Origin of the sequence: Pseudomonas qingdaonensis (assembly GCF_018398475.1) — a bacterium.
Classification (GTDB): domain Bacteria; phylum Pseudomonadota; class Gammaproteobacteria; order Pseudomonadales; family Pseudomonadaceae; genus Aquipseudomonas; species Aquipseudomonas palmensis.
Genome location: NZ_CP074676.1, coordinates 4447100 through 4501974 on the forward strand (window position 1 = coordinate 4447100; position 54875 = coordinate 4501974).

Here is a 54875-nt window from a genome sequence, read left to right on the forward strand (position 1 = left end):
TTCACGGTGTTCGCCTGGGTTTCGATCCTGTCGCGCACGCGGGTATCGGAGCACTGGCAGGCCGGGCGCTTCATTGGCCAGGAAACCAGCGCGCGGCCCAGCAGCCGTTCGCTGCTGGCGGTACAGATCGACGACCTGCTGCACCTGGCCGCGCGCTTCGTCGGCGAAGAGCGTGCGCGCCAGAGCTTCATCCGCTTCGCCTATCGCCAGGGCAAGGGCTTCAACCCCAACCAGAACGCCGACGGCGAATGGATCGAGCACACCGAGCGCCTGCTGTCCGGCGTGCTCGGCACCTCCTCGACCCGCGCCGTGGTCAAGGCGGCCATCGAAGGCCGCGACATGCAGCTGGAGGACGTGGTACGCATCGCCGATGAAGCCTCCGAGGTGCTGCAGTTCAACCGCGCCCTGCTGCAAGGGGCCATCGAGAACATCAGCCAGGGCATCAGCGTGGTCGACCAGTCGCTGCGCCTGGTGGCCTGGAACCGTCGCTACCTGGAACTGTTCAACTACCCCGACGGGCTGATCAGTGTCGGCCGGCCGATTGCCGACATCATCCGCTACAACGCCGAACGCGGCCTGTGCGGCCCGGGCGAGGCCCAGGTGCATGTGGCGCGGCGCCTGCACTGGATGCGTCAGGGGCGCGCGCACACCTCCGAGCGGCTGTTCCCCAATGGCCGGGTGATCGAGCTGATCGGCAACCCCATGCCCGGCGGCGGGTTCGTGATGAGCTTTACCGACATCACCCCCTTCCGCGAGGCCGAGCAGGCCCTCAAGGACGCCAACGAAGGCCTGGAGCAGCGCGTGGCCGAGCGAACCCACGAGCTGTCGCAACTGAACCTGGCGCTGACCGAGGCCAAGAGCCATGCCGAAGCGGCCAACAAGTCCAAGACCCGCTTCCTGGCGGCCGTGAGCCACGACCTGATGCAGCCGCTGAACGCCGCACGGCTGTTCTCCGCCGCGTTGTCGCACCAGGAAGAGGGCCTGTCGGGCGACGCCCAGCAACTGGTGCAGCACATGGACAGCGCCCTGCGTTCGGCCGAAGAGCTGATCAGCGACCTGCTGGACATCTCGCGCCTGGAGAACGGCAAGATCAACCCGGACGCCAAGCCGTTCGCCCTCAGCGAACTGTTCGACGCCCTGGGTGCCGAGTTCAAGGTACTGGCCCAGCAGCAGGGCCTGGATTTTCGCGTGCGTGGCAGCAAGCTGCGGGTGCATAGCGACGTCAAGCTGCTGCGGCGTATCCTGCAGAACTTCCTCACCAACGCCTTCCGCTATGGCAAGAGCCCGATCCTGCTGGGCGTGCGCCGCGACGGGGACCGCCTGTGGCTGGAAGTGTGGGACCGCGGCCCGGGCATTGCCGACGACAAGCTTCAGGTGATCTTCGAGGAATTCAAGCGCCTGGACAGCCACCAGACCCGCGCCGAAAAAGGCCTGGGCCTGGGCCTGGCGATCGCCGACGGCCTGTGCAAGGTGCTCGGCCACCCGCTGGAGGTACGCTCATCGCCCGGCAAGGGCAGCGTGTTCCGCGTCAGCGTACCGCTGGCCAGCGCCGCGAGCCCGGCCCAGGCCAAGCCAGCCGAACAGGCCGGCCAGCCGCTGGCGGGGTTGCAGGTGCTGTGCGTGGACAACGAAGACAGCATCCTGATCGGCATGAACAGCCTGCTCAGCCGCTGGGGCTGCCTGGTGTCGACGGCGCGCAACCGCGAGGAATGCGCCGCCCTGCTCGACAAGGGCCTGCGCCCGCATCTGGCGCTGGTGGACTACCACCTGGACAACGGCGAAATCGGTACCGAACTGATGGCCTGGCTACGCACGCGCCTGGGCGAGCCGGTGCCAGGGGTGGTGATCAGTGCCGACGGCCACGGCGAGACCGTGGCGCGGGTACATGCCGCCGGCCTCGACTACCTGAGCAAGCCGGTCAAGCCGGCGGCCCTGCGCGCCCTGCTCAATCGTCATCTGAGCCTGGTGCAGTAAGGCCTTCGGCAAGGTTGTCGGTGCCGCCCATGGCGCGTTCCAGCAGGTCGGCCGGCAGGCTCTTGCTGGCCCGCGCGCCGAGCAGCTTGAGCTGCTCGCTGCGACTGATCAGGTTGCCGCGCCCCTCGCAGAGCTTGTTGCGCGCCGCGGCATAGGCCTTGTCGACCTGTTGCAGGCGGTTGCCCAGCTCGTCCAGGTCCTGGATGAACAACACGAACTTGTCGTACAGCCAGCCGGCGCGCTCGGCGATCTCGCGGGCGTTCTGGCTCTGGCGCTCCTGTTTCCACAGGCTGTCGATGACCCGCAGGGTGGCGAGCAACGTGGTCGGGCTGACGATCACGATCTGGCGGTCGAAGGCCTCCTGGAACAGGTTGGGCTCGGCCTGCAGCGCCGCCGAAAACGCCGCCTCGATGGGCACGAACAACAGCACGAAATCCAGGCTGTGCAGGCCCTCGAGGCGGTTGTAGTCCTTGCCCGAGAGGCCTTTGACATGGTTGCGCAGCGACAGCACATGCTGCTTGAGCGCAGCCTGGGCCACGTCGGTTTCACTGGCGTTTACATATTGCTGGTAGGCCGTGAGGCTGACCTTGGAGTCGACCACCACCTGCTTGTCGCCGGGCAGCATGATCAGCACGTCGGGCTGGAAACGCTCGCCATCGGCGCTCTTGAGGCTGACCTGGGTCTGGTATTCGCGGCCCTTTTCGAGCCCCGCATGTTCCAGCACCCGCTCCAGAATCAACTCGCCCCAGTTGCCCTGGGTCTTCTGGCCCTTGAGTGCCTGGGTCAGGTTGGTGGCCTCGTCGCTCAGGCGCTGGTTCAACTGCTGCAGGCGCTCGAGTTCCTTGCCCAGCGAAAAGCGCTCGCGGGCTTCCTGCTGGTAGCTTTCCTCGACGCGCTTCTCGAACGACTGGATACGCTCCTTGAGCGGGTCGAGCAGTTGCCCCAGGTGCTGCTGGCTGGTCTGGGCGAAACGCTGCTCGCGCTCGTCGAAAATCTTCGTCGCCATTTCGGCAAACTGTGCACGCAGCTCGTCGCGCGAGCCCTGCAGATCGTTCAGGCGCTGCTGGTGGCTGTCCTGCTGCTCGCGCAGTTCGGCGGCAAGGCCGGCGCAGCGCGCTTCGAGGCGGCGCAGCTCGGCTTCACGGGCGTTGCGTTCAAGGTTCCAGGCATGGGCGGCATCGCGTGCGTTGTCGCGCTCGATCTGCAGCAACTCCAGCTCGCGGCCCTGAGCGGCCAGGCTGGCCTGCTTGGCGGCATTGGCCTGGCCCAGGTCGCTGATTTCGTCACGGCTGGCGTCGAGTTGCGCGCTCAGGCCCTCCTGGGCCAGCAGCGCACTGCTCAGGCGCTCCTCGGCCAGTGCGGCGGCGGCCTGCCTGTCAGCCAGCTGACGTTGCAGACGCACCAGCACCACCACAGCGGGCAAAGCCGCCACCACCATTCCCAGCACGATGCTGGTCAGATCCATTGCAGCCATAGACAGCATGCTCACCCCCAGGGAAATCCCCCAGAGCTTAACAGCCCCGGGCGGTCGATCAGTGGCTCGTGAGTTGCCCGAGCAGCCGCACGGCTTCTTTGGAGCCCTGCGCGGCAGCTTGTTCCAGCCAGTAACGTGCCTGCTCCGGCTCGTTGACCTGGGGCTGGGTGCACAGACGGCCGTATTCGAGCTGTGCCCTGCGGTCACCGGCCCGGGCAGCCTGGCGCAGCAGCTCGTGGCCGATGCGCCGGTCACGGGCGTTGCCGCAATCGCGGCACAGCATCTGCCCCAGCCGGCTCTGCGCCACCACCACACCCTGGCGTGCCGGTTGCTTGAGCAGGCGCCCGGCGAAGTGCTTGACGTTGGGGTTGTCGCCCAGGCGCGGGCTGTCGAGCAGCCACAGGGCCACCTTCAACGAAAAACGTCGGGGCTCGGCAACGGGGGGTTGGGCAGTGGGGCTTGGGGTTTTGCTGCGAAACTTCATAAAAAACGGCGAAGGCAACTCGAGAGGCGCGCCACTCTACCGGATTTTCTCGTGCATGGCCCGAGGGAATTCGAGGCTTTTTTTCCTTCAGGCGATGTTTTTTTTTGACACGTCAGTAGACATTTCGCGCGAGCCGAAATGCGCCGCGAAAATTGTCAGACACTTCCTGCATTGCTGGCACCCGCGTCCTAGAGCAGACCCGCATGACAATCCACAGAAGCTGTGGATAACTCGGTGGACAACCCCCTCCTACACCCCGCAAACCCCGGTAGAATGGGGCCCGCGCTCAAACTGACGATTTTTTCACCAGCTAAAAAAAGTGTTTTTTTTCATTGACTTGTACTTTCGAACTGGTCATCGCCAGGGCCCTGCCGCGGTGTAGCGCCACATTGACAAGAGGTGTTACAGGTGTGGACAGGTGCCCCAAAGCGAGGCACGGGATTGCACGAAAATGCTCCGCACGCGCGGTGGTGCCTCCTGGGGCCCTCTTCACAGAACAGCCTGAAATCGAGATAATGGCCGGCTTGGCGCACGAAAAGCACAAAGGGTTGCCACAACCTGGAAACTGCTGTAGTGTTGCCAGCGTTAGTACCAAGCTGAAACTCAATTCTGGCCAAAGCAGTCCTTGCAGCGTCCTGATCCGACAACGGAACAGCACCTGTTGAAACCAGGACCGGCCCACTTGATGACTCCCAGGTAACCATTACCTACTCTTGGCGAGTCACCCTGCAGATTGAACAGGATCTTCACACAGCGGCGCAGAACCTTAGCCCTGACGTGTTGCCTGTCTTCCTAGTACCTACCAGTCAGCCCTGGCGCCACCTAATCAATGCGCTTACCTCTGGCTGCCCTGTTCCAGTCAGGTTCTTCGCTCTAGCCCTAAAGCTTTGCGTTACTGGAACGTTTTATATGAACACGGCTCTTATGCTGTGTCTTTTGCAGGAACATCTAATAACTATGAATACATCCATCCATACTCAGGCTGCCATTCGCACCCTTAGCCAGGCATTTGCCCCGTTGAACTGCATGATCCATGCGGCGCGCAAGGGCAGCTTCAGCTTTACCCTGGTCAATGAACACGGCATTGCTCGTCACAGCGAGCGTCTGTATCCGGAGCAGTACGAGAGTGCTGAGCCGCTGCAAGCGGTGATTGACCGGACTCGCCAGGCACTGGTTGCCTGATGGTCGTCTGAGACGCAAGAAGCCCTGCCGGTTGGCGGGGCTTTTTTATGCCTGAAATTCAGTGACCGCCGCGCTCGACCTGCACTCTGCAAGGCCCGGATTCATTGGCCAAACCCCAACCACCGAAAGCGCTTTAACCCCTACGGCCTAATACCCAAGCGTCATATGGGTTATGCCAAGCCACCACAATCGATTTAAAAACAGTCCTTTACAGCATAGATATGACACTACACTTCAACTCAAGCGGCCTTGCCCGCTTCCGGCGGGCCTGACCCCGACCCACCTGCTGCCAAGCACCAGCGTCCCGCCGGCCATTTACGAAGTTCGAGGGCATTATGGCTATCGCCGCGAGCGAGTTGAGTGAATTCGTCATCCGCCCCACCCTGTTGTACCTGGGCCGCTACTGCCCCAGCGCCGAAGCCCTGCTGCTGGGCATTGCAGCCAGCCAGTCGGGCATGGGTTCGGCCCTGCACGACCGTCGTGGCCACGGCCTGTACCGCATCGGCGAACTACGCCACCAATCGATCTGGGACCAGTTCCTGGCCCACGACCCCGAACTGGCCAGCCTGGTCCGCGGCCTCGCCAGCCAGCACGCGTTCCTCAGCGGCCCGCACCTGGAACTGACCGTCAACCTGCGCTACGCCACCGCCATCGCCTGGATGCTGGTCGAAGAAAAGGCGCTGCCGCTACCAGAATCCGACGACCTGCTAGGTCTCGCAAGAATCTGGCGTCAAACATTCCAGCCCCACGCCCGTTTACGCGACTTCACCCAGGCCTGGCAGGCATGCGTCGGCAAACCGGCACTCCAGGCCTGCTGAGAACCATTTTCAAACAACCGGATAAAATCAGCGAATCCGGTCGGATTGTCCTACAAAAACGCGGTATCTCCTGATTTAGAGCCTATAGCGCACGTCCAAAATTATTGATACTTTGCGCTCCGGTGATCCCATGGAGTTCTAATAATGAAAAAAGTAATACTCAAATCCTCACTCGGCCTCGCTGTCGCTTTCGCATCAACTCAACTCTTCGCCAGCGGTTTTGCCCTCAACGAGCAAAGCATCAGCGGCATGGGCACAGGTTTCGCGGGTCGTTCTTCTTCTGCCGATGACGCCAGCACCGTGTTTGGCAACCCTGCCGGCATGTCCCGCCTCAAACGCGAACAAGTGACCGTCGGCGGCGCGGCCATCATTGCCAAGTCCGACATCAAGGGCAGCGGCACCTTCGGCGGCAGCAACGACGGCGACATGGTCCCCGTGGTTGGCGTACCGATGGGCTACTACGTCAAGCCGATCGATGACCACTGGGCATTCGGCTTCGGGGTCTACGTGCCTTTCGGCCTGATCACCGACTACGAGCACGGCTTTGCCGGCCGCTACTTCGGCAGCAAGAGCGAAGTTCAGGTCGTGACCCTGCAACCGACCATCAGCTACGCCTTCAACGACAAGGTCTCGATCGGTTTCGGCCCGACCATCAACCGTATTGACGGCACCCTGGAGTCCGCCGCGCTGAACCGCGCCACCCCAGGCAGCAACGACGGCAAGGTCAAGATCACCGGTGACGACACCGCCGTCGGCTACAACATCGGCGTGATGGTGCAGGCCACCGACAGAACCCGCGTCGGCCTGACCTACCACTCGATGGTCGACTACAAGCTCAAGGGCGACACCAAGATCAGCGGCCCGGGCTTCGGCCCGTTCAGCGGCAGCAAGTTCGACGCCTCGCTGAAGATCAAGACCCCCGAGTCGGTCGACTTCTCGGTCACCCACGAACTGGATGACAACTGGACCCTGTACGCGGGCAGCACCTGGACCCGCTGGAGCCGCCTGGAGTCCATCGTGGTCAACAACGAGGGCACCGGGCCACTGGCACCGGCACTGGGCCAGATCGCCGAAGAACAGAACTGGCACGACACCTGGGCCCACGCCATCGGCGCTGCCTACAAGCTGAACAAGGAATGGACCCTGCGCGCCGGCTTCTCCGTCGACCAGTCGCCAGCCAACAACCAGAACCGTTCGCCACGCATCCCAACCGGCGACCGCAAGGTGTTCAGCCTGGGCGCCGGCTGGAACCCGAGCGACGACATGACCATCGACGTGGCCTACTCGTACCTGATGGAAGAAGACGTCAAGATTCACCAGAGCACCGCCATCACCGACCCTTCGTTCAAGGGCTCGTACAACGCCAAGTACGAAAACAGTGCACACGGCCTGGGTGCTTCGCTGACCTACCGCTTCTGATCGCTGTTGCATGAAAAAACCGCCTTTCAAAGGCGGTTTTTTTATGCCCGTGCGCGCACGCGCCAGGCCTGCGCCAGGCAGTCCTCCACATACGCCATGAAGGCTCGCACCTTGGGCGTCAGCGCCGAGCGGTCGGCCACGCACAGGTAGATGTCCATGGGCGAGGTCTGTGCATAGGCCTGGTGGGGTTGGGCATATTCGAACAGCGGCACCAGTTGCCCGTTCTCCAGGTAAGGCCGCGCCACGAACTCGGCCAGGCGCACGATCCCACCCCCCATCACCGCCATCTGCGCCAGCACGTCGATGTCATCGCTGATCGACACATCCCCGAACTCGGCATCGAAACGCAGGCCGTCACGCACAAAGCCCCACCGCAGAAAGCGGCCGTCCACCGGGTAACGGAACACCAGGCAGCGATGCCCCTTCAAGGCTTCCGGGGTGCCGGGCCGGCCGGCACGCTCCAGGTAGGCAGGCGCTGCGCAACAGATGAACGGGATCTGGGCAACGTGCCGCGCCAGCAGGCCGTCTTCCAGCTGGGGGGTGATGCGCACGCTCACGTCAATCGACTCGCGCGCGTGGTCCACACGCCGGTCGCTCGTAAGCAATTCAATTGAAAGCTGCGGATAGCGCAGGTTGAATGCCGGCATCAGGGGCGCCAGCACATAGCGCGCGAAGGCCGAAGAAGAGGAGATGCACAACCGGCCCTGGGGTTCGCCGTCATCGGCCGTGACGGCCAGCTGCGCCAGTTCCAGATCACGCTCCACATGCCTGACCTTGTCGTAATAGGCGCGACCATTGGGCGTCAACGCCATGCTGCGGGTAGTGCGGGCCAGCAGGCGCACTTGCAGATGGGCTTCCAGGCGCGCGATGTTCTGGCTCACTGCGGCGGCGCTCAAGCCCAAGGTGCGGGCCCCACCGGCGATGCTGCCAGCCTCGACCACCTTGATGAAACTGCGTATCGAGCCCAACAGGTTCACGGCCAAACTCCAGGATTCGTAAGGTTCTCTTTATAAAGACCTAAGCTGGCGTCGTCTACCTCGTACCTTGGCAGCCTGCTAGTCTGGCGCCTCCCCTACCTTCAGGAGCCTGCATGACCAGCCAGACCCGCCCTCGCCCACGCCTGAAACTCGGCGTACGCGCCACCCCCTACGTATTCGCGTTCTACATGTCATCGATCATGGCGCTGCTGATGTGCTTCGTGATCACCGCCGCCAACAGCGGCGTCGGCGAGCATTACCTGGCCAATGTGCTCAAGGCCTACCAGCTGGCCATGCCGGTGGCCTTCGCCTGCGTGCTGGTGGTACGGCCGATCGTGGTCAAGCTGGTGGCCTGGACCGTCCACCCGGGCAAGGCCTGAGCCCACCTCAGGGCTGCGAGGCGATGGCCTTCTCGATGGCAGCCCTGAACGCCGGGTCGTCCGGCTTGGTCAGGCTGGAGAAGCTGGCCACCACCTTGCCCTGGCGATCGACCACATACTTGTAGAAATTCCACCTGGGCGCATTGCTCTGCCTGGCCAGCTCGCGAAACAGCGGCGTGGCGTCGTCGCCGCGCACCTTCTGTGGCTCGGTCATGGTGAAGGTCACGCCGTAGTTGGCATAGCACACCTTGGCGGTCTTCTCGCTGTCGGCGTCTTCCTGCTTGAAGTCGTTGGACGGCACACCGAGCATTTCCAGGCCCTGCCCGTGATAAGCCTTGTAGGTGCTCTCGAGCCCTTCGAATTGCGGCGCGAAGCCGCAATAGCTGGCGGTGTTGATCACCACCAGCGGCTTGCCGGCGAAGCGCTCGCACAGGTTCACCTGTTCCTTTGCGCGCAGCTTGGGCAACTCGCCCTGCAGCAAGGCCGGGCAGTCGGCGGCCAGCACGGCCCCCGAACCAGCCAGTATCAATAGCGGTACCAACAGCCAGCGTGCGTACATGGTGCGTCTCCCTTGCCTGAGTGCAGGGGTTCAGCTTACGCCTAGCACACGCCCATGCCCAACTGCATCAGCGCCAGACCACCCTGGTGCCAGCCCCACCACACCAGCGCCAGCACCAGGCCAGCCAGCACCAACGCTACCAGGCGCGCGGTCATGCCGCCTCCGGCCGCGCCTGCAGCCGCGCCACCGGGCGCTCGCGCACCGGCCAGTTGAGCGCGGCAGCCAGCAGGCTGAGCAGGATCGAGATCTGCCACACCAGGTCATAGTTGCCGGTACGGTCGTACACCACACCGCCCAGCCAGCCGCCCAGGAATGCGCCCAACTGATGGAACAGAAAGACGATGCCGCCCAGCATGGACAAGTTGCGCACCCCGAACAGGGTGGCGACGGTGCCGTTGGTCAGCGGCACCGTCGACAGCCACAGCAGGCCCATGGCGATACCGAACAGGTAGGCGCTGAACTGGGTCACCGGCGCCCACAGGAACAGCACGATCACCACCGCCCGCAGCAGGTACAGGGTGGTCAACAGGCGCGGCTTGGACATGCGCCCGCCCAGCCAGCCGGCGGTGTAGGTGCCGACGATATTGAACAGCCCGACCAGTGCCAGCACCGTGGTGCCGATGGTGGCCGGCAGGTGCTGGTCGACCAGGTAGGCCGGCAGGTGCACGCCGATGAACACCACCTGGAAACCGCACACGAAAAAGCCCAGCGCCAGCAACCAGAAGCCCGAGTGCGAACAGGCTTCGCGCAGCGCCTGCATCAGGGTCTGTTCGTGCCCCTGGCTGGGCAGCGGGTTATCGCGCAGCATGCCCACCAGCGGCACGATGAAGGCTACCAGCAGGCCCAGCACCAGCAATGCCGCCGACCAGCCCAGCCAGCCGATCAGGCCCAGGGTGCCCGGCAGCATCGCGAACTGGCCGAAGGAGCCTGCGGCGCTGGCGATGCCCATGGCCATGCTGCGCTTGTCTGCCGGCACGGCACGCCCTACCACACCCAGGAACACCGAGAACGAGGTGCCCGACAGGCCGATGCCGATCAGCAGCCCGGCACTGAGCGATAGTGACCACGCCGAGTCCGCCATGCCCATCATCACCAGCCCCACGGCGTAGAGAATGCCGCCGATGATCACCACCTTGGCCGCGCCCAGGCGATCGGCCAGGGCACCGGCAAACGGCTGGGCCAGACCCCAGATCAGGTTCTGCAAGGCGATGGCGAAGGCGAACACTTCGCGCCCCCAGCCGAATTCGGCGCTCATCGGCGCCAGGAACAGGCCGAAGCCATGCCGCACCCCCAGCGACAATGCCAGGATCAGCGCCGCCCCCAACAGCACCCAACCGCTCGTGCGCCATACCGATGTCATTCTTGTTCTCCCAGACCGCCGCAAGGTTACACGGGTATATACCCGCTTATTGGTGTAATACGCTCAAGCCAACTGTTCCAACAGGCGCACCAGTTCATCGCGCTGCCCTTCGCCCAGGTTGCTCACCAGGGCATCCTGGGCCTGCTCCCAGGCAGGCGTGGCGGCCACCAGGCGCGCCAGGCCCTTCTCCGTCAGCAGTACGATGCGGTTGCGCAAGTCGACACCTTCGGCCAACGCCACCAGGCCGTCGGCTTCCAGCACCCGCACGTTGCGACCCAGCGTGCTGCGATCCAGGCCCATGGACTCGGCCAGCACCGAGATGCTGGGCTGATCGAGGCGCTGCAGATGCCGCAGCAGGGAAAACTGGGCGACATTGATGCCGAAGCCCACAAGGGCTTCGTCATAGTGCCGGCTGACCCCACGGGCGGCCCGGCGCAGATGAGTACAGATGCAATGGCTCTTCAACATAGATGCGTGTATATACCCGTAGTTATCAGGATGCAAGCGTTCAGTGGGGTGCGCCATTGAGGGCAAGGCGTTTTCGAATCGGTTCCAACAGGCTGGAGGGCGTGCGCTTGAGCGGGTCCGGCAGGCCCTTTTCGATCGCCTGCCAATAAGCCCACGGCACTTTGGCGCTGCCCAGCTCATAGTCCATCCCGTCCCAACTGTCTTCGCGAAAGCTGTAGAAGGCCCAGTGCACCTGCTGGCGATCGAGGGTGCCCAGTACATCCTCCAGATAGGCGGTACAGCCCGCCCAGCGGCGCATGCAGCCGAACTCGCCGGCCACCAGGCGATTGGCCGGCACCGCGTGCCTGCCGGCCCAGTCCAGCGGGCGCTGCAGATACTGCTGCACCCGGGCCTTGTTCCATTGCGCAACGCTGCCGCCAAAGGGCGCGGGCCCAGGGTAGGCATAGGGCGTGGCGCGCTCCAGGTTGGGCGCGCTGGTGGCCGCGTAGGGTTCGTACATGTGAAAGCTGTAGAGCAGGCGCTGGTCGTCGAGCGCGCCAGGCCAGTACTCGAAGGCATCGGCCGCGGCGTACCAGCCGGCATCGAGCATGATCGGGGTGAGTGGATCGACTTCGCGTATCGCCGCCACCAACTGGCGATACAGCGCCGGCAGGTCGCGGGTGCTGCCCTGCTGCTGTCGGTACCAGGCGCGCATCTGCTCGGCGCTGGCGTGCTCGGCCAGGCCGCCGAGTTTCTCGGGCGCTGGTTCGTTGATCAGGTTGTAGGCCGCCACCGCCGGATGGTCCTTGAGCGCCCGCGCCAGGTCACGCCAGAAGTCGGCGGCCTGGGCCCAGTAGGCCTTGTCCTGCCAGAGCCGGTCATCGAACTGGCCGGCGTTGTTCTGTGCCCAGCGCATGCCGGGCAGTGAGAGGGGCGTGATAACGACCTTGAGGCCTGCGGCGTGCGCGCGGTCCAGGGTGGCCTTGAGCGTGGCAAGGTCGGCGGCCGGCAGCCCTTGGTAGGTATCGGCATTACCGAGCAGAAAATCACGCTGCGCCGCTTGCCACTTGTCATAGGACAACCGCACCCAGCTCGCCCCGTAGCCGTGCAGCGCCTCGAAATAGGCCTGGTCGGGCGGCAGGCGGTTGAAGCTGTTGCCGCCATGGCGCGGCGTGTTCCAGAAGTCGATCAGGTCGGCGGCGTGGGCCGGCAGGGACGAACAGGCGATAAGGCAGGCCAGCAGTTGGTTGCGCATCGGGGCACCCCGCAAAGACAGAGGGACGTAAGGCTAGCGCTTGCGAAGGCTGACCACGTGTTGCATTCAGTTGCAAAACACTACGGATTCATGACCGCAGCGAAGAGCTCCTGACAGCCCCTTCAGAGTGCCAGGCTTACCACCACCGCCAGCTCCAGCAGCTCCAGCAACGCCCCTGCTGTATCCCCGGTGGTGCCCCCCAGGCGCTTGAGCATCACCTGGCGCAGCAGCGCGAACACCAGCAGCGCCACGCCCACGGCCAGGATACCGTTCCATCCCGCCAGCACCAGGCACCCCAAACCGGTCGCCAGCACAACGGCTTTGGCTTCGCCACGCGGCAGATGCTCGGCCAGCGCCTGTCCCAGGCCGCCTGCGCGCACATACGGCGTGCACAGGAACAACCCCAGCATCGCCGCCCGCCCCAGTACCGGTGCCAGTAGCAGGCCCACCGCCTGCCCGCTGTCGACCAGCGCGAGCAACGCGCAGAACTTGAGCAGCAGCACCAGTACCAGCGTCACCACCGCAATCGGCCCGCTGCGCGGGTCCTTCATGATCGTCAGGGTGCGTTCGCGATCGCCGAACCCGCCCAGCCAGGCATCGGCGCTGTCGGCCAGGCCATCCAGGTGCAACGCACCGCTCAACCACACCCAGATGCACAGCAGCAGGGCCGCCTGCAGCATCGGCGGGCTGTCCGCCAGCAGCGCGCTGGCCCCCCACAGCACCCCGCCGAACAACAGCCCCACCAGCGGGTAGCACAGCAGGGAGCGCCCCATCTGCTCGGGCGCGGGCATGCCCGCCAGGCGCACCGGCAGGCTGCTGAGAAACTGCAGGGCAATCCAGAACGCCTGCATCAGGCGATTTCCGCGAAACGACCGTCGGCCGCGCAATGCAGACGGTGCACCGCGCCGTGCCCGACCACCACCTGCAGCAGCTGCTCGCGCGGCAGGCCGCGGGCACGGGCCAGCAGCAGGCGCATCACGCCGCCGTGGGTCACCAGCAGCACGCGCTCGCCGGCGTGGGCCTGATACGCCCGCGCCATGGCCGCCAGCACCCGCTCGGCAAACGCCGTGACCGGCTCGCCACCCGGCGGCGTGAAGGCATAAGGGTCGGCCCAGAACAGCCCCAGGCCCTGTTCGTCGGTAAGCATGAGGTCGGCGGTGCTGCGCCCCTCCCAGTCGCCGAAGTGCAGCTCCTGCAGGCCGGCCTCCAGTTGCATGGGCACGCCCACTTGGCCGGCAAGTTCTTCGGCAAATCGCGTGCAGCGCTGCAGCGGCGAGCTGATGATCCGCGTCCACGGCCCGCCCTCGACCACAGCCGCACGCATCTGCGCCCAGCCAAGTTCGGTCAGCGCGTCGTCCAGGCTGCCGCGCAGCCCACCGCCCAGTTCGGTTTCACCATGACGCAGCAGGTCGACGATCATGTATCGCGGTCCGCCACCGCCGCCTCGGCGAAGGTCGCCATCTGCCCGTGCAGGTCGCAGGCCATGCGCAGCAGCGGTACCGCCAGCGCCGCCCCGCTGCCCTCGCCCAGGCGCAGGCCCAGCTCCAGCAGCGGTTGCGCCTGCAACGCTTCGAGCACCCGCTGGTGCCCGGGCTCTGCGCCGCGATGACCGAACAGCAGCCAGGCCCGGCAACCGGGGTTGATGCGCGTTGCAACCAGCGCCGCCACGGTGCAGATAAAACCGTCCACCAGCACCACGATGCCTTGCTGCGCGCACGCCAGGTACGCCCCCACCAGCGCGGCAATCTCGAAGCCGCCAAAGCACAACAGCTGCTCCAATGGGTCGTCGGCCAGCGCCGCGTGGGTGAGCAGCGCGCGCTCGATCACGCGGGTCTTGTGTTCGACACCGGCAGCATTCAGGCCAGTGCCGGGGCCGGTCAGCTCGCCAGGGGCGCATTTGAGCAATGCACTGGCCACCGCACTGGCAGAGGCCGTGTTGCCGATGCCCATTTCGCCGCCGATGAACAGTTGCGCCCCGGCATCACGCGCACGCAAGGCGCTCTCGCGCCCGGCCTGCAGCGCCAGGCGCCCCTGCTCGGTGGTCATTGCCGGCACCTGGGCGAAGTTGGCGGTGCCCGCCCCGATGCGCAGATGGCGTACACCGGCAAGTTCAAGGGTCAGGTCGACCGTCCCCAGGTCGACCACCTCCAGCTGCGCACCCAACTGGCGGGCCAGCACGCTGATGGCTGCGCCGCCGCCGACGAAGTTCTGCAGCATCTGCCGCGTGACCACCTGCGGATAGGCCGAAACCCCCTCGGCCACCACGCCGTGATCGCCCGCGAAAATCGCGATCCATACCTGCCGCACGCCAGGCTTGAGCTTGCCCTGCAAGCCGGCCAGCTCCACCGCAACCTGCTCCAGCCGGCCCAGTGAGCCGGCTGGCTTGGTCAGCTCGCGCTGGCGCTCCAGCGCCTGTTCGCGCACAGCCAGGTTGATCGGCTGACACGCGTTCTGCCACCAGTTTTGACTCATGTTCAGGCTCCCTTGAGCGTAAGTGGCAGGCCGGCAACGGTCAGCACCACGTGCTGGCAACGTTCGGCAATGGCCTGATGCAGCCAGCCGGCTTCATCGACGTAACGACGGGTCAGCTCGCCCATGGGCACCACGCCCAGGCCGGTCTCGTTGCTGACCAGGATGATTTCACCCGGCAACTGCGCCAGGCAGTCCAGCAGTGCATCGCGCTCGGCGGCCAGGCGCTCGGGGTCTTCGAGCATCAGCAGGTTGGTCAGCCACAGGGTCAGGCAGTCCACCAGCAGGCAACGCTCGGGCGCGGCGGTTTCGCGCAGCACCCGCGCCAGCGCCAGCGGCTCCTCGATCAGCGCCCACTCGGCAGGGCGACGCGCACGGTGCAGTTGCACGCGGGCATTCATTTCACCGTCCAGCGGCTCGCTGGTGGCGATATAGGTCACCGCCAGCGCGCTGTCGACGGCGTATTGTTCGGCCAGGCGGCTCTTGCCCGATCGGGCGCCGCCAAGAATCAGCTTGAGCATGTCAGTCCAGCCCGCAGAGTTGACGAAGCCGGGCGCCGTCCAGGTGCGTGTCCACCAGGTCGGCCAGGCGTTCGATGTCCAGTTCACGCAGAGCATGGTAGTCCACCTGCTGCACATCGTTCAGGCCAGCCCAGCGCAGCAGCGCCGTGCACGAATGCGGCGACTCGAACAGGCCGTGCAGGTAGGTGGCCAGGATCTGCCCATCGGCGCTGACCGCGCCATCGCTGCGACCGTCGGCCAACTGTACGGCGGGCTGCGCCAGCGCCGGCCCGCGGGTGACCCCGGCATGGATCTCGTAGCCACTGACGGGCGCCTGCTCCAGGTTCAGCGTGCCGCTGACATTGCGCAGCTGCTTCTCGGCCTCCAGCTGCGTGCTGTAGTCCAGCCAGCCCAGGCCCGCGCTGCTGCCGGCGGCGCCTTCCAGGCCCAGTGGGTCATGCACGTGGGTCCCGAGCATCTGCAGGCCACCACAGATGCCCAGCAGTTTGCCGCCGTAGCGCAGGTGGCGGGCTATCGCCTCCTCCCAGCCGCGCTCGCGCAGGTGCGCCAGGTCGCTGCGCACGCTCTTGGAGCCCGGCAGGATGATCAGGTCGGCCGGCGGTATCGCGTCGCCCGGCCCGATGAACTGCAGATCCACCTGCGGATGCAGGCGCAGCGGGTCGAAGTCGGTATGGTTGCTGATGCGCGGCAGCACCGGCACGATCACCTTGAGCACCTGCGCGGCTTTCTGGCCCTGGCGCCGGTCCAGGCCATCCTCGGCTTCCAGATGCAGGTCCAGCACATACGGCAGCACGCCCAGCACCGGCTTGCCGGTACGCGCCTCGAGCCAGTCCAGGCCGGGCTGCAGCAGGGCGATGTCGCCACGAAAGCGGTTGATCACGAAGCCCTTGACCCGCGCCTGCTCGCTGGGCGACAGCAGCTCCAGGGTGCCGACCAGGTGTGCGAACACCCCGCCGCGGTTGATATCGGCGATCAGGATCACCGGGCAGTCGACCGCCTCGGCAAACCCCATGTTGGCGATGTCCCCGGCCCGCAGGTTGATTTCGGCCGGCGAGCCCGCGCCCTCCACCATCACCACCGGGTAGGCGTCGCTCAGGCGCTGGTGCGAGGCCAGTACCGCCTGCATGGCGATGGCCTTGTAGTCGTGATAGGCCACCGCGTTCATGCTGGTGACCGCGCGGCCATGCACGATCACCTGGGCTCCGGTCTCGCTGTTGGGCTTGAGCAGTACCGGGTTCATGTCGGTGTGCGGCGCCAGCCCGGCGGCCTGGGCCTGCACCGCCTGGGCACGGCCGATTTCGCCGCCGTCGGCCGTCACCGCACTGTTGAGTGCCATGTTCTGCGGCTTGAACGGCACGACACCCACGCCCTGGCGCGCCAGCCAGCGGCACAGCGCGGTCACCAGGGTGCTCTTGCCGGCATCGGAGGTGGTGCCTTGCACCATCAGGGTGGTCATGGGTGTTCCTTGCGGTAGTCGTCCAGCGCCTGGACCAGGCGCTGCCAATCGGTGTCGGTGGCCGGCAGGCCGAAACGCAGGCTGCCCAGGTGCTCGAACAGGCGCAGCAGGATGCCGCGCCGCGCCATGAACTGGTGCAACTGCGCGGTGTGGGCAAGCTCCAGGTACTGGAACAGGTCGCAGCCGCCGGCCGGCGTGAAACCGGCAGCATCGAGTACCTGCGCCAGGCGTGTGCTGGCCTCGGCACAGCGGGTGATCTGGCGCTGCTGGGCGCCATGGTCGAGCAGGCAGGCCTGGCCCAGCACCCGCGTGGGCCCGGCGATCGACCAGGGCCCCAGTTGTTCGGCCAGCAGCTGCAGCAGTTGACGTTCGGCCAGCACGAAGCCCAGGCGTACACCGGCCAGGCCGAAGAACTTGCCGAACGAGCGCAGCACGATCAGCCCGTTGCGCCAGGTTTCGGCGGCGATGCTGTGTTGCGGGGTGTTGTCCATGAACGCTTCATCCACCACCAGCCAGCCACCGCGCTGGGCCAGGCGGGCGTGCCAGCCCAGCAGGCGCTCGGCGCTCAACAGACGCCCGGTGGGGTTGTTGGGGTTGACCACCACCAGCACATCGAGGCTGTCGAGAAAGAACTCCACCTCGGCCTCGCCGACTTCACGCACGCGGTGCCCGGCGCGCCGCCAGCCCTCGGCATGTTCGGCGTAGCACGGCGACAGCACACCGACCTTGCCACTGCGACGCAAGCGCGGCAGGGCCTGGATGGCGGCCTGGGACCCGGCCACCGGCAGCAGTTGCGGCACGCCGTAGTACTCGCGGGCCGCCTGCTCCAGGCCATCGTCGGTTTCGGGCAGGCGTGCCCAGGCGCGCAACGGGATCTCGGGGATCGCGAAGGGCCACGGCGCGATGCCGCTGGACAGGTCGACCCAGTCCTGCACTGCGATGCCGTACTCCAGCACCGCCCGCTGCAAACGACCACCGTGTTCAAGCATAGAATTGCGCCCCCACGCACAACAGCAGCAACCACAACCACACGCCCTTGCACACCAGTTGCCAACCACGCTCGATGGCGTCGGCATCGGCCGGCGGGCCTTCGCCCAGTTGCGGGCGCTGGTGCAGCTCGCCGTGGTACACCGCCGCGCCGCCCAGCTCGACACCCAGCGCACCGGCGCCAGCTGCCATCACCGGGCCGGCGTTGGGGCTGTCCCACAACGGCGCCTGACGGCGCCAGCAGCTCAGTGCCAGGCGCGTCCTGCCCAGCACCGCGTAGGTCAGGGCCACCAGCCGCGCCGGAATATAGTTGAGCAGATCGTCGATGCGCGCTGCGGCCCAGCCAAAGCGCTCGAAGCGCTCGTTGCGATAGCCCCACATGGCATCCAGGGTATTGCTCAAGCGATACAGCACCACACCTGGCGCCCCCGCCACCACGAACCAAAACAGGGCGGCGAACACTGCATCGCTACCGTTCTCCAGCACCGATTCGGTGGCGGCACGCGCCACGGCGGTGTCATCCAGTTCGCCGGTTTCACGGCTGACCAGGTAGCCCACGCGGCGGCGCGCTTCGTCCAGGTCGCCGCCACGCAGCGCCTCGGCCACGGGCCGTACATGTTCGCCAAGGCTGCGCAGGCCCAGCGCGCAGTACAGCGCCAGTATCTCCACCAGCCAGCCGATGTAGGGCAGCCACGACAGCACAGTGACCAGCAGGGTCAGGGGCACCACCGCCAGAAACCACGCGGTGACGCCATGGCTGCGCCAGCCACGACCGCCGGCATTGAAGCGTTGTTCCAGGCGTCCGGCATAACGGCCGAACGCGACCAGCGGGTGCGCACGCCGGGGCTCGCCCAGCAAGGCATCCAGCGCCACCCCGGCCACACTCAGCAAGGTCACACTCATCAACGCTCTCCCCAATGGTTTTCGTAGAGCATCTCGCTCAATGGCCGCTCGCGGGCCCAGCCTTCGAGCACCAGCATGGGCGCCTCGTAGAACGCCTCGACCGGGCCCAGGCACAGTACCGCCAGCGGTTTGGCACCGGCCGGCATGCCCAGCAGGTCGGCCAGTGCCTGCGGTTCGAACAGCGACACCCAGCCCATGCCCAGGCCCTCGGCACGGGCCGCCAGCCACAGGTTCTGGATGGCGCACGACAGCGAGGCCAGGTCCATTTCCGGCAAGGTGCGACGGCCGAAGATGTGCGCCTCGCGCCCGTCCATCAGCGCCGCCACCAGCACCTCGGCGCAATCGTTGATGCCCTCGACCTTGAGCCGCATGAAATCGTCAGAACGCTGCCCCAGTGCCTCGGCGGTGCGCACCCGCTCCTGCTCCACCAGCGCCTGGATCTGCTGGCGCAGCTCGCGACGGGTGATGCGGATGAAACGCCAGGGCTGCATCAGACCCACGCTCGGGGCCTGGTGCGCCGCCTGCAGCAGGCGTGCCAGCAGCTCGGGGGCCACCTCGCCGCCGCTGAAATGGCGCATGTCGCGGCGCTCGCCGATGGCGCGGTAGACCGCCGCGCGCTCGGCGTCGTTGAAGGCCTGGTCGCTCATGGTGCCAGCAGCGTCGCCAGCGCAGACGGGTTGGACGGGAAGTAGAAATGCACATACGAGGCCGTCAGCCGGCCGCAACGGTACACCGCCTCGGCGCCGCGCCCGCCGTTGGGGCTTTGCCCGCGGGCGATGGGTTCGAGCGCGGTGCTGGTCAGCGAATGGTGATAGGTATGCCCGCGCAGGGTGCCCTCGGGCAGCTCTACCGCTTGCAGGGCCAGGGCCGCCAGGCGCTTCTGCATCACCGCCTCGCCCGGCAGCAGGCCGGCCAGTTCGGCCCGTTCGCCGGCCACATCGGTCACTGCATCGAGCAGGTAGAGCATGCCGCCGCATTCGGCCAGCAAGGGCTTGCCGGCCTGGTGATGGGCCCGGATCGCCGCCAGCATCGGCGTGTTGGCGGCCAGCGCATGGTGGTGCAGCTCAGGGTAGCCGCCGGGCAGGTACAGGCTGTCGCAGTCTGGCAGCAGGCGGTCGTGGATCGGCGAGAAGAAGCTCAGCTGTGCGCCCATCTCGCGCAACAGGTCCAGGCTGGCGCCATAGGTGAATGCGAAGGCTTCGTCGCGCGCCACGCCGATCCGCACGCCGGCCAGCAGTGGCTCGATGCTGCGCGGCTGCGGCGCATCGAAGGCCACCGCCGGCGGCAGGGCCGACTCGCAGCTGTCGCCCAGGGCGTTGGCGGCGGCGTCCAGGCGCAGGTCCAGGTCGGTCAGTTCGCTGGCCTGCACCAGGCCCAGGTGGCGGCTGGGCAGTTCGATGCCGGTTTCCCGCGACAGCCCGCCGTACCAGCGCAGGCCTTCGGTCAGGCTGCCTTCGAGCAGTTGCGCGTGACGCAGCGAGCCCACCCGGTTGGCCAGCACGCCGGCAAACGGCAGGTCGGGCTGGTAGCGTGCCAGGCCCAGGGCCAGCGCGCCGAAGGTCTGGGCCATGGCCGTGCCGTCGATCACCGCCAGCACCGGCACGCCGAAATGCCGCGCCAGGTCGGCGCTGGACGGCGTACCGTCGAACAGCCCCATCACCCCTTCGATCAGGATCAGGTCGGCGTCGGCGGCGGCTTCCCACAGCAGGCGCCGGCTTTCCTCGGCGCCGACCATCCACAGGTCCAGCTGGTACACCGGGGCGCCACTGGCGCGCTCCAGAATCATCGGGTCGAGAAAGTCCGGGCCACACTTGAACACCCGGACCTTGCGCCCCTGGTTGCGGTGCAGGCGCGCCAGTGCGGCCGTCACCGTGGTCTTGCCCTGGCCAGATGCAGGTGCCGCGATCAGCACCGCCGGGCAATGACGGGTTTGCCTCATAGTTCCACGCCCTTCTGGGCACGGATGCCGGCCTGGAAGGCATGCTTGACCATGCCCATCTCGGTCACGGTGTCGGCCAGCTCGATCATCTCGGGCTTGGCGCCGCGGCCGGTGACGATCACATGCTGCATCGGTGGGCGTGCCTGCAGGTCGCCGAGCACCTGGTCGAGGTCGAGGTAGCCGTGCTTGAGGGCGATGTTGAGCTCATCGAGCACTACAAAACCGATGGCCGGGTTCTGCAGCAACTGGCGCGAAACCGCCCAGGCAGCCTCGGCGGCGGCGATGTCGCGCTGGCGGTCCTGGGTTTCCCAGGTAAAGCCCTCGCCCATCACGTGGTAGCGCACCTGTTCGGGGAAGCGGCGGAAGAACAGCTCCTCGCCGGTGCTGTTGCGGCCCTTGATGAACTGCACCACGCCGCATTGCATGCCGTGGCCCAGGGCCCGCGCCAGCATGCCGAAGGCCGAGCTGCTCTTGCCCTTGCCGTTGCCGCTGAGTACCAGCAGCAGGCCGCATTCGTTGGGCGAGTTGGCAATGCGTTCGTCGATTACCGCTTTTTTGCGCAGCATGCGCGCCAGATGGCGTTCGTCGCGATCGGTGGTGTCGGTCATCGGAGGCTCCGTGGGCAACTGGCGCGCACAGGGACCGGGGGGATCGAGTCGGCGCGACAGCAGGTTGGCGATGGCACACGGAAAACGCGCAGGCCCTGCCACTGGCCGGGAGAACCGCGCATCACCCTCCGTGATGCCGTTGATCTGTGACAGGCCGGTCTCCGGGCTCATGGGCGGGTCTGATCGACCCGGATCGCGCGCCTTCCCGGGCTGTTGCACCCAGTGGCCCTGCGCGATCCCGACTCATTTACCGTTGCGGGGGCAGCGCCGGAATCGCACGTTGCACGTGCCCACCGGCTTCCCTGTTTCACCCTGCCGGCACCTTGGCCGCAGAGCACCTGAAACAAGTCGCGAAGGTTAGAGGGTTGGGCCATGAGCGTCAATCAAAGGCGCTGCGAAGCGGTCTGGATCAATGGCATTTATGTCATCTTGTGTCACACTCACTGCAGTGATATCACATAGCCATTATCCGCACCTCTCCGATCCACAATAACAATGGAGCACGGCATGCAAGGTCTGATCATCAACAACCCGCGTCTGGAGTTCCTGCGCCCCGCCCTGGAACGTTGGGCCGAGTGCCTGGAGCGCTACAACCAGACCCTGGGCGACAGCGACGCCCCCTACTGGCAAGGCGTGCAAAGCAACCTTGGCGTGCTGAGCGCGGCGGCCTGGCAGGCGGAGCTGGTGACCTTGCAGGGTGCGCAGACCAAGAAGCAGCGCGACGAAGGCGAGCGTGCGGCGCACTGCGACCTGGTGATCGCCAGCAAGGAAGAGACCGCCTACCTGCAGGCCACCCAGCGCTGGCCACGGGTCGGCAAGCTCGACCTCACCGATGCCCTGCAGGAGAGCGTCGCCCAGGCTCGCCTGGTGGGCTATGCCAGCCAGCTCAAGGTCGCCGCGCTGTTCGTCAGCCCGTACAAGGCCGGGCAACACGCCAGCCCCGAAGAACTTCAGGACCTGGTCGACGACCTGCAAAAGCACAATGCATGCGCCATCGCCTGGGTGTTCCCCTATGGCTACCGCAAGCTGCACGACGACGTGGGCCGCTACCACCCCGGCATCGCGCTGCTGCTCAAGCAGGCCTGAGCCCCTGTCGAGGGAACCTCGCCGACGTGCCCGCCTCTACCTTACTGGACACGGCCAACTTCGCGAGGGACACCGATCATGGGCAACATGCGCATTGCTGTACTGCTGGCACTCACCACCGGGCTGGTGGCCTGCGGCGAGAACGCCCGCCTGGACGTCACCGATGGCACCGGCCCGTCGCCGCGCCTGCCCGAACCGAACAAGACCCTCATCCCCACGGTAAACATCGCGCCGGCCATCGGCTGGCCAGAGGGCGGCAAACCCAAGGCTGCGGCAGGCACCCAGGTGGTGGCCTTCGCCGACAAGCTCGACCACCCGCGCTGGCTGTACGTGCTGCCCAACGGCGACGTGCTGGTGGCCGAGACCAACGCGCCGCCCAAGCCCGATGACGGCAAGGGCATCAAGGGCTGGGTGATGGGCAAGGTGATGGGCCGCGCCGGCGCCGGAGTGCCCAGCCCCAACCGCATCACCCTGCTGCGTGACAGCGACAAGGACGGCGTGGCCGACACCCGCACCACCTTCATCGAGGGGCTGAACTCGCCGTTCGGCATGGCCCTGGTGGGCAACGACTTCTATGTGGCCGACACCGATCGGCTGTTGCGCTTCACCTACGAGCCAGGCGCCACCCGCCTGCAGGGCAGCGGCACCAAGGTGGTCGACCTGCCGGGCGGCACGCTCAACCACCACTGGACCAAGAACGTGATCGCCAGCCCCGACGGCAAGAAGCTGTACGTGACCGTGGGCTCCAACAGCAACGTGGCCGAAAACGGCATGGAGCAGGAGAAAGGCCGCGCCGCGATCTGGGAGGTCGACCCGGCCACCGGCAGCCAGCGCCTGTTCGCCACCGGCCTGCGCAACCCCAACGGCCTGGCCTGGGAACCCCATAGCCAGCAGCTGTGGACGGCGGTGAACGAACGTGACGAGATCGGCAGCGACCTGGTGCCGGACTACATCACGTCGGTGAAGGACGGCGCCTTCTATGGCTGGCCCTACAGCTATTACGGGCAGCATGTGGATGAACGCGTACAACCGCAGGATGCGAAACTGGTGGCCAGCGCGATTGCGCCGGACTATGCGGTGGGGCCGCACACCGCCTCGCTGGGGCTGGCGTTTACCGTGCCGAACGCCTTGCCGGCGCCGTTCGACCAAGGCGCGTTCATCGGCCAGCACGGTTCATGGAACCGCAAGCCGCACAGTGGCTACAAGGTGATCTTCGTGCCGTTCAGCACGGCGGGCAAACCGTCGGGCAAACCCATCGATCTGCTGACCGGGTTTCTCGACGAGGACGGCAAGGCCATGGGGCGCCCGGTCGGCGTGGTGAACGATCAGCGTGGCGGGGTGCTGGTGGCCGACGACGTGGGCAATGTGATCTGGCGGGTGAGCAAGGCGCAGTAGCACTGCGCTGACGTGTTCGCCGGCAAGGTCGACTCCTGCTGGAGCCGGCTTTGCAGGCCACGCTGTCAGGGATTGCGCGCCAGGTGCGCCGGCTGCAGCACGCGCTTGGCGTTGAGGTAGGCCTTCTGCCAGTAGCTGTTGGACAGGTAGTCCAGGCGCACCGTACCGCCCGTTGACGGTGCATGCACGAAACGCCCCTCACCCACGTAGATACCGGCATGGCTTACCTGGGTGCCGCCATTGGTGGCGAAGAACACCAGGTCGCCCGACTGCAACGCACCCTTGTCGATGTCCGGGGCACGAATGCCGATCATCTCGCGGGTTGAGCGCGGCAGGGCGATACCCGCCGCGTCCCGGTACACGTAGCCAATCAGCCCGCTGCAATCGAACCCCGAGTCCGGGGTATTGCCGCCCCAGCGGTAAGGCGTGCCCACCAGGCCCAGGGCCCGGAACAGCACATCCTCGGCCACTGGCGAGAAATACACCTGGGGCGCCATCACCTTCGGCTCGACCACCTGAGGTTTCTGCGGGGCATGGCTGGAGCAGGCTCCCAGCAGGGCCGCCAGGGAAAGTACAGCAACGCGCGCGAGTATCGACATAGTCAGAACATCCTGTCTGAAGCCGCCCGACCCCAAGTCGGAAATAGGTGAGAAATTAGATTAGACGTTTTCTGTAAACACGCACGGCGGCGAGCTTTTCAGCTACGCCGCCGTGCGGGACATCACGCGCAGACTCAGTTACGCGACAGGGTAGTCGGTGCCATGGCCAGCGCGCGCTTGGCTTCGATGAAGGTCTTGCTCCAGTAGCGGTCACCGAGATTGTCGATGCGCACGCCACCGCTGCGGCGGCTGCTGGAGTGGATGAACTGATCGTCGCCCAGATAGATGCCGGCGTGGCTGACGCGGCCGCGACCATTGGTGCTGAAGAACAGCAGGTCGCCTGGCTCGAGCTTGTTGCGCGCAACCAGCGGGGCTTTCACGTTGATCATTTCGCGGGTGGAGCGCGGCAGGTTCATGCCGGCCTCTTCGCGGAACAGGTAGCCGATGAAGCCGCTGCAGTCGAAGCCGGACTTCTCCGAGGTGCCGCCGAAACGGTAGCGGGTACCGATCAGGGACATGCCACGTTCGAGAATGTTGTCGGCCAGGGCTGGCAGTTCGTAGGGCTTGGTGCTGGAGGAGAACGCTTCCAGGTCCTGCTCGGTGGCCAGCTCTTCTTCGAACACCGACGCAGCGGTGGAAGGCTTGGCGGCAGCCTGGGCAGCAACTGGAGCGGGAGCCTGCTGGTGGGTGACGGGACCGGTGGTCGCGCAGCCGAACAGCAAGGTCACAAGTGCGAGGGGCACGAGGGGTGCGAAGCGATTTAGCATGGGCACGACCGTGGCTTGAATTTGATGAAGCCGAGACTATGCCTTCTATCGGATCGATTTGCAAATTCAATCGAAAAAAATGTGACTTTTATGTGCCGAGGCTCTGGGCCGGCCCTACCAGCCCAATGTCTCTTTCAAAAACGGGATGGTCAGCTTGCGCTGCGCCTGCAGTGAAGCCTGGTCGAGGCGTTCGAGCAGGTCGAACAGTGCGCTCATGCTGCGCGTGCCTCGGGTCAGGATGAAATGCCCGACTTCGTCGGTGAGGTGCAGGCCCCGGCGCGAGGCGCGCAATTGCAGGGCACGCAGCTTGTCTTCATCCGACAGGGCGCGCATCTGGAAGATCAGCGCCAGGGTCAGGCGCGACTTCAGGTCGGCCAGCTTGATCGGCAATTCCCGGGGGGAGCTGGACGCTGCCAGCAGCAAGCGGCGGCCGCTGTCGCGCAGGCGATTGAACAGGTGGAACATGGCCTCTTCCCAGTCCGGCTTGCCGGCAATCACATGCAGGTCGTCCAGGCACACCAGTTCGTACTGTTCCAGGTTGTCGAGCAGTTCCACGCCGCGATCGAGCAGTTGCGCCAGAGGCAGGTACACCGCAGGCTCGCCCAGTTGCTCGAAGCGCAGGCACGCGGCCTGCAGCAGGTGGGTACGCCCTACGCCCTGCTTGCCCCACAGGTAGATCAGGCTTTCGGTCCAGCCGGCGTCGGCTTCGCAGAGTCGCTCGACGTAGCCCAATGCGGCGGCGTTGGCACCCGGATAGTAGTTGATGAAGGTGGCGTCATCACGCAGACGCACACCCAGGGGCAACTGGATCGGTTTCATGCTGGCTGGGCAGTCCCGAGGAACCGCAAGGGGCCTTTGGTGAAAAGTCCGCAAAGTCTATACCCGTGACGCCAACCGCACAATGCGTTAGCAAAATCAAAGGCTTGCGCGGCATATGGGGCAGGCATGGGTCAATCCTCCAGCAGTTCCTCTGCACTCAGGCGAAACAGCTCCACGGTGTTGATGCTCGCCCCTTCGAGCGAGCCTTCCTTATCCAGTACCTGGTTGGCCGCGTTCATCTCCGAACTGCGCCCGGCAACGCGCTGGAAGGTGCTGCGCGGTAGTGCGGCGCTCCAGCCATTCTCGAAGGTGTTGTAGGCCAGGGTCAGCGCCGCGGTGAAGTAGTGCTGATTGGCGACCGGGAACCGCACCGCATTGTCGTCCTGGTCATAGGCCGTGAAATGACTGGGCAGCGCCTTGAGCCCCAGACGCTTGAGCACCACCCAGGAAAACGCCGAGGGTACGAACATCGTGAGCTTCTCGGCCGCGTGCCGCGAGTAGCCCTGCTGCAGGGCCGCTGCCACCTCATCCTCGTCGAGGTCATCGGCCAGCAGCGGCAATGCATCCATCACGCCTGCCAATGCACAGGCGTGGTCGGTTTCATGTTCCATCACTCAGGGTGTCCTTCAAAGGTCCGGGTCGATTTCACCAGCATACATGTCCGACTCTTTATAGAGGTCGTGCATGTGCCGCAGCAACACCATGATCACCGCCGCCACCGGCAGCGCCAGCAACACCCCGGTGAACCCGAACAGCTCGCCGCCGGCCAGGATCGCGAAGATCACCGCCACCGGATGCAGACCGATGCGGTCGCCCACCAGCAACGGCGTGAGCACCATGCCTTCAAGGGCCTGGCCCACCATGAACACCGCGACGATGCCCAGCATCGGGTACAGGTCGCCGCCGAACTGGAACATGCCGGCGATCAATGCCGCGCCGATGCCGATGATGAAACCCATGTACGGCACGATGGCCGCAAGCCCGGCCATGATACCGATCAGCAGGCCCAGTTCGAGGCCCACCAGCATCAACCCGGCGGCGTAGATCACCCCCAGCGCCAGCATCACCAGCAACTGCCCGCGCACGAACGCACCGAGCACCTCGTGGCATTCCAGGGCCAGCGACACCACCTGCTCTTCGCGCTGGCGCGGCAACAGGCGGCGCAGCTTGGCCATCATCAGGTCCCAGTCGCGCAGCAGGTAGAAGCCCACCACGGGGATCAGCACCATGTTGGCCAACCAGCCGATCAGCGCCAGCCCGGACGCGGTAGCCTGGCTGAGCACGATGCCGACGATGTCGGTGGTCTGGCCCATGTGCTCGCTGATCGCCGACTTGATCTTGTCGAACTTCCAGAAGCCATCGGCCAGCCCCAGGCGCGTCTGCACCCACGGCAGCGCCACGTGCTGCAACCAGTCGAGCATCTGTGGTGCCAGCTCGTACAGGCGCACCAACTGCTTGGCCAGCATCGGGATCAGCACCAGCAGCATCGCCATGAACACCAGGGTGAACAGGGCGAACACCACTACTACGCCCCAGGTGCGTGACAGCCCGGCGCGCTCCAGCCGGTCCACCAGCGGGTCGGCCAGGTACGCCAGGCCGATACCTATAAGGAAGGGCGAGAGGATCCCGTGCAAGAAGTACAGCAGCGTGCCGATTACCAGCACCCCCAACACCCATACCCAACGGCGTGTATCCATCATTCAGTCACGCTCCCTGCCAACGAAACCGCAAACCGGTGAACGGTGCGGGCGCAGCCACCTGGGCCTCGCCTGGGGCTGCGGGTGCGACCGGCGCTGGGGCGGCGGCCTCTGCCGGCACCTCCTGCAGCCTGGCCAGGCTCAGTTGCGCACGCACCTGTTCGGGGGTGCCGCTGACGGTGTAGGTCAGGGTATCGCCGTCCACATAGGTCAGGCGCCCGCCCAGCGGCTCAAGGGTCTGCAAAAGCTGCGCATAGCGCTCCAGGGTCATGCCCTGCACCTGTATCTGGTTTTCGCCACCGGTGCCCGGCCGCGCGACAAAGCGCGGCGCCAGGCGCGTGCTGACGGCCAGCATCACCGCATCGGCCAGGGCGGCCTGATCGGCGCCTTCGACCTTGCCCTGCTCGCGCTGGTCGCCCAGCCACAGGCGCCAGGTGCCCTGCCATTTGCCCTCGCCCTCGGTGGCATGCACCGCCAGCAACGCATCGGCCGCGTAGCGCTCGGAGGCCTCGCGCAGGGGCGCGGGGTCGGTGCCTTCGAGGTTCTTGGCAGTGGCCACCAGTTGCTCGTTCAGGTCGCCCATGGGCAGGCGCAGCGGCAAGCCACGGTGTTGCGCGGCGCGGCGCAGCGGTTCGGCGCTGCTCTGGCCATCGCCCACCAGGCTCGAACCGCCCACGCTGTCGTTCAACCACCAGCCGAGGATGGCCGGCCGGTTGCTGCCCCACAGGGCCAGCCCGGCCTGGCGCAGCGCCCGGTCGGTGCTGCCGGGGTCGAAATCCACCAGCACGGTTTCCGGCGGGCCGGCCTCGAAACCGAACTGGCTGATGATTTGCTGCGGGTCCTTGCGTAGCCCTGCCAGGCCCGCACTCTGCGGCGCCTTGGGGTCGCCCGTGAGGCGCACCACCAGGGTGCTCAGGGCATTCTGGGTGGCCTGGGCGCGGGCTTCGGTGCCCTCGCCGCTGACCGGCTCGCGCACCTGATAAAGGCCAGTGAGGGTTTCGGCCTGAACGCTCAGGCCAAACAGGGCAAGGCAGCCAACGGCCAGGTATGAACGCAAACGCATGGAGGATTCCTGTCCAGGTAAATAGAAAGCGCGGTCAGTGAAAAGTGAAGCTCTGACCACCCCCGCGGGTAAAACATTCAGCCCTGCGGTCAAATTTCATTACCTATACCTTATACAGCCCATGGCGCGGCAACCAGCGGCCGTACCGAATCAATGTTTTTATGTCGAATGAGGCCCTGCCCGTCGGCCTGAGGATGGCCGCTACCGGGTAACCCTGATAAAATCGCGCGCCTTCGCAGACCGGCGACGCTCAGGCAGCAGGAAAACCCTCGCAATGCCTGGCAGGTGCCGGTCGATTCCCCCGAATCCCTCCCCCTAAAGGCCTGGATCATGAGCAAGCAACCCTCCCTGAGCTACAAGGACGCCGGTGTAGACATCGACGCCGGTGAAGCATTGGTCGAACGCATCAAAGGCGTCGCCAAGCGCACGGCGCGCCCGGAAGTCATGGGCGGCCTGGGGGGCTTCGGCGCCCTCTGCGAAATTCCGGCCGGCTACAAGCAGCCGGTGCTGGTTTCGGGCACCGACGGCGTGGGCACCAAGCTGCGCCTGGCACTGAACCTGAACAAGCACGACACCATCGGCCAGGACCTGGTCGCCATGTGCGTCAACGACCTGGTGGTGTGTGGCGCCGAGCCGCTGTTCTTCCTCGACTACTACGCCACCGGCAAGCTCAACGTCGACACCGCGGCTGACGTGGTCACCGGCATCGGCGCCGGCTGCGAACTGGCAGGCTGCTCGCTGGTAGGCGGCGAAACCGCTGAAATGCCGGGCATGTACGAAGGCGAAGACTACGACCTGGCCGGCTTCTGCGTCGGCGTGGTGGAAAAGGCCGAGATCATCGACGGCTCCAAGGTGGCTGCCGGTGACGCCCTGATCGCCCTGCCATCGTCGGGCCCGCACTCCAACGGTTACTCGCTGATCCGCAAGATCATCGAAGTGGCCGGCGCCGACATCCAGAACGTCCAGCTCGACGGCAAGCCGCTGACCGAACTGCTGATGGCCCCGACCCGCATCTACGTCAAGCCGCTGCTCAAGCTGATCAAGGACACCGGCGCGGTCAAGGCCATGGCCCACATCACCGGTGGCGGCCTGCTCGACAACATCCCGCGCGTGCTGCCAAAAGGCGCCCAGGCCGTGGTCGACGTGGCCAGCTGGCAGCGCCCGGCGGTATTCGACTGGCTGCAGCAGCAGGGCAACGTCGACGAGACCGAAATGCACCGCGTACTCAACTGCGGCGTGGGCATGGTGATCTGCGTGGGTCAAGATCAGGTCGACAACGCCCTGAACGTGCTGCGCGAAGCCGGCGAGCAGCCTTGGGTGATCGGCCAGATCGCCACCGCTGCCGAAGGCGCCGCCCAGGTCGAGCTGAAGAACCTCAAGGCGCACTGATGCCGAGCACGTCTTGTGATGTAGTGGTGCTGCTGTCCGGCACCGGCAGCAACCTGCAGGCCCTGATCGACAGTACCCGCACCGGCGACAGCCCGGTGCGGATCCGCGCGGTGATCTCCAACCGCGCCGATGCCTACGGCCTGCAGCGCGCCCGCGATGCGGGCATCGACACCGCCGTGCTCGACCACAAGGCCTTCGACGGCCGCGAGGCCTTCGACGCGGCGCTGGTCGAGCTGATCGACGGCTTTGCCCCGCAGCTGGTGGTGCTGGCCGGCTTCATGCGTATCCTCAGTGCCGGTTTCGTGCGCCATTACCACGGCCGCCTGCTCAATATCCACCCTTCCCTGCTGCCCAAGTACAAGGGCCTGCATACCCACCAGCGGGCGCTGGAAGCCGGGGATGCCGAGCATGGCTGCAGTGTGCACTTCGTCACCGAGGAACTCGATGGCGGGCCACTGGTCGTACAGGCTGTGATACCGGTAGTCTCGGATGACACGCCGGCGCAACTGGCCCAGAGGGTTCACAGCCAGGAACACCTGATTTATCCGCTGGCGGTGCGCTGGTTCGCCGAAGGCCGTTTGCGCCTTGGCGAGCACGGTGCTCTACTGGATGGCCAGCCCTTGGCGGCCAGCGGCCACTTGATTCGACCCTAGGAGATTTTATGCGTCGTGCCCTGCTCTTCGCACTTGCCGTGCTTGCACTGCCGCTTCAGGCAGCCGATCTGAAGCCTTTTTCGGCCAGCTACACCGCCGACTGGAAGCAACTGCCCATGAGCGGCACCGCCGAGCGCAGCCTGGCCAAGAACGCCAACGGGACCTGGAGCCTCAACTTCAAGGCCTCGATGATGATTGCCAGCCTGACCGAACAAAGTACCCTGCGCCTGGACAAGGACACCCTGCTGCCGCAGACCTACCACTTCGAACGTGGCGGCCTGGGAAAGGCCAAGAAGGTCGACCTGGACTTCGACTGGTCGAGCAAGAAGATCACCGGCTCCGACCGTGGCGACGCGGTCAACCTGCCGCTCAACCGCGGCGTGCTGGACAAGTCGTCCTACCAGCTGGCCCTGCAGCATGACGTGGCAGCCGGCAAGAAGAGCATGACCTACCAGGTGGTGGATGGCGACGAGATCGACACATACGACTTCCGCGTGCTGGGTACCGAGAAGGTCAGCACCAAGACCGGCCAGGTCGATGCGATCAAGGTCGAGCGCGTGCGCGACCCGAGCCAGAGCAAGCGCGTCACCGAGCTGTGGTTCGCCAAGGACTGGGACTACCTGCTGGTGCAACTGCGCCAGGTCGAGACCGACGGCAAGGAGTACGTGATCGTGCTGCAGGACGGCACGGTCGACGGCAAGTCGGTCAAGGGCAGCTGACAGGCCGCTAGCGTGCATTACCCGAAACCCCGCCTTGTGCGGGGTTTTGTTTTTGTGGCGTGGCCCACCCTGCAGACACCAGCCTTGCTGGCGAAGGAGTCGCCTCGACCGTGCGGCATGAAAGATGTTTCATGCACCAAGCATTTACTTAGGCTGCTAACAAATTCTATAAAAGAGACCTGCGACACGGTGCCGCAGTTAACTGGATTTGGAGTTAGCAGATGACTGTCAAAGTAACTGAGCGCGATGAATCGAAACTGTCCCACGAAGGCCTGGCCGCAGGCGTGCGTATCTGGGATGTGCATCAGCAGGACCAGCTGGTCGGCATGTTCCACAACGAACAGGAAGCCCACAGCTACCGGATCGAACTGGAGTACCTCGAAGCCAAGCGCCAACCCCAGTAATTCCCCGTCTTCAGAAACAGCAAACCCCGCCGAGGCGGGGTTTGTCGTGTCTAGCCCAGCAGGCTTACCACATCAGGTCATCCGGGATGACGTAGGCGGCGTACGGGTCGTCCGCATCCGGCGCTTCGACCTGGGTGTTGAGCAGCACGATGCGCTGCGGGTCGCGCTCCTGGATCTTCAGCGCGGCCTCGCGCGGGATCACCTCGTAGCCACCGCCATGCTGCACGATCGCCAGCGAGCCGCTGCTCAGCTTGCTGCGCATCAACGCGTTGACCGACAGGCGCTTGACCTTCTTGTCGTCGACGAAGTTGTAGTAGTCCTCGGTGGTCAGCTTGGGCAGGCGCGACACCTCGATCAACTGCTTGACCTGGGCGGCACGGGCCTTCTGCTCGGCCTTTTCCTGCTGCTGGCGGTTGAGCTCCTGGTCACGCTTGGCCTTCTCGGCCATGGCTTCCTTGGCCAGGCGCTGCTGGGTGTCGTCGACTTCGACCTGGCCTTTGTGCTCCAGGCGTTTCTGTTTCTTCTGTTCTTTGCTGACCTGCTTGACCTGCTTCTGGTTGACCAGGCCGGCTTTGAGCAGTTGGTCACGAAGGGAAAGGCTCATCGGTGTTCACTCACTTATGCAACAGCTCAGCCGCAGCTGGGCAGGTTCTTTTCCTGACGTTTGGCTTCGCCCCAGAGCGCGTCCAAGTCTTCGAGGGTGCAATCTTCAATCGGGCGCCCCATGTCGCGCAATGCCTGTTCGATAAAACGGAAACGTCGTTCGAACTTGCGATTGGCGCCACGCAGGGCGTTTTCCGGGTCCAGCTTGAGGTGGCGGGCCAGGTTGACGGTGGCGAACAGCAAATCGCCCACCTCGTCGGCCAGCGCCGCCGGGTCGTTGTCGGCCATGGCCTGGAGTACTTCGTCGAGCTCCTCGCGCACCTTGTCCAGCACCGGCAACGGGTCGTCCCAGTCGAATCCGACCTGGGCCGCACGCTTTTGCAGTTTGGCCGCACGCGACAGGGCCGGCAAGGCCGCCGGCACGTCGTCGAGCAGCGACAGTTGTTCGGGCTCGCCCTTTTCGGCGCGCTCCTGGGCCTTGATCTCTTCCCAGCGCTGCTTGACCTGTTCTTCATCGAGCCGTGGCAGGTCCAGCGGCGCATGGAGCTCGCCGGTGGGGAACACGTGCGGGTGGCGACGGATCAGCTTGCGGGTGATGCTGTCGATCACCCCGGCGAATTCGAAACGGCCCTCTTCACGGGCCAGCTGGGCGTAATACACCACCTGGAACAGCAGGTCGCCCAGTTCGCCCTGCAAGTGCTCGAAGTCGCTGCGCTCGATGGCGTCGGCCACCTCGTAGGCTTCTTCGAGGGTGTGCGGGATGATCGTGGCGTAGGTCTGCCTGAGGTCCCACGGGCAGCCGTACTGCGGGTCGCGCAGGCGGGCCATGAGGTGGAGCAGGTCGTCTAGGGTGTACATCGTGTGCTCTCTGTTCGGCAGGTCTGGCCTCATCGCGGGTCAAGCCCGCTCCCACAAGGATCCTGCAGGAGCGGGCCTGCCCGCAATGGCGCCCTCAAGGCGTACGGTTGCGCCGCGTCTCGATGATGTTGGGCAACTGCGAAATGCGCCCCAGCAAGCGCCCCAGGGCGTCCAGGCCCGGGATCTCGATGGTCAGCGACATCAGCGCAGTGTTGTCCTCCTTGTTCGAACGGGTGTTCACCGCCAGCACGTTGATGCGCTCGTTGAGCAGCACCTGCGACACGTCGCGCAGCAGGCCCGGGCGGTCATACGCACGCACGATGATGTCCACCGGGTAGGTCTGCACCGGCACCGGGCCCCAGCTGACCTGGATGATGCGCTCCGGCTCGCGACCGGCCAGTTGCAGCACCGAGGCGCAGTCCTGGCGGTGAATGGTCACCCCACGGCCCACGGTGATGTAGCCGACGATGGCATCGCCCGGCAGCGGCTGGCAGCACCCGGCCATCTGCGTCAGCAGGTTGCCCACGCCCTGGATCTGGATATCCCCGCGCTTGCCCGGCTTGTAGCCGGTGGCCTTGCGCGGCACCAGCTCGATGTGGTCGATGCGGTCCGGCTCCACCAGTTGCTGCGCGGCGTTGACCAGGTGCGCCAGGCGCAGGTCGCCGGCGCCCAGCGAGGCGAACATGTCTTCGGCAGTCTTGAGGTTGGCCTTTTCGGCCAGGCGCTCGAAGTCCACCTGCGGCAGGCCCAGGCGGTTGAGTTCGCGCTCGAGCAGGGTCTTGCCGGCGGCGACGTTCTGGTCGCGGGCCTGCAGCTTGAACCAGTGCACGATCTTGGCCCGCGCCCGCGAGGTGGTGACGTAGCCCAGGTTCGAGTTCAGCCAGTCGCGGCTCGGGTTGCCGTGCTTGCTGGTGATGATCTCCACCTGCTCGCCGGTCTGCAGGCTGTAGTTGAGCGGCACGATGCGCCCGTTGATCTTGGCGCCCCGGCAGTTGTGGCCGATCTCGGTGTGCACGCGGTAGGCGAAGTCCAGCGGCGTGGCGCCCTTGGGCAGGTCGATGGCGTGGCCGTCGGGGGTGAACACGTACACCCGGTCCGGCTCGATATCCACGCGCAGCTGTTCGGCCAGGCCACCGATGTCCCCCAGTTCCTCGTGCCATTCCAGCACCTGGCGCAGCCACGAGATCTTCTCCTCGTAGTGGTTGGAGCTGGGCTTGACGTCGGTGCCCTTGTAGCGCCAGTGCGCGCAAACGCCCAGTTCGGCCTCCTCGTGCATGGCATGGGTGCGGATCTGCACCTCCAGCACCTTGCCTTCGGGGCCGATCACCGCGGTGTGCAGCGAGCGGTAGCCGTTCTCCTTGGGGTTGGCGATGTAGTCGTCGAACTCCTTGGGGATGTGCCGCCACAGGGTATGCACGATGCCCAGCGCGGTGTAGCAGTCGCGCATCTCGGGCACCAGCACGCGCACGGCGCGCACGTCGTAGATCTGGCTGAACTCCAGGCCCTTGCGCTGCATCTTGCGCCAGATCGAATAGATATGTTTGGCCCGGCCGCTGATGTCGGCCTTGACGCCCGTGGCCAGCAGCTCGTTCTGCAGCTGGTTCATCACGTCGCTGATGAAGCGCTCGCGGTCGAGCCGGCGCTCGTGCAGCAGCTTGGCGATCTGTTTGTACTGGTCGGGTTCCAGGTAGCGGAACGAGAGGTCTTCGAGCTCCCACTTGATGTGGCCGATGCCCAGGCGGTGGGCCAGCGGCGCGTAGATGTCGAACACCTCGCGGGCCACGCGGTTGCGCTTCTCGTCGTCAGCGCCCTTCACCGCACGAATGGCGCAGGTTCGTTCGGCCAGCTTGATCAGCGCCACGCGCACGTCGTCGACCATCGCCACCAGCATCTTGCGCAGGTTCTCGACCTGCGCCTGCGAGCCCAGCACCAGCGAATGGCGCGGGCTGAGGCTGGCACTGATGGCCGCCATGCGCAGCACGCCGTCGATCAGCTTGGACACCACCGGGCCGAAACGCTGGCCCACCTCGGCCAGGGTCACCTTGCCTTCACGCACCGCACGGTAGATGACCGCCGCCACGAGGGAGTCCTGGTCGAGCTTGAGGTCGGCGAGAATCTCGGCGATCTCCAGGCCCGCCTGGAAGCTCGAGGTACCGTCGGCCCAGGAATGCTTGGCCGGGTTACCTTTTTTCTCTATGTCCTGAGCGAACTCGCAGGCCGCCTTGAGGGCTTCCCGGTCCAGCGCCAGGTCGACGCTGACCACATGATCCAGCCATGCTTCGAGATTGATACTGCCGTCGGTGTTGACCGGCTGGTGCACTCTCACCTGTACCATCTTTGTTTACCTTTCCCTACAGCGCATGCTCATGCGCTTGAAAACACGGGTGTCGCCCCTGCCAGATCGAAGGGGCTACACCGGGCGGGCCAGCGTCGCTAACCCACCTCGAATAACGCCATGGCCTCGACATGCGCAGTCTGCGGAAACATGTCGAGGATCCCGGCACATTTTAACCGGTACCCCTGCTTGACCAGCTCGACGGTGTCGCGGGCCAGCGTCGCCGGGTTGCACGACACGTAGACCAGACGTCGGGCGCCAAGTGCGGCGATGTTGCGCACCACCTCGAAGGCACCGTCGCGCGGTGGGTCCAAGAGTACCGCACAAAAGCCTCCTGCCGCCCAGCCTGAAGTCGCCAGAGGCTGGGATAAATCGGCCTGAAAAAACTGCGTGTTATGCAGTTTGTTGCGTTGGGCATTGGCCGCGGCCCGATCGACCATGGCCTGCACCCCTTCCACCGCCACCACTTCGCGGGCCTGCCGGGCCAGCGGCAGGGCGAAGTTGCCAAGGCCGCAGAACAGGTCCAGCACACGCTCGTCGGCCTGTGGCGCAAGCCATGCCAGGGCCTGCTCGATCATCGCGGTGTTGACCTGGGCATTGACCTGCACGAAGTCACCTGGCCTGTAGGCCAATTCCAGGTTCCACGGTTCCAGGGTAAACCCTAGCGTGTCCGCTGGATTGGCCGGGGCCGGTTGCCCCTCACCTTGTAACCAGAGTTGTACACCCGCCTCGCTGCAGAACGCCTGCAAACGTGCCAGGTCGGCCTCGACCAGTGGCGCGGTATGGCGCAGCAGCAGTGCCAGGGCGGTACCGCTGAACAGCTCCACGTGCCCCACCACCTGTGGCTTGCTCAGGCTCTGCAACAACAGCGGCAGGTGACGCAGTATCGACTGCAAGGGTTGTACCAGCACCGGGCAGTCGTCGATGGCGACGATGTCCTGGCTGGCTTCGGCGCGAAAGCCCACGTCGAGCTTCCGGGCCTTGGCGTCCCAGCGCACCGCCACGCGGGCGCGCCGGCGGTAACCGAATTCGGGGCCGGACAACGGCGCGGCCCACTGCTCGGGCACCACGCCGGCCACCCGCTGCAACTGCTCGGCCAGCAGGCGCTGCTTGAGTTCGAGCTGAGCGGCATGGGGCAGGTGCTGCAAGTTGCAGCCGCCACAGCGATCGAAGTGCTTGCACGGCGCCGGGCGCCGCGCCTCGCTGGCGCTGAACACACGCTCCAGGCGTGCCTCGACCACCTTGCCGTGGGCATTGAGCACCCGTGCCTCGACCTCTTCACCGGCCAGGGCGCCGCTGACGAACCAGGTGCGCCCTTCGAAGAAGGCGATGCCGCGGCCGTCACCGGCCAGGCGCTCGATGCTCAGGCGCTGTTTCTTGCCCGTTGGCACCTGGGGCGCACGGGTACCACCGGTCGGCTGGAAGCGCAGACCGCCATTGCGTTTGGCCTTGGACATCAGTTGGCCGCGTCGAAGATGCCGGTCGACAGGTAACGGTCGCCACGGTCACAGATGATCGCCACCATTACCGCGTTTTCCAGCTCGCGCGACAGGCGCAGCATGGCCGCCACCGCACCACCGGAGGACACGCCACAGAAAATGCCCTCTTCGCGGGCCAGCCGGCGGGTGGTTTCTTCGGCTTCGCTCTGGGCCATGTCGACCACACGGTCGACGCGGCTGGCGTCGAAGATCTTCGGCAGGTACTCGTGGGGCCAGCGACGGATCCCGGGGATCGCCGAGCCTTCCATCGGTTGCAGGCCGACGATCTGCACGTTGGGGTTCTGCTCCTTGAGGTAGCGCGAGCAGCCCATGATGGTGCCCGTGGTGCCCATGGAGCTGACGAAATGGGTGATGCTGCCGCCGGTCTGCTGCCAGATTTCCGGGCCGGTGCTGACGTAGTGGGCTTCGGGGTTGTCACCGTTGCCGAACTGGTCGAGCACCTGGCCACGGCCTTCGGCCTGCAGGCGCTCGGCGAGGTCGCGGGCGCCCTCCATGCCTTCTTCCTTGCTGACCAGGATCAGCTCGGCGCCGTAGGCGGTCATGGCGGCCTTGCGTTCGGCGCTGGAGTTGTCGGGCATGATCAGGATCATCTTGTAGCCCTTGATCGCCGCTGCCATCGCCAGGGCGATACCGGTGTTGCCGGAGGTCGCCTCGATCAGCGTGGCGCCTGGCTTGATCTGCCCGCGCAGTTCGGCACGGGTGATCATCGACAACGCCGGCCGGTCCTTGACCGAGCCTGCCGGATTGTTGCCTTCGAGCTTGAGCAGGAGGGTATTGCTGGTCTCGCCGGCCATGCGCTGCAGGCGAACCAGGGGCGTGTTGCCGACGCAATCGGCGATGGTAGGGTACTGCAAGGTCATGGCGTATTTCGCAATCCAGACTGCGGGGGCGCCTATCATACCGGCAAACGGCTTTGGCCCATATCACGCAATGGTTGAGGGTTATAGCCGAGGGATATAAGCAGCCCGCGCGCAGCAACTTGAAACGGTGGTGGTGCATTCGCCGGCAAGGCCGGCGCCTACAGCCGCAGCGGTGCTAGATCACCGCCGGCAGCTGCATGTTCACCCGCAAGCCCTTGGCGTTGTTCTGCGCCCACAGCTGCCCGCTCTGACGCTGCAGGGCATTGCGCGCAATGCTCAGGCCCAGGCCGAAGCCGCCGTTCCCCGGCCGCGAGTCGTCCAGGCGGGTGAACGGCGCGAAGATGTGTTCCAGCTGCGCCTCGTCCACGCCTCCGCCTTCGTCCTCCAGCCACAGCAGCCACTGGCCCCCCTGGCGGCTTCCCGCCAGGCGTATCACCCCACCCGGCGGCGAGTGACGAATGGCATTGCGCAGAATGTTCTCCAACGCCTGGGCCAGGCTGTTGAGGTTGCCCTGCACCCAGCAGTCGGCCCCCAGCGTGCACACCAGTTGCTCCCGCGGCCAGCCACTTTCGAAGCAGGCATCCTCCGCCAGCATCTCCCACAACGCCTGCACCTGGATCGGTTCGCTGACCAACTGCGTGCGCTCGGCGTCCAGCCAGGCCAGTTGCAGGGCGTCTTCCACCAGGCGCTGCATGTTGTCCACTTCCCGGCCGAGGCGTTCGCGCAGCGCCTCCAGGTCGGTCTCGCCCTCGCTGGCCACCCGCAGGCGGCTCAGCGGCGTGCGCATTTCATGGGACAGGTCGCGCAGCAACTGCTGCTGCAGGGCCACCGTGCCCTGCAGGCGCTCGGCCATGTCGTCGAAGGCGCGCCCCAGCTCGCCGAACTCGTCCTTGCGGCTGGTGGTGTCGCTGGCCACCCGCGCGGTGAGCCGGTCGGCGCGCCAGGCATTGGCCTGCTCGCGCAACTGGCTCAGCGGGCGAATCAGCATGCGATACAGGCCCACGCAGAACACCAGGGTCAGCAAGCCGGGGATCAGGCCGTTGGTGACCATTCGCCAGAACAGCATGTTCAGGCGCCCCGGCATCAGCCGCTGCGGCAGTTCGATCACCAGGCTGCCCAGGCTGGAGTCGTCCGGGAACGGCACGAGCATCCATGGCGAGCGCGCCGAATGCCGGCTTACCGGCCAGTCGGTGCCGCGCAGAAACGTCAGGCGCTGGCTCTGGGCGTCGGTCAGCGGCACGCTGCCCAGCGATTGCAGATCGCTGCCGATCACGCCCACGAAACCGCGCTCGCGCTCGTGCATCTGCGTCAGCCACGCATCCACGCCGGCCTGCCCGCCGCGGCGCACGGCGTTTTCGGCCTCGCGGGCGTAGTCTTCCAGGGTGGCGCGCGCCTTGGGCGACAGGTAGGCGTTGCGGATCTCCATGTGCCGGCCCCACTGCCAGCTCAGGGCAATCATCAGCAGGCAGAACACCACCAGCAGCAAGGCCAGCTTCCAGAACAGGGAATGACGGCTGAGCACCTACAGGTCCTCGCTGGCGCTGAGCACATAGCCCTTGCCCCACACCGTGCGCACCTGGCGCTCCAGGTAACCGATGGCCTTGAGCTTGCGGCGGATCTGGCTCACGTGCATGTCCAGGCTGCGGTCATGCCGGGCATAGCCGCGCTGCAATACGTGCTGATAAAGGAATGCCTTGCTCAACACCTCTTCATGGCTGCGGTGCAGGGTGTCGAGCAGGCGGTACTCGCTTAAGGTCAGGCCGGCCCGCTGCTGCCCGTGGAGCACATCGCAGGCCAGTTCATCGAACACCAGTTCGCCCGCGGGCGTGCCCTCCCCCGGCTGGTGCCGGCGCTCCAGCGCCACCCGCCGCAGGATAGCCTCGATGCGCACGCGCAGCTCGACCATGCTGAACGGTTTGGGCAGGTAGTCGTCGGCGCCGCGCTGGAAGCCGGTGATGCGATCGCCTTCGGCGCCCAGCGCCGACATCAGGATCACCGGTATCGAGCTCTTCTCGCGCAGCCGCGCCAGGGCATCCAGCCCGTTCAGGCCGGGCAGCAGGATATCCATCAGCACCACATCGAAGCTGCGCTGGCGAGCCATCTGCAGCCCTTCGCGGCCATCGCGGCACCAGGTCACCAGAAACCCGCTGCGCTCGAGCTGCTCGTGCAGGTGGGCACCCAGGACCGGATCGTCCTCGATGGCAAGTATGTTTGAGGCGTTAATGGCGACGGGATTCATTGGCGGGTGCTAGCAATTCTCAATCGCTCGATTATTGAGCATTCCCCCCATGCAAGCAACACGCGCCGACAAAAGCACCTGCGCCTCCTACAATCGACAAAAACAGATACAAATGAGTGCATTAGATACACAGTCGCGGTAATTTTCAGAGTTGGGTCGTCGGAACATGCCGACGAAGGTCCTACAGCGCTAACCGAGCACAGGAGAGTGGGCGTGCTGAATCGATTGGGAATCAGAAGCCGCGTACTGCTGCTCGCCCTGCTCCCGGCCAGCATGATGGCACTGGTGCTGGGTGGTTACTTCACCTGGTTGCAGCAAAGCGAACTGCAGGCCCAGCTGCTGCAACGCGGTCGCATGATCGCCGAGCAACTGGCGCCCCTGGTGGCCCCGGTGCTGGCCCGCAACGATTCGGCGCAGCTCGAGCGCATCGCCGCCGAGGCGCTGGAGCAGGCCGACGTGCGCGCCGTGTCGTTTCTGCACCCCGACCGCAGCCACCTGGCCCACGCCGGCCCGAGCATGCTCAACCAGCAGCCCAGCGGTGGCGGCACCCAGTTGCTGCAACGCAGCGGCAACGATGCCACGCGCTACCTGTTGCCGGTGTTCGGCCGCCATCGCGAGCTGGCCGGCGAACGGGTTCCCGGTGAAGCCGACCGCCTGCTGGGCTGGGTCGAGATCGAGCTGTCCCACGATGGCACGCTGCTGCGCGGCTACCGCAGCCTGTTCGCCAGCCTGCTGCTGATTCTGGTGGGCCTGGGCGCGACCGCCCTGCTGGCGCTGCGCATGAGCCGCACCATCAACGGCCCCATCGGGCAGATCAAGTTCGCGGTCAACCAGCTCAAGGACGGCAACCTCGAACAGCGCCTGCCGAGCCTGGGCAGCCATGAGCTGGATGAACTGGCCAATGGCATCAACCGTATGGCCGAAACCCTGCACAACGCCCATGAAGAGCTGCAGCACAGCATCGACCAGGCCACCGAGGACGTGCGCCAGAACCTTGAGACCATCGAGATCCAGAACATCGAGCTGGACATGGCGCGCAAGGAAGCCCTGGAAGCCAGCCGCATCAAGTCCGAATTCCTGGCCAACATGAGCCACGAGATCCGCACGCCGCTCAACGGCATCCTGGGCTTTACCCACCTGCTGCAGAAAAGCGAACTGACCCCGCGCCAGCTCGACTACCTGGGTACCATCGAAAAATCCGCCGACAGCCTGCTGGGCATCATCAACGAGATCCTCGACTTCTCCAAGATCGAGGCAGGCAAGCTGGTGCTCGACAGCATCCCGTTCAACCTGCGCGACCTGATCCAGGACACCCTGACCATCCTCGCCCCGGCGGCCCACGCCAAGCAGCTCGAACTGGTCAGCCTGGTGTACCGCGACACCCCGCTGTCGCTGGTGGGCGACCCGCTGCGGCTCAAGCAGATCCTCACCAACCTGGTGAGCAACGCGATCAAGTTCACCCGCGAAGGCACCATCGTTGCCCGCGCCATGCTCGATGACGAGACCGAAGACAGCGTGCAGTTGCGCATCTGCGTGCAGGACACCGGCATCGGCCTGTCCAGCCAGGATGTGCGTGCCCTGTTCCAGGCCTTCAGTCAGGCCGACAACTCGCTGTCGCGCCAGCCCGGCGGCACCGGCCTGGGGCTGGTGATCTCCAAGCGCCTGATCGAACAGATGGGCGGCGAGATCGGCGTCGACAGTACCCCGGGCGAGGGGTCGCAGTTCTGGATCAGCCTCAACCTGCCCAAGGCCCGCGACGACGCCGAGGACCTGCCACCCCAGGCGCTGCAAGGCCGGCGCATGGCAATCGTGGACGACCACGAGCTGGCCCGCCAGGCATTGGCGCACCAGATGCAGGACTGCGGCCTGGACGTGACCACCTTCACCACCAGCGAGCAGCTGCTCAAGGGCATCGAGGCCGCCTTCCTTGCCGGCCAGCCGTTCGAGCTGGCGATCATGGGGGTCAACCTGCAATCGCTGGCGCCCGAGCGCCTGGGCCAGTACATCCAGCGCCTGGAGCACTTTGCCTGTCAGGCCCTGGTGCTGTGCCCCACCACCGAACAGGCGCTGTACCACCCGCACCTGCCCAATGCCCACGGCCAGCTGCACGCCAAGCCTGCGTGTACGCGCAAGGTGCGCCGGGCCCTGCTCGAGCTGGTGCAGCCCAGGCGTACCAGCGGCGAATACAAGGTGCCCAGCGGCCAGCGCCAGCCCCGCGTGCTGTGCGTGGACGACAACCCGGCCAACCTGCTGCTGGTGCAGACCCTGCTCGAAGACCTCGGCGCCGATGTGCTGGCGGTGGACAGCGGCCATGCGGCGATCAGCGCAGTGCAGGACGAGCACTTCGACCTGGTGCTGATGGACGTACAGATGCCGGTGATGGACGGGCGCGAATGCACCGAACAGATCCGCCAGTGGGAGGCCACGCGCAGCGCCCCGGCCTTGCCGATCGTGGCCTTGACCGCGCATGCCATGGCCAACGAGAAGCGCGCCCTGCTGCACAGCGGCATGGACGACTACCTGACCAAGCCGATCAGTGAGCGCCAGCTGGCCCAGGTGGTGCTGAAGTGGACCGGCCTGCAACTGGGCAGCCCGACCAACGAGCGCGGCGCCGAACTGCCGGTCGACGGCAACGACCTGAAGGTGCTGGACCCTGAGGAAGGCCTGCGCCTGGCGGCAGGCAAGCCGGACCTGGCCGCCGACATGCTGGCCATGCTGCTGGCTTCGCTGGATGCCGACCGCGACGCGATCCGCTGCGCCCGCGAGGCCGACGACCGCCACGCCACCATCGAGCGCGTGCACCGACTCAATGGCGCCACGCGCTATTGCGGCGTACCGCAGCTGCGCGCCGCCTGCCAGCGCAGCGAAACCCTGCTCAAGCAGGACGACCCCGAGGCCCAGCGTGCCCTCGACGAACTGGACCAGGCCATCAACCGCCTGACGACCGTGGCCCGCCAGAGCGCCTGATCTCTGGCAAGGCCCGGGCCTTGCCGGTTGGTTACACTGACGGCATCCGACCCTTGGGAACCATGCCATGCAAGCCTTGCTCTTCAGCAGCCAACACTATGACCAGGACAGCTTCAGCAGCGCGCCAGGGGCCACGCAACTGGCGCTGCACTTTCAAGGCGCGCGCCTGACCGAAGACACCGCGGCACTGGCCGAAGGCTACGAGGTGGTGTGCGCGTTCATCAACGACGACCTCTCGGCGCCGGTGCTGAGCCGCCTCAAGGCCGGCGGCACGCGCCTGATCGCGTTGCGCTCGGCCGGCTACAACCATGTCGACCTGGCCGCCGCCAAGCGCCTTGGGCTGACGGTGGTGCGGGTGCCGGCCTACTCGCCGCATGCGGTGGCCGAACACGCCGTGGCCCTGATTCTTGCCCTCAATCGCCGCCTGCACCGTGCCTACAACCGCACTCGCGAGGGCGATTTCAGCCTGCACGGGCTGACCGGTTTCGACCTGCACGGCAAGACCGTCGGCGTGGTCGGCACCGGCCAGATCGGCCTGGCGTTTGCGCGGATCATGGCAGGCTTCGGCTGCCAGCTGCTGGCGTACGACCCCTACCCCAACCCCGAGGTGGAGGCGCTGGGTGCACGTTACCTGGACCTGCCGGAGCTGCTGCGCGAATCGCGCATCATCAGCCTGCACTGCCCGCTCACGCCGCAGACCCGGCACCTGATCAACCCGCAGAGCCTGGCCAGCCTGCAGCCGGGCGCCATGCTGATCAATACCGGGCGCGGCGCGCTGGTCGACACACCGGCGCTGATCGACGCGCTCAAGAGCGGCCAGCTCGGCTACCTGGGGCTGGACGTGTACGAGGAGGAGGCGCAGATCTTTTTCGAGGACCGCTCCGACCTGCCGTTGCAGGACGACGTGCTGGCGCGGCTGCTGACCTTCCCCAACGTGATCGTGACCGCGCACCAGGCCTTCCTGACCCGCGAGGCACTGGCGGCGATCGCCGCCACCACGCTGGAGAACATTGCCCGCTGGGCGGCAGGCAATCCGCAGAATCTGGTCGAGGGATGATGCTAGGATACGCGCCATATTTGGAGGACCCATGGTCGAACACGATTTCCGCTACACCCTGTTCAATCCGCAACACACCCTGATCGAATGCCGCTCGCTGGTACCCGGTCGCTATCAGGTCACCGGCAACGGTGGCTCGATCCAGAAAGGCGACGTACTGCTGGTGACCCTCAAGGGCAGCAAGACCCTGTCGATGCGCCTGACGGTCGAGACCGTGCGCCACCTGATCAACCCCACCGGCCAGTGGGTGGCGGTAGCGGCGGGCCCGGTGTTCGGCGAGCTGGCGATTCATGCATGGCAGGTCAACTGCGATGGCTGCCAGGCCACCCTGGACTTCGAATTCGCCGTGGATGCCAAACTGGGCACCAAGGCGCAGAAGCCGGCGGCCGTGGCGCGCATCGCCGAATTGGGTTGGCGCACACAGGGCGACAAGCACCTGTGCCCGAAATGCCAGGAGGCTGCAAAGTGAAACCCGTGATGGTCTGTGCAGCGGTGGTCGCGACCCTGGCCGGTTGCGCAGCCGAGCCGATGAAGCTGCAACAGGAACAGAGCTACGTGCTGGAGTGGATTGGCGAACGTCCGCTGATCGACTACAGCCACCTGACCCTGACGCTGGCCGAGGATGGCCGGGCGTATGGCAATGCCGGCTGCAACCACTGGTTTGCGCCGTATACGCTGGACGGCGAGAAACTCAGCTTTGGCCCGGTGGGCAGCACGCGCAAGCAGTGCGCGCCGGCGCTGATGGAGCAGGAAAAGCGCTTTCTGAAGGCGCTGGAGACCGTGCAGCGCTGGGACATTTCGCCGATCGAGCAGGTGCGCTTCTGGCCCGAACAGGGCAAGCCGCTGCGCTTCTGGCCTGAGGAAGGCTGACAGCCCGCATCGCCTGCATCGCGGGCCAGGCCCGCCCCACAACGCTGTGGGAGCGGGCTTGACCCGCGATCGGCGCACCGCCGATCAGGCGCCCTTTAGCACCTTGATCTTCTCGGCCAGCCCCTCGGCCGTCTGCTCGCCCATCAACTGCTCACGCACCTTGCCCTTGTCGTCGATGATGTAGGTCACCGGCAGCGCCTCGCTGCGCGGCAGGTCGTAGCGCTCGGCCGGGTCGTCGGCCAGCACGGTGAAGTCGATGCCCAGCGCCTGGCTGGCCTTTTTCAGCTCATCGCCGCGCAAGCCGTCGAAATTCACCCCCAGTACGGTGATCCCCTGCGCCTGCCAGTCCTTGGCGGCTGCGTTCAGTTCGGGGATCTCGGTGCGGCACGGCCCGCACCATTCGGCCCAGTAGTTGAGCACCACCCAGCGCCCTTCGATCTGCTCGGCTTTCACCGCATTGCCGTTCTGGTCGAGGCCGTAGTCCACACCGCATCCGCCGAGCAACAGGCTCGCGGTGATGGCCAGGGCTGCTGCCAATCGCCTTGTCATGGGTCAATCCTTCTTCAAGATTCAGGCAAAATGCCAATTCGCTGCGGTTAGAATAGCCGCCACCCCCTGCCGGATGCGACCCCGAACATGACCGAACTGACCCTGTATCACAACCCGCGCTGCTCCAAGTCCCGTGGCGCGCTGGAATTGCTCGAAGCCCGTGGCCTGACCCCGGAGGTGGTGCGCTACCTGGAAACCCCACCCGACGCCGCCACCCTCAAGGCCCTGCTCGGCAAGCTGGGCATCGGCGCGCGCCAGCTGCTGCGCAGTGGCGAAGACGAATACAAGACCCTGGGCCTGGCCGACCCGGCCCTGAGCGACGACCAGTTGATCGACGCCATGGCCCGGCACCCCAAGCTGATCGAACGCCCGATCCTGGTGGCGGGCAACAAGGCCGTGATTGGCCGGCCGCCCGAGAAGGTGCTGGAGATTCTGCCGTGAGCGCGCCCTATATCCTGATCCTGTTCTACAGCCGCCACGGCTCCACCAGCGAAATGGCCCGGCAGATTGCCCGTGGCGTCGAACTGGGTGGGCTGGAGGCGCGCCTGCGCACGGTGCCGGCGATTTCCACCGAGTGTGAAGCGGTGGCCCCCGACATCCCCGAGAACGGCGCGCTGTATGCCACCCTCGACGACCTGCGCCATTGCTCGGGCCTGGCCCTGGGCAGCCCGACGCGCTTCGGCAACATGGCCGCGCCGCTCAAGTATTTCATCGACGGCACCAGCAGCCTGTGGCTGAGTGGCGGGCTGGTGGGCAAGCCAGCGGCGGCGTTCACCTCCACGGCCAGCCTGCATGGCGGCCAGGAGTCGACCCTGCTGTCGATGCTGCTGCCGCTGATGCACCACGGCATGCTGATCATGGGGCTGCCCTACAGCGAATCGGCGTTGCTCGACACCCGGGGCGGCGGCACGCCGTATGGCGCCAGCCACCATGCCGGGGCCGATGGCAAGCGCGACCTGGACGCCGACGAGATCGCCCTGTGCCGTGCCCTGGGCCAGCGCCTGGCGAGCACTGCCAAACTGCTGGAGAACGGCCGTGGCTAAGAAGCCCAAGGTGCTGCCGCCGCTGGAGTGGCTGGAGCCACGTGTGCGCGCTACCCGGGTGCTGAGCCTGGTGGGGTTTTTCAGCCTGATGGCGTTGCTGACGGTGAACAACCTGTGGTTCGCCAACCTGCACGGCGCGCGCGTGGGGGTGATCCTGGCCATCGAGCTGGTGCCGTTGCTGCTGGTGCTGCCGGGCATGCTGATGGGCAGTGCACGGGCCCATGCGTGGACGTGCTTCGTGGTGAACCTGTACTTCATCAAGGGCGTGCTGGCCGCGTTCGACCCGGCGCGGGCGCTGCTGGGGTGGCTGGAAGTGGGGATCAGCCTGGTGCTGTTCGTGAGTGCGCTGCTGTTTGTGCGCTGGCGCTTTCAGTATGAGCGGCGGGTGGCGGGGGAAGGCGTCTGATAGGCGGCGCGCCTATCGCGGGTCAAGCCCGCTCCCACAGGATTACCACGGTCCTTGTGGGAGCGGGCTTGACCCGCGATTGCGACACCGTCGATCTCAATGGTTGACGGTATACGCCAGCATCATCGACAACTGGCACATCGGCCGCCCGCTCTGGGCATGCCACTGGTTGAACGCCTGCTGCACGGTGGCCAGGTCGCGCTGGCTGGTCGGCTGCCGGTCGATCACATCCTGCGCCACCAGCGCCGCCACCACGTCATTGCTCGGCACGAAGGTGTCCTTGCCGACCATGCGCAGAAAACGCGGCGCCGACAGCCCGCCCATCTGGTTGCCCTGCTTGGCCAGGTACTTCCACAGGCCGACGATGTCGGTCACCGGCCAGTCGGCGATCAACGCACCGAAACTGCCCTTCTCCCTGGCCACGTCGAGCATGAACTGCGCATTGCGCGGCACGCTCTTGAGCTTGCCCAGGTGGCGGATGATGCGGGTGTCCTGCATCAGCCGCTCCAGGTGCTCGGCGCCCATCAGCACCACCTTCTCTGGGTCGAAGCCGAAGAACACCTGCTCGAACGCCGGCCACTTGGCATCCACCAGGCTGTGCTTGAGCCCGGCGCGAAACACCCGCAGGGCCATGGTCGAGAGGTAGCGGTCGTCGCTGATCTGGCGCAGCTGCGCCGGGCTCAAAGGCTCGGGCAGGTGCGCCTCGAGCGCCGCCGCCGAACCGAAGCGGTTCAGGCAGAATTCATGCAGCCACTGATAATCGCGCATGCCGGTCAGAGGTTCAGCACATCGACAAACCGCGGGGTGGCGGTTTCATCGATGCGCAGGTTGGTGAAGTCGAACAGGTTGCGGTCCGCCAGCTGCGACGGCACCACGTTCTGCAGGCCGCGGAAGATGCTCTCGGTGCGGCCCGGGGTCTTGCGCTCCCACTCCACCAGCATGTCCTTGACCACCTGGCGCTGCAGGTTTTCCTGCGAGCCGCACAGGTTGCACGGGATGATCGGGAATTGCTTCATGTCCGAGTAGGCCTGGATGTCCTTCTCGGCGCAGTAGGCCAGCGGACGGATCACCACGTTGCGACCGTCGTCGGCGCGCAGCTTGGGCGGCATGGCCTTGAGCGTGCCGTTGAAGAACATGTTGAGAAAGAAGGTCTCGACGATATCGTCGCGGTGATGCCCCAGGGCCATCTTGGTCGCACCGATCTCGTCGGCGAAGGTGTACAGCGTGCCGCGACGCAGGCGCGAGCACAGCGAGCAGGTGGTCTTGCCTTCCGGGATCAGTTCCCTGACCACCGAATAGGTGTCCTTCTCGACGATGTGGTACTCGATGCCCAGGGTCGCGAGGTAGGCCGGCAGGATGTGCTCGGGGAAGCCTGGCTGCTTCTGGTCCATGTTGACCGCGACGATGTCGAACCTGATCGGCGCCACTTTCTGCAGGTGCAGCAGAACATCGAGCATGGTGTAGCTGTCTTTGCCGCCCGACAGGCAGACCATGACCTTGTCGCCCTCTTCGATCATGTTGAAGTCGGCGACGGCTTCGCCGGCAAGGCGACGCAGGCGTTTTTGCAGTTTGTTCTGGTTGACCGAAAGGGTGCCCATGGCGATTGAATCCGCAAGGTGTGACAAAAGCGGCACATTTTACGCACAAACCTGACGCTCGCGTAGCCCATCCGATAAAGACTGCAAGGAAATGAAGCGCCGCGCTTACAGCGCAATTTGCTCTAAAAAAGCGGATTTGTGCAGCGAACCCCTTCCTATACTGCGTCATAAGGCCACAGCAAGCGTGACCTGATCCCGTCAGGCCCAGCCACTGGGCCGCGCAAGCGCTCCGCTGGGGGGCGATGGCAACAACGAGGGAGTGACTGGCATGATCCATCACGTTCTGGGGCTGTTCACCCATCCTGACCAGGAATGGAAAGAAATCCGTGGCGAAGACGAAACCATCAGCCACATGTACCTGACTCACACCTTGATACTGGCGGCGATACCCGCCGTTTCCGCGTTCATCGGCACCACCCAGGTGGGCTGGGTGATCGGCAACCGCGCACCGGTCATGCTCACCGTCGACAGTGCGATCTGGATGACCGTGATGTCCTACCTGGCCATGCTGGGCGGCGTCGCGGTGATGGGCGCCTTCATCCACTGGATGGCGCGCACCTACGACGCCACCCCGAGCATGGCCCAATGCATCGCGTTCGCCACCTACACCGCCACCCCGCTGTTCATCGGCGGCCTGGCGGCGCTGTACCCGCACCTGTGGCTGGGAATGATCGTCGGCACGGCAGCCATCTGCTACACGGTGTACCTGCTGTACGTGGGCCTGCCGACCTTCATGAACATCCCGTCCGACGAGGGCTTTCTGTTCTCGAGTTCGGTGCTGGCGGTGGGGCTGGTGGTGCTGGTTGCCATCATGGCCTTCACCGTGATCGTCTGGGGACTGGGCGTGGGGCCCGTCTATACCAGCTAGACAATACGCCAACCTAGGGGCTGTACCCATCAGGCCGCCGCAAGGCGGCTTGATGCTGTGCGGACCAGCGGTCTCGGCAGCGCCGCCCGGGTTGCGGCATAATTGCCGGCCAGGAGTGTCCAACCGATATGCCAGAGCTGCTCAATTCCCGCGTCGAAAGCTGTTACCAGCAAGCCGAAAGTTTTTTCAAGCGCCCCTTCCTGCGTCCCGAGGTGAGCTTCAAGCTGCGCGGGCAGAAGGCCGGTGTCGCGCACCTGCACGAAAACCTGCTGCGCTTCAACCTGCAGCTGTACCGCGAGAACAGTGAAGACTTCCTGCGCCAGACCGTGCCCCACGAAGTCGCGCACCTGGTGGCGCATCAACTGTTCGGCGACCGCATCCAGCCCCATGGCGAGGAGTGGCAGCTGATCATGCGCGGGGTGTACGAGCTGCCACCCAACCGCTGCCACAACTATGCAGTCAAGCGCCGCAGCGTGACCCGCTACATCTACAAGTGCCCATGTGCGGGCAGTGACTTTCCGTTCTCGGCGCAGCGCCACGGGCTGGTGCGCCAGGGGCGGCGGTATCTGTGCCGGCGGTGTCGGCAGACGCTGGTGTTCACCGGCGAGACGCGGGTGGAGTAGACGCTTCGCCGGCAAGCCAGCGCCCTGCAGGAGCCGGCCTTGCGGCGAAGACGCCTGCACAGGCACAAAAAAAAGCCCATCCGAAGATGGGCTTTTTGCGTTTGGCTAACCTCAGCCCTGGCGTACCGCACCTTCGGCGACACCCAGGTCGTCGGTAGGACGGGTGTCGACCAGCGGCGAACCACCCGAAGCCAGCTCAGCTTGCAGCTTGTCTTCGTCCAGTTCGTTGACCCACTTGGCCACCACCACGGTTGCCACCGCGTTGCCGATCAGGTTGGTCAGGGCGCGGGCTTCGGACATGAAGCGGTCGATACCCAGGATCAGCGCCAGGCCGGCAACCGGCAGGTGGCCGACCGCCGACAGGGTCGCGGCCAGCACGATGAAGCCGCTGCCGGTAACGCCTGCAGCACCCTTGGAGGCCACCAGCAGCACCAGCAGCAGGGTGATCTGGTGGGTGATGTCCATGGTGGTGTCGGTGGCCTGGGCGATGAACACCGCAGCCATGGTCAGGTAGATCGAGGTGCCGTCCAGGTTGAACGAGTAGCCGGTCGGGATCACCAGGCCAACCACCGATTTCTTCGCGCCCAGACGCTCCATCTTGGCCAGCATGCGCGGCAGGGCCGACTCGGACGACGAGGTGCCGAGCACGATCATCAGCTCTTCACGGATGTAGCGGATCAGCTTGAGTACGCTGAAGCCGTGGGCACGGGCGATACCGCCCAGAATCACCAGGATGAACAGCAGGCAGGTGATGTAGAAGCAGGCCATCAGGTAGCCCAGCTGCACCAGCGAACCCACGCCGTACTGGCCGATGGTGAAGGCCATGGCACCGAAGGCACCGATCGGGGCCAGCTTCATGATCATGTTGATGATGTTGAACATGACGTGGGCGAAGCGGTCGATCAGGTCCAGCAGCGGCTTGCCGTAGGCACCCAGGCGGTGCAGGGCGAAACCGAAGATCACCGAGAACATCAGCACCTGCAGGATGTCGCCGTTGGCGAAGGCACCGACCACGGTGTTGGGGATGATGTTGAGCAGGAAGCCGACGGTGGTCTGCTGCGCACCGGCGGCGGCATAGGCAGCCACGCTGCTGGCGTTGAGGGTGGTCACGTCGATGTGCATGCCGGCACCCGGCTTGACCACGTTGACCACGACCAGGCCGATGATCAGCGCGATGGTCGAGACGATTTCGAAGTAGAGCAGCGCGTAGCCGCCGGTCTTGCCGACCGATTTCATGCTCTGCATGCCGGCGATGCCGCTGACCACGGTGCAGAAGATGATGGGGGCGATGACCATCTTGATCAGTTTGACGAAACCGTCACCCAGCGGCTTGAGCGCCACACCGGTGTCGGGATAGAAGTGACCCAGCAAGATACCGATGGTGATGGCGATGATCACCTGGATATACAGCGATTTGTACAGCGGCTGACGCGTCGTCATGGCTATTTTCCTCAATGTGCCGGCCCATCCTTCCCAGGAGGCGATCGGCACCTAAAGCGCGAACCCTCCTGCATTGGAGGGATTTGTTGTGTCGAGCTGCGTGGCAATGCTCTGCGGAGTCAATAGCAAGGCTGATGCCAGGATGTGCCAAGGCGGTGCAAACACCCTGTTTCAGGGCATTTCGTGCACCGCAAGGCAGCAAGGCAGGACGCGCCAGTTGGCGGATTTCCGCCCGGCACTCAAAGAATAGACCCGATGATGGCGGTAATCCGCCCACTGGGCGGAATGTGGCAGGCGCTCAGTCGAGCGGAAAGCGGATACGGAAGGCCGCGCCGCCCAGGGGCGAATCGTCGAGAGTGAGGGTGGCGTCGTAGCTCTCGATGATGTCCTTGACCACCGCCAGGCCGATGCCCTGCCCCGGGTACTGGCGATCGAGGCGCTCGCCCCGCTGCAGGATACGCTCGCGCTGGTGCACCGGTACGCCGGGGCCGTCGTCCTCGACACACAGCTCCAGCGCCGTGTCGCTGACCCGCAGGCTGATGCGGATCTGCCCCAGGCACAGACGGTAGGCGTTTTCCAGCAGGTTGCCGAGCAGTTCGAGCAATGCGCCCTGCTCCATGGGTACCAGTGCCTGGTCGGGCACTGCATAGGTGATGTGCACCTGCTTGTCGCGGTAGACCTTGGCCAGGGTGCTGCACAGGCTGTCGAGCAGCGGGTGCAAGGCCACCTGGTGGCGCACCAGGCCGCTCTTGCGCAGGCTGGCGCGCTGCAACTGGTAGTCGATCTGCTGGCTCATGCGCTCGATCTGGCTCTGCAGCACCCGCGCCTGCTCGCGCTCGCCTTCGCGCTGGGCCATGCTTTCGCTGACCCCTTGCAGCACCGCCAGCGGGGTCTTGAGGCTGTGCGCCAGGTCATCCAGCGAGTCGCGGTAGCGCCCGCGCTGCTCGCGCTCGCTGCGCAGCAGGCGGTTGAGCGAGCCGGTCAGGCGCAACAGCTCGCGCGGGTGTTCGGCACTGAGGCCCTCGCGGGCGCCAGACTCCACGTCGTCCAGCTCCACGCTCATGCGCCGCAGCGAGCGCAGGCCCCAGGTCAGCCCGGCCCAGAGCAGCAGCATCAGGGCCAGCAGCGCCGCGCCAAAGCCCAGGTAGAGCTTCTCTTGCAGGCCGTTGAGGGTTTGCTGGTACTCGCGCACCGGTTGCAGGGCAACGATGCTGAAGGCCGCGCTCTTGCCGCCCAGCAGCTTGACCTCCACGTCATAGACGAAGAACTCCTCGCCGTGGTCCTGGCGGATGCGCGCGAACTCGTTGCCGCGCCCGTCGTAGCGGGGTGTGTAGTTGATGTTCTCGTCGTTGGTGGCACGCGAACGCCACACCAGGTTGCCCTGGCGGTCGTAGATGTAGCCGAGCAGGCGGCTGTCGGGCAGGTTGAATTTCTCGTCCGGCAGCAGATCTGGCATCTGCAGCTTGCCGCCGTCTATGCGCGCCGCCGAGATCAGCGTGGTCACGTCCGAGGCCAGGCGCTGCTCGATGGACTCCTGCAGGGCCAGGCTGAAGGCCTTCTGCAGGGCCGGCAACAGGGCCAGCATGAACAGCAGCGCCAGCACCGCTGCGGCCAGCATCAAGCGCAGGCGCAGCGAACGAATCACAGGCAGCGCTCGGTGAACAGGTAGCCCAGGCCACGTACCGTGTCGATGGGCTTGAAGCCGTTGTCGCCCTCGAGCTTGCGGCGCAGGCGGCCGATCAGCACTTCTATCACGTTGGGGTCACGCTCGCCGTCGTCGGGGTACAGCTGCTCCATCAGACGGTCCTTGGCCACCACCTGCTGGTGATGGCGCATCAGGTATTCGAGGATGCGGTATTCGTAGGCGGTCAATGCCAGGGGCTGGTCATCGAGCAGCGCCTGCTTGCGGTTGAGGTCCAGGCGCAGGGGGCCTGCGATGATGGTCGACTGGGTGAAGCCGCTGGAGCGGCGCAGCAGCGCATTCAGGCGCGCCTCCAGCTCTTCGAACTGGAACGGCTTGACCACGTAGTCGTCGGCACCGGCGGCCAGGCCTTCGACCTTGTCCTGCCAGTTGCCACGGGCGGTGAGAATCAGGATAGGAAATGTCTTGCCCTGGCTGCGCAGTTGGCGGATCAGGTCCAGCCCGCTCATGCCCGGCAGGCCCAGGTCGACGATGGCCAGGTCGTGATTGAACTGTTCGGCCTGGTACAGCGCCTCCTCGGCATTGGCCACCGCTTCGACCACATGCCCGCTTTCGCTCAGACGGCTGAACAGGTGATGCCGCAACAGGGCTTCATCCTCGACCACCAGCAGTTTCATACGCTCCTCCATAACCAGGCCCGGCCTGCTTGGCCGGGCATCTCGCTACATAACGGCAGAATAACAGCGAACCGGCCAGAGTGAAGGCCGGTTCGGGTATTGCGCGGGGGTTCAGAACAGGTAGTTGGCCGACAGGTAGGTTTGCGCGCTGCTTTTCAGGCGCAGGGCACCGAGCTTGTCGCCGTCGTGCTCGGACAGTTCGGTGGTGGCGTTGCTGCGCAGGTAGCGGTAGCCCAGTTCGACCGAAGCATTGCTGCTGACCTGTTGCAGTACGCCAGCCTGCAGGCCGTAGGCGTAGCCGGTGTCGGTGTCGCGGCTGTAGCCGGAGGATTCCTGGCTGAGCTTGGTCACGCCCAGGCTCGCACCGCCGAATGCCTTGGTGCTGCTACCCAGCGGATAGAACACGTCGTAGCTGCCCAGCAGGTTTTCCTGGCGCATTTTCAGGCCGCTGTGGTTGTTGGAGACGTTGTCATAGGTGAGGTAGTAGCGGCCCTGGTCGTTCTGCTGACCAATGCGCGCACCCCAGGTGCCGTCCTTGCTGATGATGCCGTCGGTGTTGAGGTGGTCGGTGTTGCTGCTGAGCAGGCCGGACTTCTTGATCTTGTCGCTGGTCTGGCCGTAGGTGAGGCCGGCGAAGGTGGTGTCGGCAGCCTGTACCAGGGAGCTGGCACCCAGCATGGTGATGGCGATCAGTACGGTATTGAGGCTTTTCATGAGTGTGTACTCCAGAGTGATGCGCGGTGTTTGTGTGGGAGCTAGAGTAAGCAGGGCGCCCTGAACCGCCGCTGAATGCTGGCTGAACCCCGGCTGAACGAGCGGGCATCAACGGAAAAAAAGGAGACTGACCATGCGTTACCTGCTCGCACTTGCCCTGATCGGCGCCACTGGCCTGGCCCAGGCTGCGGTGCAAACCCGCCAGATCGACTACCAGGACGCCG

General features: G+C 65.5%; 58 protein-coding genes and 1 riboswitch (2 of these 59 running past the window's edge). Of the genes, 21 read left to right on the forward strand and 37 right to left on the reverse strand.

Going from position 1 to position 54875, the window contains the following annotated elements:
* A protein-coding gene (locus tag KH389_RS20245; protein ID WP_213606131.1) for a PAS domain-containing hybrid sensor histidine kinase/response regulator crosses the window boundary here: on the forward strand, window positions 1-1974 show its 3' portion. It extends 1503 nt beyond the left edge of the window; 1974 of the gene's 3477 nt are visible here — the last part of the coding sequence; its start codon lies beyond the left edge, outside the window; its stop codon occupies window positions 1972-1974.
* Here the strand turns inward: KH389_RS20245 and KH389_RS20250 are convergent.
* Window positions 1946-3331: a DNA recombination protein RmuC gene (locus KH389_RS20250; RefSeq protein ID WP_162484864.1), complete on the reverse strand. Its 1386-nt coding sequence runs from the start codon at window positions 3329-3331 to the stop codon at window positions 1946-1948. The genes KH389_RS20245 and KH389_RS20250 overlap by 29 nt on opposite strands.
* 175 nt (window positions 3332-3506) lie before the next feature.
* The gene (locus tag KH389_RS20255; RefSeq protein WP_078479791.1) at window positions 3507-3932 is read right to left on the reverse strand and encodes a tetratricopeptide repeat protein; all 426 of its coding nucleotides are present in this window, start codon (window positions 3930-3932) and stop codon (window positions 3507-3509) included.
* A 957-nt stretch (window positions 3933-4889) separates the two neighbouring features.
* Here KH389_RS20255 and KH389_RS20260 point away from each other — a divergent pair.
* The 3 genes from KH389_RS20260 (at window position 4890) to KH389_RS20270 (ending at window position 7351) form a co-directional block, all read left to right on the forward strand.
* Window positions 4890-5114, forward strand: a complete 225-nt coding sequence (locus tag KH389_RS20260; RefSeq protein ID WP_043862639.1) for a hypothetical protein — start codon at window positions 4890-4892, stop codon at window positions 5112-5114.
* A 335-nt stretch (window positions 5115-5449) separates the two neighbouring features.
* Entirely contained in the window at window positions 5450-5932 is a 483-nt protein-coding gene (locus KH389_RS20265; protein WP_054914682.1) for a hypothetical protein, read from the forward strand.
* A 144-nt stretch (window positions 5933-6076) separates the two neighbouring features.
* Complete coding sequence (locus tag KH389_RS20270; protein WP_043862525.1) at window positions 6077-7351, forward strand: OmpP1/FadL family transporter; 1275 nt, start codon at window positions 6077-6079, stop codon at window positions 7349-7351.
* A 41-nt stretch (window positions 7352-7392) separates the two neighbouring features.
* Here KH389_RS20270 and KH389_RS20275 read toward each other — a convergent pair whose 3' ends face one another.
* Window positions 7393-8328, reverse strand: coding sequence for a LysR family transcriptional regulator (locus KH389_RS20275; protein WP_054914683.1), 936 nt, complete (start codon window positions 8326-8328; stop codon window positions 7393-7395).
* 113 nt (window positions 8329-8441) lie between these two features.
* Between KH389_RS20275 and KH389_RS20280 the strand changes: the two genes are divergently transcribed.
* Complete coding sequence (locus tag KH389_RS20280; RefSeq protein WP_213606132.1) at window positions 8442-8708, forward strand: DUF2798 domain-containing protein; 267 nt, start codon at window positions 8442-8444, stop codon at window positions 8706-8708.
* A 7-nt stretch (window positions 8709-8715) separates the two neighbouring features.
* On the opposite strand, the gene KH389_RS20285 is transcribed toward KH389_RS20280, so the two are convergent.
* The 14 genes from KH389_RS20285 to cobO all read right to left on the reverse strand — a co-directional run bounded on the left by KH389_RS20285 (window position 8716) and on the right by cobO (window position 21212).
* On the reverse strand, window positions 8716-9267 hold the full coding sequence (locus tag KH389_RS20285; RefSeq protein ID WP_043862528.1) for a glutathione peroxidase: 552 nt from the start codon (window positions 9265-9267) through the stop codon (window positions 8716-8718).
* Window positions 9268-9418: 151 nt separating this feature from the next.
* Window positions 9419-10627 carry an MFS transporter gene (locus tag KH389_RS20290; protein WP_213606134.1) on the reverse strand — a complete coding sequence of 403 codons (1209 nt, stop codon included), beginning with the start codon at window positions 10625-10627 and terminating at the stop codon, window positions 9419-9421.
* A 63-nt stretch (window positions 10628-10690) separates the two neighbouring features.
* Window positions 10691-11095, reverse strand: coding sequence for a MarR family winged helix-turn-helix transcriptional regulator (locus KH389_RS20295; RefSeq protein ID WP_043862530.1), 405 nt, complete (start codon window positions 11093-11095; stop codon window positions 10691-10693).
* A gap of 40 nt (window positions 11096-11135) precedes the next feature.
* Window positions 11136-12329, reverse strand: a complete 1194-nt coding sequence (locus KH389_RS20300) for a glycoside hydrolase family 5 protein (RefSeq protein WP_213606135.1) — start codon at window positions 12327-12329, stop codon at window positions 11136-11138.
* Between the two features lie 122 nt (window positions 12330-12451).
* Window positions 12452-13180, reverse strand: coding sequence for an adenosylcobinamide-GDP ribazoletransferase (locus KH389_RS20305; RefSeq protein ID WP_213606136.1), 729 nt, complete (start codon window positions 13178-13180; stop codon window positions 12452-12454).
* Window positions 13180-13749 carry an alpha-ribazole phosphatase family protein gene (cobC, locus tag KH389_RS20310; RefSeq protein ID WP_213606137.1) on the reverse strand — a complete coding sequence of 190 codons (570 nt, stop codon included), beginning with the start codon at window positions 13747-13749 and terminating at the stop codon, window positions 13180-13182. The genes KH389_RS20305 and cobC overlap by 1 nt, the downstream gene beginning before the upstream one ends.
* Window positions 13746-14801 (reverse strand): nicotinate-nucleotide--dimethylbenzimidazole phosphoribosyltransferase, encoded by a 1056-nt coding sequence (gene cobT / locus KH389_RS20315; protein ID WP_213606138.1) that lies wholly within the window; start codon window positions 14799-14801, stop codon window positions 13746-13748. Before cobT ends, cobC begins: the two co-directional genes overlap by 4 nt.
* 2 nt (window positions 14802-14803) lie before the next feature.
* Complete coding sequence (cobU, locus tag KH389_RS20320) at window positions 14804-15319, reverse strand: bifunctional adenosylcobinamide kinase/adenosylcobinamide-phosphate guanylyltransferase (RefSeq protein WP_054914690.1); 516 nt, start codon at window positions 15317-15319, stop codon at window positions 14804-14806.
* 1 nt (window position 15320) lies between these two features.
* On the reverse strand, window positions 15321-16775 hold the full coding sequence (locus KH389_RS20325) for a cobyric acid synthase (RefSeq protein ID WP_058541008.1): 1455 nt from the start codon (window positions 16773-16775) through the stop codon (window positions 15321-15323).
* Window positions 16772-17764, reverse strand: a complete 993-nt coding sequence (gene cobD, locus KH389_RS20330; RefSeq protein WP_058541007.1) for a threonine-phosphate decarboxylase CobD — start codon at window positions 17762-17764, stop codon at window positions 16772-16774. The genes KH389_RS20325 and cobD overlap by 4 nt, the downstream gene beginning before the upstream one ends.
* Complete coding sequence (cbiB, locus tag KH389_RS20335; protein WP_213606139.1) at window positions 17757-18665, reverse strand: adenosylcobinamide-phosphate synthase CbiB; 909 nt, start codon at window positions 18663-18665, stop codon at window positions 17757-17759. The genes cobD and cbiB overlap by 8 nt, the downstream gene beginning before the upstream one ends.
* The gene (gene bluB / locus KH389_RS20340) at window positions 18665-19312 is read right to left on the reverse strand and encodes a 5,6-dimethylbenzimidazole synthase (protein ID WP_043862539.1); all 648 of its coding nucleotides are present in this window, start codon (window positions 19310-19312) and stop codon (window positions 18665-18667) included. The genes cbiB and bluB overlap by 1 nt, the downstream gene beginning before the upstream one ends.
* Window positions 19309-20604, reverse strand: coding sequence for a cobyrinic acid a,c-diamide synthase CobB (locus KH389_RS20345; RefSeq protein WP_213606140.1), 1296 nt, complete (start codon window positions 20602-20604; stop codon window positions 19309-19311). Before KH389_RS20345 ends, bluB begins: the two co-directional genes overlap by 4 nt.
* A complete protein-coding gene (cobO, locus tag KH389_RS20350; protein WP_043862541.1) occupies window positions 20601-21212 on the reverse strand; it encodes a cob(I)yrinic acid a,c-diamide adenosyltransferase in 612 nt (203 codons plus the stop codon). Before cobO ends, KH389_RS20345 begins: the two co-directional genes overlap by 4 nt.
* Before the next feature lie 135 nt (window positions 21213-21347).
* Window positions 21348-21569, reverse strand: a riboswitch (cobalamin riboswitch).
* Between the two features lie 150 nt (window positions 21570-21719).
* On the opposite strand from cobO, the gene KH389_RS20355 reads away from it, so the two are divergent.
* Both KH389_RS20355 and KH389_RS20360 read left to right on the forward strand, forming a co-directional pair.
* Complete coding sequence (locus KH389_RS20355; protein ID WP_058541005.1) at window positions 21720-22298, forward strand: hypothetical protein; 579 nt, start codon at window positions 21720-21722, stop codon at window positions 22296-22298.
* 78 nt (window positions 22299-22376) lie between these two features.
* Window positions 22377-23693, forward strand: a complete 1317-nt coding sequence (locus KH389_RS20360; protein ID WP_058541004.1) for a PQQ-dependent sugar dehydrogenase — start codon at window positions 22377-22379, stop codon at window positions 23691-23693.
* 65 nt (window positions 23694-23758) lie between these two features.
* On the opposite strand, the gene KH389_RS20365 is transcribed toward KH389_RS20360, so the two are convergent.
* The 6 genes from KH389_RS20365 to KH389_RS20390 form a co-directional block, all read right to left on the reverse strand.
* On the reverse strand, window positions 23759-24292 hold the full coding sequence (locus tag KH389_RS20365; protein ID WP_213606142.1) for a C40 family peptidase: 534 nt from the start codon (window positions 24290-24292) through the stop codon (window positions 23759-23761).
* A 134-nt stretch (window positions 24293-24426) separates the two neighbouring features.
* Window positions 24427-25059 carry a C40 family peptidase gene (locus KH389_RS20370; protein ID WP_213606144.1) on the reverse strand — a complete coding sequence of 211 codons (633 nt, stop codon included), beginning with the start codon at window positions 25057-25059 and terminating at the stop codon, window positions 24427-24429.
* Between the two features lie 114 nt (window positions 25060-25173).
* The gene (hda, locus tag KH389_RS20375) at window positions 25174-25878 is read right to left on the reverse strand and encodes a DnaA regulatory inactivator Hda (protein ID WP_043862546.1); all 705 of its coding nucleotides are present in this window, start codon (window positions 25876-25878) and stop codon (window positions 25174-25176) included.
* A gap of 131 nt (window positions 25879-26009) precedes the next feature.
* Window positions 26010-26489, reverse strand: a complete 480-nt coding sequence (locus tag KH389_RS20380; protein ID WP_213606146.1) for a hypothetical protein — start codon at window positions 26487-26489, stop codon at window positions 26010-26012.
* Between the two features lie 15 nt (window positions 26490-26504).
* Window positions 26505-27578, reverse strand: coding sequence for an AI-2E family transporter (locus tag KH389_RS20385; RefSeq protein ID WP_043862548.1), 1074 nt, complete (start codon window positions 27576-27578; stop codon window positions 26505-26507).
* 4 nt (window positions 27579-27582) lie between these two features.
* On the reverse strand, window positions 27583-28638 hold the full coding sequence (locus KH389_RS20390; protein ID WP_196933223.1) for a DUF2066 domain-containing protein: 1056 nt from the start codon (window positions 28636-28638) through the stop codon (window positions 27583-27585).
* A gap of 330 nt (window positions 28639-28968) precedes the next feature.
* Between KH389_RS20390 and purM the strand changes: the two genes are divergently transcribed.
* The 4 genes from purM to KH389_RS20410 all read left to right on the forward strand — a co-directional run bounded on the left by purM (window position 28969) and on the right by KH389_RS20410 (window position 31803).
* Entirely contained in the window at window positions 28969-30027 is a 1059-nt protein-coding gene (gene purM, locus KH389_RS20395; protein ID WP_043862550.1) for a phosphoribosylformylglycinamidine cyclo-ligase, read from the forward strand.
* Entirely contained in the window at window positions 30027-30680 is a 654-nt protein-coding gene (gene purN, locus KH389_RS20400; protein ID WP_054914698.1) for a phosphoribosylglycinamide formyltransferase, read from the forward strand. The genes purM and purN overlap by 1 nt, the downstream gene beginning before the upstream one ends.
* Before the next feature lie 8 nt (window positions 30681-30688).
* On the forward strand, window positions 30689-31399 hold the full coding sequence (locus KH389_RS20405) for a DUF3108 domain-containing protein (protein ID WP_043862552.1): 711 nt from the start codon (window positions 30689-30691) through the stop codon (window positions 31397-31399).
* 221 nt (window positions 31400-31620) lie between these two features.
* Window positions 31621-31803, forward strand: coding sequence for a hypothetical protein (locus tag KH389_RS20410; protein WP_043862553.1), 183 nt, complete (start codon window positions 31621-31623; stop codon window positions 31801-31803).
* 64 nt (window positions 31804-31867) lie between these two features.
* Here KH389_RS20410 and KH389_RS20415 read toward each other — a convergent pair whose 3' ends face one another.
* From KH389_RS20415 to KH389_RS20445, 7 genes are all read right to left on the reverse strand, one after another.
* The gene (locus tag KH389_RS20415) at window positions 31868-32407 is read right to left on the reverse strand and encodes a DUF2058 domain-containing protein (RefSeq protein ID WP_043862554.1); all 540 of its coding nucleotides are present in this window, start codon (window positions 32405-32407) and stop codon (window positions 31868-31870) included.
* A gap of 26 nt (window positions 32408-32433) precedes the next feature.
* Window positions 32434-33264, reverse strand: coding sequence for a nucleoside triphosphate pyrophosphohydrolase (mazG, locus tag KH389_RS20420; RefSeq protein WP_043862555.1), 831 nt, complete (start codon window positions 33262-33264; stop codon window positions 32434-32436).
* A gap of 94 nt (window positions 33265-33358) precedes the next feature.
* Complete coding sequence (gene relA / locus KH389_RS20425; protein ID WP_054914700.1) at window positions 33359-35599, reverse strand: GTP diphosphokinase; 2241 nt, start codon at window positions 35597-35599, stop codon at window positions 33359-33361.
* A 98-nt stretch (window positions 35600-35697) separates the two neighbouring features.
* Entirely contained in the window at window positions 35698-37056 is a 1359-nt protein-coding gene (rlmD, locus tag KH389_RS20430) for a 23S rRNA (uracil(1939)-C(5))-methyltransferase RlmD (RefSeq protein WP_043862557.1), read from the reverse strand.
* Complete coding sequence (gene cysM, locus KH389_RS20435; RefSeq protein ID WP_162484876.1) at window positions 37056-37958, reverse strand: cysteine synthase CysM; 903 nt, start codon at window positions 37956-37958, stop codon at window positions 37056-37058. Before cysM ends, rlmD begins: the two co-directional genes overlap by 1 nt.
* A gap of 175 nt (window positions 37959-38133) precedes the next feature.
* Window positions 38134-39417, reverse strand: a complete 1284-nt coding sequence (locus tag KH389_RS20440; RefSeq protein WP_078479810.1) for a HAMP domain-containing sensor histidine kinase — start codon at window positions 39415-39417, stop codon at window positions 38134-38136.
* A 63-nt stretch (window positions 39418-39480) separates the two neighbouring features.
* Complete coding sequence (locus KH389_RS20445; RefSeq protein WP_043862560.1) at window positions 39481-40197, reverse strand: response regulator transcription factor; 717 nt, start codon at window positions 40195-40197, stop codon at window positions 39481-39483.
* A 213-nt stretch (window positions 40198-40410) separates the two neighbouring features.
* Here KH389_RS20445 and KH389_RS20450 point away from each other — a divergent pair, with 213 nt between their 5' ends.
* From KH389_RS20450 to KH389_RS20465, 4 genes are all read left to right on the forward strand, one after another.
* Window positions 40411-43164: a response regulator gene (locus KH389_RS20450; protein ID WP_043862561.1), complete on the forward strand. Its 2754-nt coding sequence runs from the start codon at window positions 40411-40413 to the stop codon at window positions 43162-43164.
* A 67-nt stretch (window positions 43165-43231) separates the two neighbouring features.
* Window positions 43232-44221: a 2-hydroxyacid dehydrogenase gene (locus KH389_RS20455; RefSeq protein ID WP_043862562.1), complete on the forward strand. Its 990-nt coding sequence runs from the start codon at window positions 43232-43234 to the stop codon at window positions 44219-44221.
* A 31-nt stretch (window positions 44222-44252) separates the two neighbouring features.
* Window positions 44253-44690 (forward strand): hypothetical protein, encoded by a 438-nt coding sequence (locus KH389_RS20460; RefSeq protein WP_043862563.1) that lies wholly within the window; start codon window positions 44253-44255, stop codon window positions 44688-44690.
* A gap of 8 nt (window positions 44691-44698) precedes the next feature.
* Complete coding sequence (locus KH389_RS20465; protein ID WP_078479811.1) at window positions 44699-45091, forward strand: META domain-containing protein; 393 nt, start codon at window positions 44699-44701, stop codon at window positions 45089-45091.
* Between the two features lie 84 nt (window positions 45092-45175).
* Here KH389_RS20465 and KH389_RS20470 read toward each other — a convergent pair whose 3' ends face one another.
* Window positions 45176-45640: a TlpA disulfide reductase family protein gene (locus tag KH389_RS20470; protein ID WP_043862565.1), complete on the reverse strand. Its 465-nt coding sequence runs from the start codon at window positions 45638-45640 to the stop codon at window positions 45176-45178.
* A gap of 87 nt (window positions 45641-45727) precedes the next feature.
* On the opposite strand from KH389_RS20470, the gene arsC reads away from it, so the two are divergent.
* The 3 genes from arsC to KH389_RS20485 are packed head-to-tail and all read left to right on the forward strand — an operon-like array spanning window position 45728 to window position 47089.
* Window positions 45728-46081, forward strand: a complete 354-nt coding sequence (gene arsC / locus KH389_RS20475; RefSeq protein ID WP_054914702.1) for an arsenate reductase (glutaredoxin) — start codon at window positions 45728-45730, stop codon at window positions 46079-46081.
* Complete coding sequence (gene wrbA, locus KH389_RS20480; protein ID WP_043862567.1) at window positions 46078-46683, forward strand: NAD(P)H:quinone oxidoreductase; 606 nt, start codon at window positions 46078-46080, stop codon at window positions 46681-46683. Before arsC ends, wrbA begins: the two co-directional genes overlap by 4 nt.
* On the forward strand, window positions 46676-47089 hold the full coding sequence (locus KH389_RS20485) for a DUF2069 domain-containing protein (protein ID WP_213606148.1): 414 nt from the start codon (window positions 46676-46678) through the stop codon (window positions 47087-47089). Before wrbA ends, KH389_RS20485 begins: the two co-directional genes overlap by 8 nt.
* A gap of 96 nt (window positions 47090-47185) precedes the next feature.
* On the opposite strand, the gene KH389_RS20490 is transcribed toward KH389_RS20485, so the two are convergent.
* Entirely contained in the window at window positions 47186-47857 is a 672-nt protein-coding gene (locus tag KH389_RS20490; protein WP_054914703.1) for a DNA-3-methyladenine glycosylase I, read from the reverse strand.
* Window positions 47858-47862: 5 nt separating this feature from the next.
* Window positions 47863-48687 (reverse strand): tRNA 2-thiocytidine(32) synthetase TtcA, encoded by an 825-nt coding sequence (gene ttcA / locus KH389_RS20495; protein ID WP_213606150.1) that lies wholly within the window; start codon window positions 48685-48687, stop codon window positions 47863-47865.
* Between the two features lie 268 nt (window positions 48688-48955).
* Between ttcA and KH389_RS20500 the strand changes: the two genes are divergently transcribed.
* Window positions 48956-49555, forward strand: a complete 600-nt coding sequence (locus KH389_RS20500; RefSeq protein WP_043862571.1) for a Yip1 family protein — start codon at window positions 48956-48958, stop codon at window positions 49553-49555.
* Between the two features lie 128 nt (window positions 49556-49683).
* Window positions 49684-50178 carry a SprT family zinc-dependent metalloprotease gene (locus tag KH389_RS20505; protein ID WP_043862572.1) on the forward strand — a complete coding sequence of 165 codons (495 nt, stop codon included), beginning with the start codon at window positions 49684-49686 and terminating at the stop codon, window positions 50176-50178.
* A gap of 111 nt (window positions 50179-50289) precedes the next feature.
* Here the strand turns inward: KH389_RS20505 and KH389_RS20510 are convergent, their stop codons facing one another.
* From KH389_RS20510 to KH389_RS20525, 4 genes are all read right to left on the reverse strand, one after another.
* Window positions 50290-51618: a dicarboxylate/amino acid:cation symporter gene (locus tag KH389_RS20510; RefSeq protein WP_054914705.1), complete on the reverse strand. Its 1329-nt coding sequence runs from the start codon at window positions 51616-51618 to the stop codon at window positions 50290-50292.
* A 298-nt stretch (window positions 51619-51916) separates the two neighbouring features.
* Window positions 51917-53263, reverse strand: coding sequence for an ATP-binding protein (locus KH389_RS20515; protein ID WP_043862574.1), 1347 nt, complete (start codon window positions 53261-53263; stop codon window positions 51917-51919).
* Entirely contained in the window at window positions 53260-53937 is a 678-nt protein-coding gene (locus KH389_RS20520; RefSeq protein WP_043862575.1) for a response regulator, read from the reverse strand. The genes KH389_RS20515 and KH389_RS20520 overlap by 4 nt, the downstream gene beginning before the upstream one ends.
* Before the next feature lie 111 nt (window positions 53938-54048).
* The gene (locus KH389_RS20525) at window positions 54049-54651 is read right to left on the reverse strand and encodes a membrane protein (RefSeq protein WP_043862576.1); all 603 of its coding nucleotides are present in this window, start codon (window positions 54649-54651) and stop codon (window positions 54049-54051) included.
* A 133-nt stretch (window positions 54652-54784) separates the two neighbouring features.
* Between KH389_RS20525 and KH389_RS20530 the strand changes: the two genes are divergently transcribed.
* On the forward strand, window positions 54785-54875 hold the beginning of the coding sequence (locus KH389_RS20530) for a dienelactone hydrolase family protein (protein ID WP_058540996.1). 701 nt of this gene lie beyond the right edge of the window; 91 of the gene's 792 nt are visible here — the first part of the coding sequence; it begins with the start codon at window positions 54785-54787; its stop codon lies beyond the right edge, outside the window.

Coding starts and splice junctions, on each gene's coding strand:
- KH389_RS20255 (WP_078479791.1), bottom strand. CDS start 3,932: ATGAAGTTTCGCAGCAAAACCCCAAGCCCCACTGCCCAACCCCCCGTT.
- KH389_RS20260 (WP_043862639.1), top strand. CDS start 4,890: ATGAATACATCCATCCATACTCAGGCTGCCATTCGCACCCTTAGCCAG.
- KH389_RS20265 (WP_054914682.1), top strand. CDS start 5,450: ATGGCTATCGCCGCGAGCGAGTTGAGTGAATTCGTCATCCGCCCCACC.
- KH389_RS20270 (WP_043862525.1), top strand. CDS start 6,077: ATGAAAAAAGTAATACTCAAATCCTCACTCGGCCTCGCTGTCGCTTTC.
- KH389_RS20280 (WP_213606132.1), top strand. CDS start 8,442: ATGACCAGCCAGACCCGCCCTCGCCCACGCCTGAAACTCGGCGTACGC.
- KH389_RS20285 (WP_043862528.1), bottom strand. CDS start 9,267: ATGTACGCACGCTGGCTGTTGGTACCGCTATTGATACTGGCTGGTTCG.
- KH389_RS20290 (WP_213606134.1), bottom strand. CDS start 10,627: ATGACATCGGTATGGCGCACGAGCGGTTGGGTGCTGTTGGGGGCGGCG.
- KH389_RS20295 (WP_043862530.1), bottom strand. CDS start 11,095: ATGTTGAAGAGCCATTGCATCTGTACTCATCTGCGCCGGGCCGCCCGT.
- KH389_RS20300 (WP_213606135.1), bottom strand. CDS start 12,329: ATGCGCAACCAACTGCTGGCCTGCCTTATCGCCTGTTCGTCCCTGCCG.
- KH389_RS20305 (WP_213606136.1), bottom strand. CDS start 13,180: ATGCAGGCGTTCTGGATTGCCCTGCAGTTTCTCAGCAGCCTGCCGGTG.
- cobC (WP_213606137.1), bottom strand. CDS start 13,749: ATGATCGTCGACCTGCTGCGTCATGGTGAAACCGAACTGGGCGGTGGG.
- cobT (WP_213606138.1), bottom strand. CDS start 14,801: ATGAGTCAAAACTGGTGGCAGAACGCGTGTCAGCCGATCAACCTGGCT.
- cobU (WP_054914690.1), bottom strand. CDS start 15,319: ATGCTCAAGCTGATTCTTGGCGGCGCCCGATCGGGCAAGAGCCGCCTG.
- KH389_RS20325 (WP_058541008.1), bottom strand. CDS start 16,775: ATGACCACCCTGATGGTGCAAGGCACCACCTCCGATGCCGGCAAGAGC.
- cobD (WP_058541007.1), bottom strand. CDS start 17,764: ATGCTTGAACACGGTGGTCGTTTGCAGCGGGCGGTGCTGGAGTACGGC.
- cbiB (WP_213606139.1), bottom strand. CDS start 18,665: ATGAGTGTGACCTTGCTGAGTGTGGCCGGGGTGGCGCTGGATGCCTTG.
- bluB (WP_043862539.1), bottom strand. CDS start 19,312: ATGAGCGACCAGGCCTTCAACGACGCCGAGCGCGCGGCGGTCTACCGC.
- KH389_RS20345 (WP_213606140.1), bottom strand. CDS start 20,604: ATGAGGCAAACCCGTCATTGCCCGGCGGTGCTGATCGCGGCACCTGCA.
- cobO (WP_043862541.1), bottom strand. CDS start 21,212: ATGACCGACACCACCGATCGCGACGAACGCCATCTGGCGCGCATGCTG.
- KH389_RS20355 (WP_058541005.1), top strand. CDS start 21,720: ATGCAAGGTCTGATCATCAACAACCCGCGTCTGGAGTTCCTGCGCCCC.
- KH389_RS20360 (WP_058541004.1), top strand. CDS start 22,377: ATGGGCAACATGCGCATTGCTGTACTGCTGGCACTCACCACCGGGCTG.
- KH389_RS20365 (WP_213606142.1), bottom strand. CDS start 24,292: ATGTCGATACTCGCGCGCGTTGCTGTACTTTCCCTGGCGGCCCTGCTG.
- KH389_RS20370 (WP_213606144.1), bottom strand. CDS start 25,059: ATGCTAAATCGCTTCGCACCCCTCGTGCCCCTCGCACTTGTGACCTTG.
- hda (WP_043862546.1), bottom strand. CDS start 25,878: ATGAAACCGATCCAGTTGCCCCTGGGTGTGCGTCTGCGTGATGACGCC.
- KH389_RS20380 (WP_213606146.1), bottom strand. CDS start 26,489: ATGGAACATGAAACCGACCACGCCTGTGCATTGGCAGGCGTGATGGAT.
- KH389_RS20385 (WP_043862548.1), bottom strand. CDS start 27,578: ATGATGGATACACGCCGTTGGGTATGGGTGTTGGGGGTGCTGGTAATC.
- KH389_RS20390 (WP_196933223.1), bottom strand. CDS start 28,638: ATGCGTTTGCGTTCATACCTGGCCGTTGGCTGCCTTGCCCTGTTTGGC.
- purM (WP_043862550.1), top strand. CDS start 28,969: ATGAGCAAGCAACCCTCCCTGAGCTACAAGGACGCCGGTGTAGACATC.
- purN (WP_054914698.1), top strand. CDS start 30,027: ATGCCGAGCACGTCTTGTGATGTAGTGGTGCTGCTGTCCGGCACCGGC.
- KH389_RS20405 (WP_043862552.1), top strand. CDS start 30,689: ATGCGTCGTGCCCTGCTCTTCGCACTTGCCGTGCTTGCACTGCCGCTT.
- KH389_RS20410 (WP_043862553.1), top strand. CDS start 31,621: ATGACTGTCAAAGTAACTGAGCGCGATGAATCGAAACTGTCCCACGAA.
- KH389_RS20415 (WP_043862554.1), bottom strand. CDS start 32,407: ATGAGCCTTTCCCTTCGTGACCAACTGCTCAAAGCCGGCCTGGTCAAC.
- mazG (WP_043862555.1), bottom strand. CDS start 33,264: ATGTACACCCTAGACGACCTGCTCCACCTCATGGCCCGCCTGCGCGAC.
- relA (WP_054914700.1), bottom strand. CDS start 35,599: ATGGTACAGGTGAGAGTGCACCAGCCGGTCAACACCGACGGCAGTATC.
- rlmD (WP_043862557.1), bottom strand. CDS start 37,056: ATGTCCAAGGCCAAACGCAATGGCGGTCTGCGCTTCCAGCCGACCGGT.
- cysM (WP_162484876.1), bottom strand. CDS start 37,958: ATGACCTTGCAGTACCCTACCATCGCCGATTGCGTCGGCAACACGCCC.
- KH389_RS20440 (WP_078479810.1), bottom strand. CDS start 39,417: ATGATTGCCCTGAGCTGGCAGTGGGGCCGGCACATGGAGATCCGCAAC.
- KH389_RS20445 (WP_043862560.1), bottom strand. CDS start 40,197: ATGAATCCCGTCGCCATTAACGCCTCAAACATACTTGCCATCGAGGAC.
- KH389_RS20455 (WP_043862562.1), top strand. CDS start 43,232: ATGCAAGCCTTGCTCTTCAGCAGCCAACACTATGACCAGGACAGCTTC.
- KH389_RS20460 (WP_043862563.1), top strand. CDS start 44,253: ATGGTCGAACACGATTTCCGCTACACCCTGTTCAATCCGCAACACACC.
- KH389_RS20465 (WP_078479811.1), top strand. CDS start 44,699: ATGGTCTGTGCAGCGGTGGTCGCGACCCTGGCCGGTTGCGCAGCCGAG.
- KH389_RS20470 (WP_043862565.1), bottom strand. CDS start 45,640: ATGACAAGGCGATTGGCAGCAGCCCTGGCCATCACCGCGAGCCTGTTG.
- arsC (WP_054914702.1), top strand. CDS start 45,728: ATGACCGAACTGACCCTGTATCACAACCCGCGCTGCTCCAAGTCCCGT.
- KH389_RS20490 (WP_054914703.1), bottom strand. CDS start 47,857: ATGCGCGATTATCAGTGGCTGCATGAATTCTGCCTGAACCGCTTCGGT.
- ttcA (WP_213606150.1), bottom strand. CDS start 48,687: ATGGGCACCCTTTCGGTCAACCAGAACAAACTGCAAAAACGCCTGCGT.
- KH389_RS20500 (WP_043862571.1), top strand. CDS start 48,956: ATGATCCATCACGTTCTGGGGCTGTTCACCCATCCTGACCAGGAATGG.
- KH389_RS20505 (WP_043862572.1), top strand. CDS start 49,684: ATGCCAGAGCTGCTCAATTCCCGCGTCGAAAGCTGTTACCAGCAAGCC.
- KH389_RS20510 (WP_054914705.1), bottom strand. CDS start 51,618: ATGACGACGCGTCAGCCGCTGTACAAATCGCTGTATATCCAGGTGATC.
- KH389_RS20520 (WP_043862575.1), bottom strand. CDS start 53,937: ATGAAACTGCTGGTGGTCGAGGATGAAGCCCTGTTGCGGCATCACCTG.
- KH389_RS20525 (WP_043862576.1), bottom strand. CDS start 54,651: ATGAAAAGCCTCAATACCGTACTGATCGCCATCACCATGCTGGGTGCC.